Source organism: Streptomyces sp. PA03-1a (assembly GCF_033792805.1).
Lineage (GTDB): Bacteria > Actinomycetota > Actinomycetes > Streptomycetales > Streptomycetaceae > Actinacidiphila.
Map to the genome: position 1 here is coordinate 1 of NZ_JARAVO010000003.1, position 57,671 is coordinate 57,671.

42 protein-coding genes and 8 pseudogenes (1 of these 50 running past the window's edge) are annotated in these 57,671 nt (G+C 67.2%); 31 read left to right on the forward strand and 19 right to left on the reverse strand.

Translation table 11 applies throughout. From position 1 onward, the window contains the following. Positions 1–70 precede the first annotated feature (70 nt). On the forward strand, positions 71–397 hold the full coding sequence (locus PV341_RS01125) for a helix-turn-helix domain-containing protein (protein WP_326569995.1): 327 nt from the start codon (positions 71–73) through the stop codon (positions 395–397). Positions 398–586: 189 nt separating this feature from the next. Here the strand turns inward: PV341_RS01125 and PV341_RS01130 are convergent, their stop codons facing one another. Both PV341_RS01130 and PV341_RS01135 read right to left on the reverse strand, forming a co-directional pair. Next, positions 587–2,914: an ATP-binding SpoIIE family protein phosphatase gene (locus PV341_RS01130; RefSeq protein ID WP_500356382.1), complete on the reverse strand. Its 2,328-nt coding sequence runs from the start codon at positions 2,912–2,914 to the stop codon at positions 587–589. A gap of 187 nt (positions 2,915–3,101) precedes the next feature. Beyond that, on the reverse strand, positions 3,102–5,579 hold the full coding sequence (locus PV341_RS01135; protein ID WP_500356384.1) for a SpoIIE family protein phosphatase: 2,478 nt from the start codon (positions 5,577–5,579) through the stop codon (positions 3,102–3,104). Positions 5,580–6,005: 426 nt separating this feature from the next. Between PV341_RS01135 and PV341_RS01140 the strand changes: the two genes are divergently transcribed. After that, the gene (locus PV341_RS01140; protein ID WP_500356386.1) at positions 6,006–6,689 is read left to right on the forward strand and encodes a TetR/AcrR family transcriptional regulator; all 684 of its coding nucleotides are present in this window, start codon (positions 6,006–6,008) and stop codon (positions 6,687–6,689) included. A gap of 240 nt (positions 6,690–6,929) precedes the next feature. On the opposite strand, the gene PV341_RS01145 is transcribed toward PV341_RS01140, so the two are convergent. The 3 genes from PV341_RS01145 to PV341_RS01155 form a co-directional block, all read right to left on the reverse strand. Then, entirely contained in the window at positions 6,930–8,744 is a 1,815-nt protein-coding gene (locus PV341_RS01145; protein ID WP_500356388.1) for a glycoside hydrolase family 15 protein, read from the reverse strand. Positions 8,745–9,143: 399 nt separating this feature from the next. Then, entirely contained in the window at positions 9,144–10,190 is a 1,047-nt protein-coding gene (locus PV341_RS01150; RefSeq protein ID WP_500328710.1) for a zinc-binding dehydrogenase, read from the reverse strand. Positions 10,191–10,318: 128 nt separating this feature from the next. Continuing rightward, complete coding sequence (locus tag PV341_RS01155; RefSeq protein ID WP_500328711.1) at positions 10,319–13,540, reverse strand: bifunctional cytochrome P450/NADPH--P450 reductase; 3,222 nt, start codon at positions 13,538–13,540, stop codon at positions 10,319–10,321. 202 nt (positions 13,541–13,742) lie between these two features. Here PV341_RS01155 and PV341_RS01160 point away from each other — a divergent pair, with 202 nt between their 5' ends. Next, the gene (locus PV341_RS01160) at positions 13,743–14,324 is read left to right on the forward strand and encodes a TetR/AcrR family transcriptional regulator (protein ID WP_500328712.1); all 582 of its coding nucleotides are present in this window, start codon (positions 13,743–13,745) and stop codon (positions 14,322–14,324) included. Between the two features lie 151 nt (positions 14,325–14,475). On the opposite strand, the gene PV341_RS01165 is transcribed toward PV341_RS01160, so the two are convergent. After that, on the reverse strand, positions 14,476–15,111 hold the full coding sequence (locus PV341_RS01165; RefSeq protein WP_500356390.1) for a TetR/AcrR family transcriptional regulator: 636 nt from the start codon (positions 15,109–15,111) through the stop codon (positions 14,476–14,478). A gap of 136 nt (positions 15,112–15,247) precedes the next feature. Between PV341_RS01165 and PV341_RS01170 the strand changes: the two genes are divergently transcribed. The 8 genes and pseudogenes from PV341_RS01170 to PV341_RS01205 form a co-directional block, all read left to right on the forward strand. Next, positions 15,248–16,393: a VOC family protein gene (locus PV341_RS01170; protein WP_500356392.1), complete on the forward strand. Its 1,146-nt coding sequence runs from the start codon at positions 15,248–15,250 to the stop codon at positions 16,391–16,393. Beyond that, complete coding sequence (locus PV341_RS01175; RefSeq protein ID WP_500356394.1) at positions 16,390–17,328, forward strand: fumarylacetoacetate hydrolase family protein; 939 nt, start codon at positions 16,390–16,392, stop codon at positions 17,326–17,328. The genes PV341_RS01170 and PV341_RS01175 overlap by 4 nt, the downstream gene beginning before the upstream one ends. Next, the gene (gene mhpA, locus PV341_RS01180) at positions 17,325–18,947 is read left to right on the forward strand and encodes a bifunctional 3-(3-hydroxy-phenyl)propionate/3-hydroxycinnamic acid hydroxylase MhpA (protein WP_500328716.1); all 1,623 of its coding nucleotides are present in this window, start codon (positions 17,325–17,327) and stop codon (positions 18,945–18,947) included. The genes PV341_RS01175 and mhpA overlap by 4 nt, the downstream gene beginning before the upstream one ends. Beyond that, positions 18,944–20,995 (forward strand): acetoacetate--CoA ligase, encoded by a 2,052-nt coding sequence (locus tag PV341_RS01185; RefSeq protein WP_500356396.1) that lies wholly within the window; start codon positions 18,944–18,946, stop codon positions 20,993–20,995. Before mhpA ends, PV341_RS01185 begins: the two co-directional genes overlap by 4 nt. A 118-nt stretch (positions 20,996–21,113) precedes the next feature. Then, entirely contained in the window at positions 21,114–21,467 is a 354-nt protein-coding gene (locus PV341_RS01190; RefSeq protein WP_500356398.1) for a DoxX family protein, read from the forward strand. A 126-nt stretch (positions 21,468–21,593) separates the two neighbouring features. Continuing rightward, positions 21,594–22,115 (forward strand): hypothetical protein, encoded by a 522-nt coding sequence (locus PV341_RS01195; RefSeq protein ID WP_500328719.1) that lies wholly within the window; start codon positions 21,594–21,596, stop codon positions 22,113–22,115. A gap of 195 nt (positions 22,116–22,310) precedes the next feature. Further along, entirely contained in the window at positions 22,311–22,910 is a 600-nt protein-coding gene (locus PV341_RS01200) for a TetR/AcrR family transcriptional regulator (protein ID WP_500328720.1), read from the forward strand. Positions 22,911–23,118: 208 nt separating this feature from the next. Continuing rightward, positions 23,119–24,096: pseudogene (locus PV341_RS01205) on the forward strand (IS701 family transposase); the annotation flags it as partial. Positions 24,097–24,233: 137 nt separating this feature from the next. Here PV341_RS01205 and PV341_RS01210 read toward each other — a convergent pair. The 4 genes and pseudogenes from PV341_RS01210 to PV341_RS01225 form a co-directional block, all read right to left on the reverse strand. Continuing rightward, positions 24,234–24,644, reverse strand: a complete 411-nt coding sequence (locus PV341_RS01210) for a DUF5959 family protein (protein ID WP_500356400.1) — start codon at positions 24,642–24,644, stop codon at positions 24,234–24,236. A gap of 440 nt (positions 24,645–25,084) precedes the next feature. After that, positions 25,085–25,681 (reverse strand): annotated as a pseudogene (locus tag PV341_RS01215) (IS256 family transposase); the annotation flags it as partial. A 330-nt stretch (positions 25,682–26,011) separates the two neighbouring features. Continuing rightward, positions 26,012–26,208 (reverse strand): annotated as a pseudogene (locus PV341_RS01220) (transposase); the annotation flags it as partial. A 300-nt stretch (positions 26,209–26,508) separates the two neighbouring features. Continuing rightward, positions 26,509–27,305 (reverse strand): annotated as a pseudogene (locus PV341_RS01225) (winged helix-turn-helix domain-containing protein); the annotation flags it as partial. Between the two features lie 178 nt (positions 27,306–27,483). Between PV341_RS01225 and PV341_RS01230 the strand changes: the two are divergent. Beyond that, positions 27,484–28,494, forward strand: a complete 1,011-nt coding sequence (locus PV341_RS01230; RefSeq protein ID WP_500356402.1) for a helix-turn-helix domain-containing protein — start codon at positions 27,484–27,486, stop codon at positions 28,492–28,494. Positions 28,495–28,641: 147 nt separating this feature from the next. Continuing rightward, entirely contained in the window at positions 28,642–29,046 is a 405-nt protein-coding gene (locus PV341_RS01235; RefSeq protein ID WP_500356404.1) for a hypothetical protein, read from the forward strand. 83 nt (positions 29,047–29,129) lie between these two features. Here the strand turns inward: PV341_RS01235 and PV341_RS01240 are convergent, their stop codons facing one another. Together PV341_RS01240 and PV341_RS01245 are read right to left on the reverse strand one after the other, a co-directional pair. Beyond that, entirely contained in the window at positions 29,130–29,672 is a 543-nt protein-coding gene (locus PV341_RS01240) for a hypothetical protein (RefSeq protein WP_500356406.1), read from the reverse strand. Then, a pseudogene (locus PV341_RS01245) lies at positions 29,573–30,776 on the reverse strand (IS256 family transposase). The gene PV341_RS01240 and the pseudogene PV341_RS01245 overlap by 100 nt, the downstream one beginning before the upstream one ends. 511 nt (positions 30,777–31,287) lie before the next feature. On the opposite strand from PV341_RS01245, the gene PV341_RS01250 reads away from it, so the two are divergent. Next, a complete protein-coding gene (locus PV341_RS01250) occupies positions 31,288–31,686 on the forward strand; it encodes a nuclear transport factor 2 family protein (protein WP_500356407.1) in 399 nt (132 codons plus the stop codon). A 936-nt stretch (positions 31,687–32,622) separates the two neighbouring features. Here the strand turns inward: PV341_RS01250 and PV341_RS01255 are convergent. After that, the gene (locus PV341_RS01255) at positions 32,623–33,225 is read right to left on the reverse strand and encodes a TetR/AcrR family transcriptional regulator (RefSeq protein ID WP_467714927.1); all 603 of its coding nucleotides are present in this window, start codon (positions 33,223–33,225) and stop codon (positions 32,623–32,625) included. Positions 33,226–33,619: 394 nt separating this feature from the next. On the opposite strand from PV341_RS01255, the gene PV341_RS01260 reads away from it, so the two are divergent. Then, a complete protein-coding gene (locus PV341_RS01260; protein ID WP_500356408.1) occupies positions 33,620–34,495 on the forward strand; it encodes a pyridoxamine 5'-phosphate oxidase family protein in 876 nt (291 codons plus the stop codon). Positions 34,496–34,587: 92 nt separating this feature from the next. Here PV341_RS01260 and PV341_RS01265 read toward each other — a convergent pair whose 3' ends face one another. Continuing rightward, positions 34,588–36,813, reverse strand: a complete 2,226-nt coding sequence (locus PV341_RS01265; RefSeq protein ID WP_500328728.1) for an ATP-binding SpoIIE family protein phosphatase — start codon at positions 36,811–36,813, stop codon at positions 34,588–34,590. Positions 36,814–37,164: 351 nt separating this feature from the next. Between PV341_RS01265 and PV341_RS01270 the strand changes: the two genes are divergently transcribed. The 4 genes from PV341_RS01270 (at position 37,165) to PV341_RS01285 (ending at position 39,846) form a co-directional block, all read left to right on the forward strand. Then, complete coding sequence (locus tag PV341_RS01270) at positions 37,165–38,031, forward strand: alpha/beta fold hydrolase (RefSeq protein ID WP_500328729.1); 867 nt, start codon at positions 37,165–37,167, stop codon at positions 38,029–38,031. 234 nt (positions 38,032–38,265) lie between these two features. Beyond that, positions 38,266–38,535, forward strand: coding sequence for an MOSC domain-containing protein (locus PV341_RS01275; protein ID WP_500356428.1), 270 nt, complete (start codon positions 38,266–38,268; stop codon positions 38,533–38,535). Next, a complete protein-coding gene (locus PV341_RS01280) occupies positions 38,471–39,151 on the forward strand; it encodes a 3-alpha domain-containing protein (protein ID WP_500356410.1) in 681 nt (226 codons plus the stop codon). The genes PV341_RS01275 and PV341_RS01280 overlap by 65 nt, the downstream gene beginning before the upstream one ends. After that, positions 39,121–39,846, forward strand: coding sequence for a 2Fe-2S iron-sulfur cluster-binding protein (locus PV341_RS01285; RefSeq protein ID WP_500356412.1), 726 nt, complete (start codon positions 39,121–39,123; stop codon positions 39,844–39,846). The genes PV341_RS01280 and PV341_RS01285 overlap by 31 nt, the downstream gene beginning before the upstream one ends. Positions 39,847–39,854: 8 nt before the next feature. Here the strand turns inward: PV341_RS01285 and PV341_RS01290 are convergent, their stop codons facing one another. Then, entirely contained in the window at positions 39,855–40,349 is a 495-nt protein-coding gene (locus tag PV341_RS01290; protein ID WP_500356414.1) for a winged helix-turn-helix transcriptional regulator, read from the reverse strand. A 104-nt stretch (positions 40,350–40,453) separates the two neighbouring features. Between PV341_RS01290 and PV341_RS01295 the strand changes: the two genes are divergently transcribed. The 3 genes from PV341_RS01295 (at position 40,454) to PV341_RS01305 (ending at position 42,896) form a co-directional block, all read left to right on the forward strand. Continuing rightward, the gene (locus PV341_RS01295; protein WP_500328732.1) at positions 40,454–41,518 is read left to right on the forward strand and encodes a Glu/Leu/Phe/Val dehydrogenase dimerization domain-containing protein; all 1,065 of its coding nucleotides are present in this window, start codon (positions 40,454–40,456) and stop codon (positions 41,516–41,518) included. Positions 41,519–41,928: 410 nt separating this feature from the next. After that, positions 41,929–42,507 (forward strand): NADPH-dependent FMN reductase, encoded by a 579-nt coding sequence (locus PV341_RS01300; protein ID WP_500328733.1) that lies wholly within the window; start codon positions 41,929–41,931, stop codon positions 42,505–42,507. 14 nt (positions 42,508–42,521) lie between these two features. Further along, positions 42,522–42,896: a winged helix-turn-helix transcriptional regulator gene (locus tag PV341_RS01305; RefSeq protein WP_500328734.1), complete on the forward strand. Its 375-nt coding sequence runs from the start codon at positions 42,522–42,524 to the stop codon at positions 42,894–42,896. 892 nt (positions 42,897–43,788) lie between these two features. Here PV341_RS01305 and PV341_RS01310 read toward each other — a convergent pair. Together PV341_RS01310 and PV341_RS01315 are read right to left on the reverse strand one after the other, a co-directional pair. Further along, positions 43,789–44,652: an alpha/beta hydrolase gene (locus PV341_RS01310; RefSeq protein ID WP_500356429.1), complete on the reverse strand. Its 864-nt coding sequence runs from the start codon at positions 44,650–44,652 to the stop codon at positions 43,789–43,791. A 417-nt stretch (positions 44,653–45,069) separates the two neighbouring features. Then, positions 45,070–45,519 carry a nuclear transport factor 2 family protein gene (locus PV341_RS01315; RefSeq protein WP_500328735.1) on the reverse strand — a complete coding sequence of 150 codons (450 nt, stop codon included), beginning with the start codon at positions 45,517–45,519 and terminating at the stop codon, positions 45,070–45,072. A gap of 502 nt (positions 45,520–46,021) precedes the next feature. Between PV341_RS01315 and PV341_RS01320 the strand changes: the two genes are divergently transcribed. The 5 genes and pseudogenes from PV341_RS01320 to PV341_RS01340 all read left to right on the forward strand — a co-directional run bounded on the left by PV341_RS01320 (position 46,022) and on the right by PV341_RS01340 (position 51,105). Further along, complete coding sequence (locus tag PV341_RS01320; protein ID WP_500356416.1) at positions 46,022–47,245, forward strand: MFS transporter; 1,224 nt, start codon at positions 46,022–46,024, stop codon at positions 47,243–47,245. Between the two features lie 300 nt (positions 47,246–47,545). Beyond that, a complete protein-coding gene (locus PV341_RS01325) occupies positions 47,546–47,995 on the forward strand; it encodes an Rrf2 family transcriptional regulator (protein WP_500328737.1) in 450 nt (149 codons plus the stop codon). Between the two features lie 466 nt (positions 47,996–48,461). Continuing rightward, entirely contained in the window at positions 48,462–48,875 is a 414-nt protein-coding gene (locus PV341_RS01330) for a nuclear transport factor 2 family protein (RefSeq protein ID WP_500356417.1), read from the forward strand. Between the two features lie 146 nt (positions 48,876–49,021). Next, positions 49,022–49,378 (forward strand): annotated as a pseudogene (locus PV341_RS01335) (YceI family protein); the annotation flags it as partial. 260 nt (positions 49,379–49,638) lie between these two features. Beyond that, positions 49,639–51,105: an FtsW/RodA/SpoVE family cell cycle protein gene (locus PV341_RS01340; protein WP_500328739.1), complete on the forward strand. Its 1,467-nt coding sequence runs from the start codon at positions 49,639–49,641 to the stop codon at positions 51,103–51,105. 353 nt (positions 51,106–51,458) lie between these two features. Here PV341_RS01340 and PV341_RS01345 read toward each other — a convergent pair. After that, a pseudogene (locus PV341_RS01345) lies at positions 51,459–52,049 on the reverse strand (zinc finger domain-containing protein); the annotation flags it as partial. Positions 52,050–52,502: 453 nt separating this feature from the next. Beyond that, positions 52,503–52,733, reverse strand: a complete 231-nt coding sequence (locus PV341_RS01350; RefSeq protein ID WP_500328740.1) for a hypothetical protein — start codon at positions 52,731–52,733, stop codon at positions 52,503–52,505. A 301-nt stretch (positions 52,734–53,034) separates the two neighbouring features. On the opposite strand from PV341_RS01350, the gene PV341_RS01355 reads away from it, so the two are divergent. From PV341_RS01355 to PV341_RS01370, 4 genes and pseudogenes are all read left to right on the forward strand, one after another. Then, positions 53,035–54,048, forward strand: coding sequence for a helix-turn-helix domain-containing protein (locus tag PV341_RS01355; RefSeq protein WP_500356419.1), 1,014 nt, complete (start codon positions 53,035–53,037; stop codon positions 54,046–54,048). 631 nt (positions 54,049–54,679) lie between these two features. Further along, entirely contained in the window at positions 54,680–55,663 is a 984-nt protein-coding gene (locus PV341_RS01360; protein ID WP_500328742.1) for a helix-turn-helix domain-containing protein, read from the forward strand. 114 nt (positions 55,664–55,777) lie between these two features. Further along, positions 55,778–56,877, forward strand: a pseudogene (locus tag PV341_RS01365) (IS701 family transposase). Positions 56,878–57,257: 380 nt separating this feature from the next. Further along, positions 57,258–57,671: the 5' portion of a hypothetical protein gene (locus PV341_RS01370; RefSeq protein WP_500328743.1), read on the forward strand. It continues 6 nt past the right edge of the window; the window shows 414 of its 420 coding nt (coding positions 1–414); its start codon is at positions 57,258–57,260; its stop codon lies off the right edge, out of view.

A 57,671-nucleotide genomic window follows, 5' to 3' on the forward strand; every position in this document is an offset into this window, starting at 1 on the left:
TAGCAGTTCCTTCGGGGCCCTGGTGCCATACGGCACCAGGGCCCCCCGCGCGCTTTCGCAGAGAGGTGCAATGACAGCAGACGACTCGTTCAGCCGGCTCGACGACGACGACTACCCCGCCTACACGATGGGCCGGGCCGCCGAGATGCTCGGCACCACCCAGGGTTTCCTGCGCGCCATCGGCGAGGCCCGCCTGATCACCCCGCTCCGCTCCGAGGGCGGCCATCGCCGCTACTCCCGCTACCAGTTGCGCATCGCCGCCCGCGCCCGGGAACTTGTCGACCAGGGGATGCCCATCGAGGCCGCCTGCCGCATCGTCATTCTCGAAGACCAGCTCGCAGAAGCGCAGCGCATCAACGCCGAATACCGCCGCGCCGCATCCCGGCCCGACACCTGACCCGCAGTCCGGGGCGACGTGCCGAGCCGCGCATTCTTCCGCCGACTCCAGAATATGAGCGCATGATCGCCGAAGGTTCTCAGCCGCCGGCACACGGGCGGGAGTCCCAGCCTCGCCCCGGCGCCAGAGTGAACTGTGCGCGACGGCAACTCCAGGCGGTCGACGCGTACATCGTCACGGAGGTCCGGATCATGATGATGCTGGCTCGTCGTCAGGAGCTGTGGGGATGGGTTGTTCGGCCCAGATCGTCTTGCCGTTGTCGTTGCAACGGCAGCCCCAGCGGGCGGTGAGCTGGGCGATGAGGAACAGGCCGCGTCCTCCCTCGTCGGTGGTGCGGGCATGTCGCAGTCGGGGCTGGGTGCTGCTGGAGTCGGTGACCTCGCACACCAGGACGTCGTCGTGGACGATCAGCCGCAGGTGCACCGGTGGGTGGGCGTAGCGGATGGCGTTGGTCAGCAGCTCACTGACGATGAGCTCGGTCGACAGGAGGAGATCGTCCAGTCCCCAGGTGTGCAGCTGGCGAGCCGTCGTTTCCCGAGCCCTGGAGACGGCGGACGGGGCGGCCGGGAACTCCCAGTCGGCGGTGTGTCCGGGTGGGATGGCGCGGGTGCGGGCCAGCAACAGGGCCGCGTCGTCACGTGGTGGCTGGTATGCCAGTTCGGTGAGCAGGGACCGGCCGGTGTCGGCCAGGGGTCGATCGGGTCGGCAGGCTGTGGCGAGGGCGTCGGTCAGGCGCTGCAGGCCCTGGTCGATGTCGCTGCCGTCCCGTTCGATCAGGCCGTTGGTGTAGAGCGCGAGGACGCTGCCCGGATCCAGGTTGATCGTGGTGCTCTCATACGGCACGCCGCCGACGGCCAGGGGCGGTCCCGGGCAGATCCTGACGACCTCGGTGGTCCCATCGGGCCTTACCACGATGGGGGGCGGGTGCCCGGCACTGGCGATGGTGCAGCTTCGGCTGATCGGGTCGTAGAGCGCGTACAGGCAGGTGCCGCCGACGATGTCGTGATCGCCGGGCGGCGCTTCGGCCGCGAGACGCTGGACCAGGTCCGCCATGCGGGCGAGTAGCTCGTCCGCCTCAAGCTCCAGGTCGGCGAGGGTTTGGATGGCGGTGCGCAGGCGACCCATGGTGGCGGTTGCGGGTATCCCGTGACCGACCACGTCTCCGGCGACAAGGGCTACCCGCAAAGAGGGCAGGGCGATGGCGTCGAACCAGTCGCCGCCGATCGCCGGGTCGCCGCCTGCGGGCAGGTGGATGCCCGCAGTCTCGGCCGCAGCGGTGTCGGTGGTGGCCGGGGGAAGAAGACGCTGCCGCAGCGCCACAGCCGCACGGTGCTCGCGCGTATAGCGGCGGGCGTTGTCGATGGCCAGCGCGCCCTGGGAGGAGATCTGCCGCAGGAGATCAGCCTCGTCGTCGGTGAAGGGGGCGGATCGGCCGGTGCGCCAGACCGATATGTCGCCGAGCGTGAGACCGCGGGTGTGCAGCGGGGCCACCATCACCGAATCGCAGCCTTGCGGGACAAGGAACTCGATCAGGCGCGGTTCGCCGATCGCAGCAGCGTAGTCCTCGAGGCTGAGAGTGAGCGTCTCGCCCTGCCGGAAACTGTGCCACAGGGGGTGGTCGGGCAGGGGCGGGACGAGACCGCCGGGCTTGATGCCGGCCGGCCAGAGCGCGGCGGCCGGGGCCATGGCAGCGTTGCGAAGATGAAGATCCCCACCGCCCCCGGGAGGTTCCTCTCCTTCGAACACCGCCTGGGCAAGGTCGACGGAGACGAGATCGCCGATGGCGGGGACGAGGACATTCGCCAGATCCTGCGCGGTGCGCACGACGTTCAACGATTTCCCGACATGCTCGGCCACCTCACGGGTGAGGTCCAGATGACGGCGAGCGCGCAGCTGATCGCTGTCATCGACGTACAGGGCCGCGACCCCCGTGGGATGCCCTTGTGCGTTCTCCAGACGGAAAGCCGACAGCGACAGGACCTGCTGGCGCGCGGGATCGTGCCGCCACCTGACGCGCTGATTCCTGCGGACCACCGGGACGCCCGTAGCCAGGACCCGGCGCAGTACGTCCTCGAGGTTCTCGGCGTCCTTGGTGCACAGCATGTCGCCCAGTCGGCTGCCCGTGCACACCCGGCGGCCGTTGACAGTGCCGGGCGTGGAATTCGTCCGCACAAGGGTCAGCTCCGTGTCGTGCAGGGCGACCATGATGCGGTTCTGGGCGGTCAGCGCGCGCAGGAGCGCTGCGCCTTGCTCGTGGTTGGCGACGTGATGTGCAGGTACTGCCAGGACCAGGACGTCTTGCGAGCCGTCCACCTTTGTGGCCCGGAAGGTGACATCGATGGTGTTGCCGCACCGGTGTCGCAGCCGTACCTGGCCGGACTGCGGCTTGTGGAGCGGCCGGCGCAGATCGGCCACGAGTTCGTGTACGGGGCGCCCGCACACTTCCTCGGCGGTGAACCCCGTCAGGTCCCTGGCTGTCCCGGTCCACTGCACGACCGTGCCGCGGTCGTCGAGCACGACGGCTGCCAGGCCGTCGAAGGCGTACGGCGTACCGCCGTAGCCAGGATCGCACCCGCTTGTCGTCGCTCGGGGGGTGCTCGCTGAGTAGGCGTTGTTGGCATCCTTCATATCCATTGTTCAAATCCTTTCTGTGCATGTGGTGGGGGCTGGCACCCGCCTTCGGCGGCCAAGAGACCAGCAGCAGTCATCGCCGGGTCGGCAGCGCGGGCTCGCGTGGTGTGGACGGCAGGTCTTGTTCGGCCCAGACGACCTTGCCGTCCGTTGCGGAGCGGGTCCCCCACCTGCGGGACAGCTGAGAGACAAGGAAGAGGCCGCGGCCGTTGTCGTCCAGGGCGCGGGGACATCGCGGGCGTGGGTGGCTGGCGCTGGTGTCGGAGACTTCGCACGTCAGCACGTGGTGCTGGATGAGCCGGAGGCGGCTGGGTCCCTTGCCGTAGCGGATGGCGTTGGTGACAAGTTCACTGACGATGAGTTCCACCGGGGGTACGAGGCGCTCCAGCCCCCAGGCGCTGAGCTGACGGGCGGCCAGGTTCCGGGCAGTGCGGACGGCGGCCGGCTCGTTCCGCAGGTCCCAGGAGGCAACGTGGGCGGGTTGTAGTGTGCGGGTTCGTGCCAGGAGCAAGGTGACGTCGTCGGCCGGTGCCTGGATCGGCAGGGTCTCGATCGCTTCGGAGCACAAGGTCTCCAGGGACCGGCCGGGCTGTGCCAGGGTGGTGCCCAGGCGGTGGAGGCCGACGTCGATGTCGTCGTTGCGGGACTCGACCAGACCGTCGGTGTAGAGCCCGAGCAGACTTCCTTCGGGCAGTTCCAGTTCCATGGACTCGAAGGCAACCGGCCCAAGGCCAAGGCCGAGTGGTGCCCCGGGCGGCAGGTCCGGAAAGTTTATCCGGCCCTGCGGGTCGATGATCACCGGCGGAGGGTGCCCGGCCCCCGCCATCGTGCACCGCCTGGTGACCGGGTCATAGACGGCGTACAGACAGGTGGCGCCGACCGGGCCCTGGTGGTCCGGGGTATCGGCGTCCTCCTCGTTCGCCCGCTGGACCGTGTCATCGAGGTGCGCGAGCAGTTCATGGGGAGGTAGATCCATGTCCGCGAGGGTGTGCACGGCGGTCCGTAGCCGGCCCATCGTGGCTGCGGCGTTGATGCCGTGGCCGACCACATCGCCGACGACGAGAGCGACCCGGGCGCCGGACAGCCCGATCACGTCGAACCAGTCGCCTCCTACGCCGTGGTCCATGTCGGCCGGCACGTAGCGCGCGGCCGCCTCGATTGCGACACCGCCTCGCAAACGATGCGGGAGCAGGTCGCGTTGGAGCGTGAGGGTTGCGGCGCGTTCGCGAGCGTATCGGAGAGCGTTGTCCAAACAGAGCGCGGCCCGGGTGACGAGCTCCTCGGCAAGGAGCAGATCATCCTCCTGGAACGGCGTCTGCTCCTCGGAGCGGCCGAACAGCGCCAGTCCCAGCACGCAGCCCCGCGCGCGGATGGGTATGACCATCAAAGAGTGGATTCCGGTGTCACGGACCTTCTGCGCCCGCACCGGGTCGTGGTCGACCCATGGGCCGGCCTGGGTGTCCAGCTCCGGTTCCAGGTAAGACCGGCCTGTTCGCAGGGCGGTGGCGAATGACGAGTCCGGGTGGACGTGGACCACCTCTTCGCGCGCCCACGGGACCTGCGGGAGCCCTGGATCGATGGTGGCCAGACCGGCACGGCGCAGCCGAGGGGGGCGGCTGCTCGGCGGGCCGATGCGTGCCGAAGCCTCCAGGCCGAACGGAACCGACTCCACCAAGTCCACGATGGCGTGATCAGCCAGCAATGGCACGACAAGGTCGGCCAGTTCCTGCCCGGTCTGCATGACGTCGAGGGTGCTGCCGATGCGTGTGCTGGCTTCGCTGAGGATGGCACGGCGCTCACGGGCCCGCCGGTTGCCGGTGACATCCGCACTCATGGAGCACACCGCCAGGGGCTGGCCGTCCGCGTCCTGGAGGCAGAAGAACGAAGCCGAGAACACGTGCTCCCGGCGCCGATCGGCCGGCGGCCACGCCCGGTATTCGTGGACCATGGTGGTGCCGCTCGCCAGCACCTGCCGCATGACCACCTCGAGCGCTTCGGTCTCGAAACCGGGCAGCGAGTCGCTAAGGCGGCGCCCGAACCGCCGGGCACGAGGAATACCGTCGCAGCGCTCCATGGTGTCGTTCACCCAGGTGCAGCGCAGTTGCAGGTCACGAACGACGATGCCGATCGGCGTGCGGGCAAGGAGTGACTCGCGCACCGGCCCGTGGGCCGGTCCTGAGGACAGCGAGCCGATGTCGGTCACGGACACCAGCCACCGGGCGCTGGCGTCCTGTCCCCAGAGCAAGGAGACCCGCAAAGTCATCCTGAGCGTGTGACCATCACGATGGCGGACCGTCACGGTCCCGGACCAGCCACCCTGGGCGCGGCACTGCTCGGCGTACGCCGAAGCCCCCAGGACGTCCTCGGAGGGCCGCAGCATCTGTCCGGCGGACCGGCCCACCATCTCGCGAGCCGAGTATCCGACGAGCTGCTGAGCAGCCTGGGTCCATCCCACCACGGTCCCCTCCGCGTCGATCATCGCTATCGCTGCGTCGGGTCCGTCCCGGCGGTTGAGCGGCTTGGCAAGTGGTGTGTGGTCCGTGTTTGTCATCGGGGATATCCCATCGGTGCGGTGATGTGGGAGAGGACGGGTGTGCAGCGGCGGCCCGGACTGCGGTCGAGCGGGGACGGCCGGGTCTGCACCTTCCCGGTGGCCCAGGCCCGGGCGTGCCTCCCGCACGCGACCCGCCTAGTCGAAGGCCTTGCCGGCGCCATCCATCAGGAGGCACCTTTTGTCCACTTATGATGAAATTATCAGATACGATCGTTTCATCGTCAAGTGCCTCATATCTGATCTTTTGATCGGCTTCGAGGGGGCGGGAACTCAATGCGCACGGGCGGGTTCGCTCAGGCCTCGCGCAGGGGTGGACAGGTGCACCTCCTGCTGCGATGATGAATTCATCAGAACTGGTAGTTCTCTTTGCGGTGCATGCTGATGCCAGCCTCAGGCAGGAGCCGATTCGAACGCCGTCGGGCCGTGACCCGGCAGGCGCTCGTCCGCGCCGCCCGGAAGATCCTGGCCGAGTCCGGCGACACGAGCGCCAGCATTCGGGCCATCGCGGAGCGCGCGGACGTGGGCTTCGGCTCCTTCTACAACCACTTCACCTGCAAGTTGGATCTCTTCGAAGCGGCTGTGGCTGATGCGCTGGAGGAATACGCCGAAGCCATCGACGAAGGCTTGCGTGGCGTTGACGACCCCGCCGAGCGCCTTGCCGGGGGCGTGCGGCTCAGCGCACGTTTGGCCGAGTCGCACCCGGAGGTCATGCGGATCCTGTGCCACAGCGAGCTCGGCCGCATTTGCGCCGGCCACGGTCTGGCTCCGCGCGCGAAGCGCGATGTGGAGCACGGTATGGCCTCGGGCCGCTTCACGGTGGTCGACCCGGTCATCGCCCTGACCGCGCTGAACGGCAGCCTGCTGGCGCTTTTGGAGCTGTGGTTCAACCGGCCCGAGGCCGACCGGGATCGGGCTGCAGGCGCGTTGGCCGTGATGCTCTTGCACATGCTCGGCGTCCCCCCGGATGAGGCCCGCGACCTGACCCGGCGCCCCCTTCCCGCCGCCCGGGAAAGGAGCCCCCTAGTCCAGGGTCCGCTGACACCGACCGCGCACGGTTTGTTGCCTTGGTCCGCGCAGCACGCTCCCTACAGGTGGATGGGCAGGTGACGCGGGCCTGGGCCTCAAGGCGGGCCAGCGGGCCGCCGTAGCACCGGTGGATACCGCTGCCGAAGCCGCGGCGGCATCGAACCGGTCGGGCTCGTGGAGAACCGCTTGGGGTCGCGGCTGCCCGCGGCCAGCACCAGATCACTTTCTCCGTTGTCACCCCCTCATGCCCAGGATGGGGGCAGCGCCGCAGGCCCGCACGGCCATGCCAAGACGGCGGGCTGGCCCCGTGCAGGGCCCAGTTCAGCCGAGGGCGCGGTCGAGGTTGAAGGCAGCGCTGATCAGGGCGAGATGGGTGAAGGCCTGTGGGAAGTTGCCCAGTTGCTGTCCGGTGTGGCTGATCTCCTCGGCGAACAGGCCGAGGTGGTTGGCGTAGGTGAGCATCTTCTCGAAGGCCAGGCGGGCTTCGTCCAGACGTCCGGCGCGGGTGAGGGCCTCGACGTACCAGAACGAGCAGATGGAAAAGGTGCCTTCGTCGCCTTCCAGGCCGTCGGGGCTCGCATTGGGGTCATAGCGCCAGACCAGGGAGTCGGAGACCAGTTCGTTGCCAAGGGCGTCGAGCGTGGACAGCCACAGGGGGTCGTCGGGAGCGATGAAATTGGTCAGGGGCAACATCAACGCCGAAGCGTCCAGCACGTCGCCGCCCTCGTACTGGGTGAACGCCTGCCGGGCCGGCGACCAGCCCTGGTCCAGGATCCGCCAGTAGATCGTGTCCCGGACCGGGCCCCAGCGGACGAGGTCGGCGGGCAGGCTGCGGTGCCAGGCGATGCGCATGGCGCGGTCGATGGCCACCCAGCACATGAGACGGGAGTAGAGGAACTTCTTGCGGCCGCCGCGCGTCTCCCACACGCCCTCGTCCGGCTGGTCCCAGTGCTCGCAGACCCAGTTCACCAGGTCGCGCACTCCGCGCCATTGGCCGCTGGTCAGGGGGCGGCACCACTTGTCGTACAGGTATACCGAGTCGAGCAGGGCGCCGTAGATGTCGAGCTGCAACTGGGTGACGGCGCCGTTGCCGACCCGTACAGGCGCCGAGCCCCGGTAGCCCTCGAGATGGGGGAGCTCGCGTTCGGGCAGCTCGGAGCGTCCGTCGATGCCGTACATGATCTGCAGTGGTCCCGAGGGTCCCTCGCGCCGGGGTATGTACCGGGTGAGGAAGCCCATGAAGGCTTCGGCCTCTTCGGCGAAGCCGAGCCTGAGCAGCCCGTAGACGGCGAATGCGGAGTCGCGTACCCATGCGTAGCGGTAGTCCCAGTTGCGGCCACCGCCGATCTGCTCGGGCAGGCTGGTGGTGGGGGCTGCCACGATCGCGCCGGTGGGCGCGTAGGTGAGCAGTTTGAGTGTGAGGGCGGAGCGGTGCACCATCTCCCGCCATCGGCCGCGGTAGCTGGACTGCTGCAGCCAACTTCGCCAGAAGGCGACCGTGGTGGTGAACGCCCGCTCAGCTTCTGCCTCGGCGTGCAGGTCGCCGCGCGGCGGGGTCTCGCCGCTGGTCTGGTCGAGGACGAAGACTGTCGTCTGCCCCTGGGACAGTTCGAACTCCGCCCATACGTCGCTCTCGTCGTTCTTCAGCGGCACTGTGGCGGTCAGCATCAGCGACAGCGCCTCGGAGGTGAAGAGGGCGGCCTGGTCGAGCAGCCGCACGGTGTGGGGCTGGGCGCCGTAACCGAACCGGGGGGCCACCTGGGCCCGGAACAAGATCCTTCCGCGGATGCACACCACTCGCCGGATCAGCCTGTGGCGGGCGCACTGGCCGGCCTCTGCCACGGGCATGAAGTCCTGGATCTCTCCCAGCCCGTCCTCGGTGAAGAACCGGGTGATCAGCACATTGGTGTCCGGGAAGTAGAACTGTCTGGTGTCGGCCGGTACGGCGGGGGACAGCTCAAACGCTCCACCCCGGTCCGCGTCCAGGATGGCGGCGAAGACACTGGGGGAGTCGAAGGTGGGGCAGCAGTACCAGTCGATGGTCCCGTCGGTGCCCACCAGGGCGGCTGTGCGCAGGTCCCCGATCAAGCCGTGGTCAGCGATCGGCGGGTACCGGATGGATTTGCGCTGGCTCATTGCTCCGAACATCGCAGCAGCCTCCCTTGCCCCTGCGTCTTCTTGTGTTCTTCCCGATCGCAGGGGCATCAGACCGGCCCGACAGGGTCAGCGCGGCGCTTCTTCCGCCGCCCGCGGGCAGCCGGCTGACCGGCAGGCGGTCCGGGGCGCGGGTCCGCCCCCCTGCGTGGGCACGCACGGAGGCGCTGAACGCGCACATCTGCTGCCGGTCGAGATGAGTGGAGCCCGCGGAGCCGTGCCTTTTCGTCGCGCCTGCTCGTGCGGCCTCTGGACTCGCACCCACGCGTCGGCCGGTGGGGACCGCGAGGCGAGGGATGCCGGACGGCCGTGGGCGCCGGTGCTCCGTCAAGCACCCGCGCCCACGCACCCCTGCCCGAGGTGGCTTGTGCGCAGCAGTCGTCAGGGCACGAGGATGAGACGGATCGGGTCGCCGATCTTGTTCTCCAGCCGGTTGACGGCGCCGGCGGCGTCGGCGAGCGGGATGTGGTCGGTGATGGAGGGGGCCAGGTCGAGACGGCCGGCTGCGGTCAGCCGCACCAGCTCGCTTACGGACTCCGGGAAGCCGCCGTAGTGGCCGCGCACCTGCTTGCTGAGGTAGTTGAAGGTCAGGCCCTCGCTGATGGTGAGCGGGTGCGGCGTGATGCCCACCAGGATCAGGGCGCCGTTCAGGCCGAGCACGGAGGCGGCCTGTTCACGGACGGCGGGCACGCCGGCGCAGTCGAAGGCGAAGTCCAGGCCCCGTCCGTCGGTGGCCGCGCGTACCTGGTCGGCGAAGTCGGGGGCGCCCGGGTCCAGGGCGTAGTCCGCGCCGAACGCCAGGGCGCGCTCGCGGGCGCTGGCCAGCGGGTCGACAGCGATGATCGGCGCGGCGCCGACCAGGCGGGCGAGGCGCAGGTTGTGCGCGCCGACTCCGCCCACGCCCCAGACGCCGACGGACTGGGCGGGACGAACGCCTGCGGTGGCGACGACGGCGGCGTAGGGGGTGGAGACCGCGTCGGGGATGATCGCGGCCTGGTCGAAGGGGAGGCTGTCGGGGATCGGGATGAGGGTGTCCTCGCGGGCGACGGTGTATTGGGCCCAGCCGCCGTCGTAGTCGATGCCGGCGGTGAGCATCTGGGTGCAGGGGCGGTGGCGCACACAGCCGGAGCACCGGCCGCAGGTCTTGCCGGCCTCCAGGGTGACGCGGGTGCCGACGGTCAGGCCGCGCTTGAGGCCGGGGCCGAGAGTGTGGATCACACCGGAGACCTCATGGCCGACGGTGACCGCATCAGAGGTGGCGAACAGCGGGACGAGGGAGCCGTCGATCAAGTGGACGTCCGACAGGCAGACGCCGGCGGCCTTGACCTCGACGAGCACCTCGCCCGGACCGGGCACGGGGACGGGGACCTCCTCCACGACGAACTTCTTGCTGTCCAGGTGGAAGCGTCCGGCGAGCATGGTGTCCATGAAGATCTGCTTTCTGTGAGCGGCATTTCCCGGCGGGCCGACGGGTGCCGATGGCGTCTGGCGGGCTTGTGGTGGCCGGAAGACATGCGGGGCGGCAGGTGCGACGCATGCCTCCCGGCGTCTGGGGGTCAGGCGAAGACGTCCTGCTGGTAGCGCTCGTCGGCCTCGAGCTGGGCGAGCCATTGCTGGGCGGTCTCGTCGTCGCTGCCGGTCCGCTGGCGGTAGATGGCGGCGAGGGCCTCGCGGACGGCGGGTGCCATGCGGCGGCCGTCACCGCAGACGTAGATGTACGCCCCGTCTTCGATGGCTTGCCACACCGTGTCGGCGGCGCCTGCGATGGCGTTCTGCACGAACCGGGCCGGGTGGCCGGTCACCGCCGAGTAGGCGGTGTGGATCTGCGCGATCCCGGCCTGCTCCCAGTCCTGCATCTCCTGCCGGTAGAAGTAGTCGTGCTCCGGGTGGCGGCAGCCGACGAAAACCTGCGACAGGCCGACCTGCGTGCCGTTCTCGTGCTGCCAGGCCCGCTCCTCCAGGAAGCCGCGCAGCGGCGCGATGCCGGTGCCGGGGCCGATCAGGATCAGCGGCGTGGCGGGGTCGGCCGGCGGGGCGAACGTCGGCGAGGGCACGCGGATGTAGCCGTACACGACGTCTCCGGGCTCCAGGCCTGCGATGTAGGAGGAGCAGGTGCCGCGGTACTGGCCGTCACCGGACAGGGCCGGCCCTTCCAGCAGGCCGACGGTCAGGCGCACATGACGCGGGTTGGCCTGCGGGGCGGAGGAGATGGAGTAGAAGCGGGGACGGATCGGGCCCATCATCTCCAGGAAGACCGCCAGCGGCAGGTCGACCGCCGCGAAGCGCTCCAGCAGGTTGAGCACCGAGACCCGCTTGCCGAGGATCTCCTCCTGGTAGCGCTCTTCGGCTTCGGCGGTGTCGGCGGTGTAGGCCTGCAACTGCGGCCGGGTCCAGGGGCACTCGGTGTACTCGGAGAGGGTCTGGATCTGGGAGCGGGTGGCGATGTCCTGCAGCTCCAGGAACTCGGTGAGCAGGATTCCGGCGGTGACGGGGATGCCGACCGGCAGGTGCGTCCTGCCGCCGCCGGGCTGGTCGAGCCGGAGCACCTGGTCGTTCTCGACACCGAGCCGGGTCAGTACGCGGTTGACCAGGGCGGGTTCATTCTTGGCGAAGACGGCCAGGTGGTTGCCGGTGTCGTAGGTGACACCCTCGGGGAGTTCGACGGTGATGGACTTCGCGGACGGGCGCGGCGGCTCGATGCTGAAGTCCCACAGGCCGGTCGCGTCGGCCACGAGTTCCTCGTTGGCCACCACCGTGAGGGGGTAGGCCTGCTCGGAGACGATGGCAGGGCGTACGTCCGCCTCGGTGAGCAGCTGGATCTGGTAGCGCGGGCCGCTCGCCTCGGAGGTGTCGGCGGCGTACTCCTCGGCCAAGGTGGTCCACAGGGTGTCCATCCAGCGGGTGGCCATGCCGTCGAAGTCACCGGAGGCGTCGGCGATGCCGCGCTCGATGACGGGGGTGGCGCCGGCGGCTAGCAGGCCTTCCTCGATCCGCTTGGGGAAGGCCTGGTAGGTGGCTACCCACTGGGTGTTGCCGGCGCCCAGCAGCGCGAACCGCATGTTGGACAGCGAGCCCTCGGGCAGTCCAGCGGCGAGCAGGTCGTCGAAGCGCTGGGCGTTGTCGGGAGCCTTGCCGTTGTAGCTCGCGGCGACAACGGCGAGCAGGCCCTCGGTGGGCAGGTTGTCGCCCAGCTCGTCCAGGCTGAGCAGCGTGGTGCCGAAGCCGGAGCGCTCACTGCGGTCGGCGATGGTGCGCGCCAGGTCCTCGCACGAGCCCAGGCTGGAGCCGTAGGCGACGGTCAGGTTCACCCCGACACCGCTGACCGCGGTTTGCGCCTGCGTGCCGTCGGTCTGCCGGTCCGCGGCGCCGAAAACCGTCCGCTGGTGATCCTGGCGGCGACGGACGACCAGCTGGAAGTCACCGGGCTTGCGCGTCAGCGCCTCCCGCACGTCCATCTGGTAGTCGCCGGTGTCGGAGAACTTGAACTTCTGCAGCACCAGCGCCAGGGCCAGGCGGGCCTCGGTGAGCGCGAACTGCCGGCCGATGCAGGCACGTACGCCGTTGCCGAACGGCTTGTAGGCGTGCGGGTGCTGCTGGGCGCGGTTCTCCGGCAGCCACCGGTCGATGTCGAACTCCTCCGGCCGCTCCCACGCCTCGGGGTGGGAGTGCAGCGCGCCCATGAGGATGTTCGCCCTGGTTCCCTTCTTCAGCTCATAGCGGCCGCCGATGACGGTGTCCTCGATCGGCGCCTTGGCGATCAGAGGGATGGGAGCCCACAGGCGCAGGGTCTCCTCCAGGATCCGCGGGATCACGTCGAGCTGCATGATCGTGTCGTAGTCCGGCACGGTGTCGCCGGGCAGCAGCCGGTCCACCTCGGCGTAGGCCTGGGCCAGTACGTGCGGGTTGCGCATCAGCGAGTACGTGGCGAACGACAGCAGGCCACTGGTGGTTTCGTGACCGGCGATCAGGAACGTCACCACCTGGTCGCGGACGTTGTCGTCCGCCAGCAACTTGCCGGTCTCCGGGTCGGTGGCCTGGAGCATCAGGCCCAGCAGGTCCTCCTCACCGGTGCCCTTCCCCTCGCGGCGCTCCTTGATCACGCTCTCGACCAGCTCGCGCATCACCTGGATGTTCCCGCGGTACTTCTTGTCGTCAGCCTTGCGCAGCTTGGTCATCATCGGCAGCTCTTGCGAGCGCCGCAGTGACTCGATCAGCGCCTCCAGCAGCGCGTTGAGGAAGGGGTGCAGCTCCTCCTTGCCGAACGACTGGAAGCGGTAGCCGAAGCCGGACAGAGCGATGGTGTCCAGGGTGAGCCGGGTGTAGTCGTCGGTGATGTTGACCGGCTGCCCCTCACGGTTCTCCCACTTGCCCACCAGGTTCTCGGCGATCTCCAGCATCTGCCCGAAGTAGGCCTTCATGGCTCGCTGGCTGAACGCCGGCAGGAGGATCCGGTGCGCCATGGCCCATTCCTCCTCGTGCTGGTGGGCCGTGAACAGGCCCGCCCCCGTGAAGTCCCGCACGTGGCTCAGCGGTGTCTTGTCGATCTGCTTGAAGAACCGCGTCTCGTCGCAGACCTCGGCCACCAGGTCCGGGTCGTACACGAAGACCTGTTCGATACCGGCGATGTCCATGCCGTAGATGCCCTCAGGGAACTGCTTGGACAGCTTGCCGAAGTACTCCACCGGGTTGGTGCTGGGGATCTGCGGCGTATGGCCGAGCAGGGGGATCCCCCGCGGGGACCGGATGGGACGCAGATCGGTCACGGGTTGCGTGGCCATGACTTGCTCCTTTGTGCGAAGAGGGGGAGGGGCAAGGGCGTTGTGCGATGCGGGGGAAGGCCGACCGGCGGCGAACCCTCGTTTCCATACGCCGTATGGAACTGCTTCCAGTGTTACCATACGACGTATGGAAACCCCAAAGAAGGCTCCCCGGGGCACGAGGAAGAGGGACGTACCACTCACCCAGGACGGCATCTACGCCATGGCGCTGCGCCTCATCGATGCCGACGGTGTTGAGGCGCTGACCATGCGCAAGCTCGCGGCCGCGCTGGATGCGAACCCCATGTCGCTGTATCACCACGTGCCGAACAAGGACGCCGTACTGCGCGGCGTCGCCGAGCGCGTCGGCTCACATTTCCGCACACCGGAGCAGGAGGACGCTCCCTGGCAGGCGCGCCTGCGTCAACTGGCCCTTGACTTCCGTTCCCTGGCGCACCGTCACCCCAAACTGATGCAGTACTCCTTCGCGCGCACCGACTACATCCAGCCCGAGGACCCCTTCTGGCGTGGACTTACGGACACGCTGGCCGCCGCCAGGCTGCCGGCCCCCGAGATCCCGCGCGTCGCTGCAACCCTGTGCGCTGTCTTCACGGGTCTGCTCGTCAGCGAACTGACCGGAGCGCTCCAGCGGTGGACCACCCTCCCGCCGGCACCGGTCGGCCCCGACGGGGAAGAGGCGCCCGCCCCCTCGTCAGACGAGATCGACACGATGTTCAGCCGTGCGCTGGACGCCGCGATCGCAGGTGTGCAAAGCCACCCCGCACGGGCCTGCGAGGGAGCGTGACGGGAAGGCGCGGACGCCGCTGACCGACAGCGTGCAAGGAACACCACGCTTGCCGCGGAGCGGGCGCCTCCCGCAGGGGCCCTCGTCGTATCGCCGACGCGGGGGTCGGAGCCCCCGGCAGAAGATCGCGGTGCCGGTCGGCCGACGCGGGTCAGGCGAGGCTGGGAAGGGTGCGCCGGGTGATGTCGTGGGCCTCGTCGGCGGGGACGCCCAGCATGCGCAGGACCATCTCGGCCAGGTTCGAGGCGGCCTCGTCACCGTCGACGTCAGGCCGGGCCAGCCTCAGCGCCACCAGGGACAGCAGGGTTCCGCCCACTGCCGACAACGCCATGGTCGGCTCGGCGCAGGTGAAACGGCCCGAGGCGATGCCGTGCTGGATGTCGCGCAGCGCTCGCGGGGCGAGGCCGCGCTCGGAGTGGATGTGGGCGAGCCCGTGGTCGCGCAGGATCCGCATGAGTTCCGGGTGGGAGTCCACCATCCGTCCCGTGAGCCGGAACCCCGCCGCGACGAGTTCGGCCGGGTCGTCGATCCCCTGGACGCGCTCGTCGATGACCTGCCCGAACTCCTCCAGGGCGTCCGAGACGGCGGCGTCGAACAGATCGGTCTTGGACTCGAAGTGGTTGTAGAAGGAGCCGAAACCGACGTCCGCGCGATCGGCGATCGTCTGGATGCTGGCGCTGGTCTCGCCGGTCTCCGCCAGCAGCTGGCGGGCCGCGCGGACCAGGGCGTGGCGGGTCTCGGCGCGGCGTCGCTCGAAGCGGTTCCCGGGCGGGGCTGACGTCGGCATACGGAGAGTGTAACAACCGTGGCGATGAGTCCTACATGTCTGATGTTTTCATCAGTTACTTGGTGCCCCCCTATTGACGATGAAGTTTTCAAAGTTGATGATTTCCTCATTACAGCTGTGTTGCTTGGAGGGCACCATGTCCGAAACTCCCGTTAACAAGGCCGACCCGCCGACGGCCCACCAGGACCTTCACAGCGAGCAGGGCGCCCTGCGCGGCGAGCACCCCGGGCGCGCCCGCAATCCGGTGATCAAGGTGGCGGACCTGGCGTGGCTGGAGTTCGAGAAGCCGGACCTGGACCGGGCCGAGGTGTTCGCACGTGACTTCGGGTTCGCGATCGCCGCCCGCACCGAGCGGGAACTGTGGCTGCGCGGCACCTTCGCCGGCTCACCCTGTATGGTCATCCGCCGTGGACGCGCCTCCCGCTTCATCGGGCCGGCATTCCGCGCGGCCGAGCAAGCCGATGTGAACCGGCTGGCGCGCGCCACCGGCAGCACCGTCACGGACGCCGACGTACCGGGCGGCGGACAGTCGGTCTCCTTGCTCGACCCCTCGGGCATGCCGGTTCGGGTCGTCCACTGCGCCGAGCCGTTGCCCGCGCTGCCCGAGCAGCGCCCGCTGACCTTGAACTTCGGCACCGATCACCGCCGCACGAACGCCACCCAGCGTCCGCCCCGCGAGCCGTCCCGTATCCAGCGTCTGGGCCATGTGGTCCTGGAGACGCCAGTCTTCGCCCGGACCCTGGACTGGTACCTGGACACCCTCGGGCTGATCGTGTCCGACTTCCTGTTCCTCGACGGGCAGCGCGACCGTGGGCCGACCATGGCCTTCATCCGCTGCGACCAGGGCAGTACGGCCGTGGACCACCACACCCTGGCCATGCACCTGGGACCCGGAGCCGGCTACGTCCACTCCGCCTACCAGGTCACCGACCTCGACGCGATCGCCGCCGGCGGAGAATACCTGGCCGAGCGCGGCTACCGGCGCAGCTGGGGGATCGGCCGCCACATCCAGGGCAGCCAGCTGTTCGACTACTGGCGCGACCCCGACCGCTTCATGCTGGAGCACTTCGCCGACGGCGACCTGTTCTCCTGCGACCTCGAGCCCGGGTGGGCGCCGATGTCCGCCGGCGGGCTGGCCCAGTGGGGCCCGTCGGCCACCCGTGACTTCCTGGGCACGAGCCCGTCCCCCGCCAAGCTCCGCGAGGTCCTCAAGGCCCTGCGCGGCGACAACGAACTCGACCCCGCACGCCTGCTGGGCCTGATGAAAGCGATGAGCTCATGAGCACCAACGTCATGCGCACCGCCGACGGCTGGTGGGCGGTGCGCAACGAGCGCGCCGTCCCGATCGACACCAAGGCGGCCACCACCGCCGAGCTGCTCGCCGACCGCGACGCAGTCCGCGAGGCCGCCGCCTCCACCGAAAGCGGCACGTTCGTCGCCGACCTGGTGGCCCTGGCGCCGGTCACCACCCCCTGCCGGGTGGTCGCACAGATGGTCAACTACCGCAGTCACGCACGCGATTCGGGCTTCACCGGAGACATCCCGCCCACCTTCTTCCGCAAGGCATCCGGCTCGGTCAGCGGTCCGCACGAGGCGATCGTCCGCCCCGCGCACGTGAAGTTCCTCGACTACGAGGTGGAACTCGGCCTCGTCCTGGGCGCCCCCCTGCCCGTGGGCACCGTCGTCGAGGAGCGAGACCTGCCACGCTACGTCGCCGGACTCGTCCTGGCCAACGACGTCAGCGCCCGAGACGTCCAGCTGACCAAAACCCAGTTCTACGAGAGCAAGTCCTACCCCACCTTCACACCCACCGGACCGCACCTGGCCCTGCTGGAGCCCGAGGACTTCGCCCACCTGCTCGACCTGCGACTGCGACTGTCCGTCAACAGCGAACCGCGCCAGGACCACACGCTGGCCGACATGATCGTGCGACCCGCGCAGGCGCTGACCCTGCTCGCCCGCTTCCAGACCCTCGATCCGGGCGACCTGCTGCTGACCGGCACGCCCGGCGGCACCGCCTTGAAGGCACCGCCCAAGGCGGTCGAGAAGATCGGCGCGCTGCTGCCGCCCGCACGGAAATGGAAGGCATTCTTCAACAGCCAGGCCAAAAATCCCCGCTACCTGCGGCACGGCGACCTGATCACCGCCACGATCGCCACCCCCGACGGGCGGATCGACCTCGGCGAGCAGCACACCCCCGTGACGGACGCCGAGTGAGCGCCACCGCATCCCGGAGACCAGTGGTGATCATCGGTGCCGGGCCCGTGGGCGTCACGGCCGCCCTCCTCCTCGCCAAGCGCGGCGTGCGCAGCCTCGTCCTGGAACGCCACCAGGGCATCTACCCCCTGCCACGCGCCGTCGTCGTGGACGACGAGGTCCGCAGGATCCTGCAGAGTCTCGGCATCCACGAGGAGTTCGCCGCCATCTCCCGCCCCGGGCGGGGGCTGCGGCTGCTGGATGCCCGGCACCGCCTGATCGCCGAACTCCCGCGGTCCCCGCACGGACACCACGGCTTCCCGCAGACCACCATGTTCGATCAGCCCGAGCTGGAACGCCTGCTGCGCGACGCCCTGGCCCGCCATCCCGAGTGCGAACTGCGGACCGGGACGGAAGTCACTTCTGTCACCCAGGACACCAGCGGACCCCACGGCCCCATGGGCCCGGTCCAGGTCACCTTCCGCCGCGACGGCAGCGACGAGGAGGAGCACCTGTGGGCCGATGCCGTCCTCGGCTGCGACGGCGCGAGCAGTCTCACCCGCCATGCCATCGACGCCGCCTGGGACGACCTGCACTTCCAGGAACGCTGGAGTGTCATCGACGTGCGCACCAGCCGCCAGGTGCGCACCTGGGAGGGCGCCGAGCAGATCTGCTGCCCCACCCAGCCGGCCACCTTCATGCGCGTCGGCGAGGACCGCTACCGCTGGGAGTTCCGGCTCCCCGAAGACGAGCACCTGGACGGCCCGGACGGAAACCAACGTCTGCGCAAGCTGGTCGCCCCCTGGGTGGACCTGCCCTCCGATGCCCCGTGGGACAGCGACTTCGAAGTGATACGCCAGGCGCAGTACACCTTCCGCGCCCGCCTGGCCGACCGGTGGCGCCAAGGACGCATCTTCCTGCTGGGCGACGCCGCCCACCTCACCCCGCCCTTCATCGGGCAGGGCCTGTGCGCGGGCCTGCGCGACGCCCACAACCTCACCTGGAAACTCGCCCGCGTCCTCCAGAACGAAGCCCCCGAAGCACTGCTGGACACCTACGAGCACGAACGCAAACCGCACGCCCGCCGCATGATCCGCCTCGCCGTCACCGTCGGCTGGGCCATGACCGGCGGCCAGGACCACGCCGCGGCGATCCGCCGGACCCTGGTGGGCGCAGCCTGCCGCATCCCCGGCGTGACCCAGACCATCAGCCGCGACCTGAGCCCCGCCCTGAAAGCCGGCCCCCTGGTACGGCGCCGCTGCCAGCTGGCCGGCCGCGTACTTGCCGGAACCCACAGCCCGCAACCCTGGGTGCTGCACGACGGCAAACGCGGGCGCCTCGACGATCTCCTGGGCACCTCTTTCGCCCTCCTGACCACTGTGCCGCCCACCCCCCAGATGACGGCCGTGACCACCGCACTGGGCGCACACACCCTCCACGCCGGCGCCCTGGGCGACGACGGCACCCTGGCCTCCTGGCTGGCAAGCGGCCGGGCAGATGCCGTCCTGCTGCGCCCGGACCGCATCGTGATGGACACCGTCCCCGCCGGTACCGGGAACTTCACCGGCACCGCCGCCTGGGCACCGCTGCTGCGCACAGCCCCGCCTGCCGTCCCCCTGCCAAGGAGCGCCACCCCATGACCACCCCGCACTCCGCGCCGTGTCCGGAACCGTTCTTCACCCCCGACCCGCAGGCGGCCGTCCGCAGCCGCATCGCGGACTTCGCCCGGCAAGCCGTCCGGCACCCAGGCGCCGAAGGCCTCCAGGACCCCGCCGACTACCAGGCTCTGTACCGGTGGTCCATCACCGACCTGGAAGGGTTCTGGGCCGCGGTGTGGCAGTACTTCGCCATCGACGCGACAACACAGTACGAGCAGGTGCTGGCCGCGGAAACCATGCCCGGAGCCCGCTGGTTCCCCGGCGCCACCCTCAACTACGCCCACCACGCGTTGCGCAACCTGCAGCCGGACGCTCCCGCGATCATCGCGCTGGACGAGACCGGAGCCGGCTACGAGATCACCGGCCGGCAGTTGCGCGCCCAGGTCGCCTCCGTCGCCGCCACGTTGCGCGACCTGGGCGTCGGGCAGGGCGACCGGGTGGTGGGCTATCTGCCCAACACCCCCCATGCGATCATCGCCTTCCTCGCCACCGCCAGCTTGGGCGCGGTGTGGTCGGTGTGCGGCCAGGACTACGCTCCCCAGGCCGCGGCCGACCGCTTCGCCCAGCTCGAACCGACGGTGCTCATCACGGCGGACGGCTACCTCTTCAACGGCACCACGCATGACCGCCGCGACGCCTCCCTCGAACTCGCCCGCGCTCTGCCCTCCGTGAAGGGCACGGTGCTCATAACCCACGTGGGCCTGGCATGGCCCGAGGACAGGCACCCAGGACAGACGGTTCCCTGGCAGGACGCCACCGGCCGCACCGAGGAACTCGCGTGCGCCCCGCTGCCCTTCGACCACCCCCTGTGGGTCGTCTTCTCCTCCGGCACCACCGGCCGGCCCAAAGGCATCGTCCACGGGCACGGCGGGGTCCTGCTCGAACACCTCAAGACCCTCGCCCTCCACACCGACCTCGACCGCGGCGACCGCCTGCTGTGGTACACCACCACCCACTGGATGATGTGGAACCTGGTCGTCTCCACCCTGCTGACCGGTGCCGCCACCTGCACCTACGACGGCAGCCCCGCCCCGCAAGCGCGCCCGGACATCCTGTGGGAGCTGGCGGCCCGCCACCAGGTCACCGTCTTCGGCACCAGCCCCCAGTACCTGCTGGCCATGGCCAAGCTCGGCATCGAACCCTCCAAGCACGACCTGGCCGCCATCCGCGTCATCGGCTGCACCGGCTCCACCCTGCCCGCCTCCGCCTACCCCTGGGTCCGCGACCACGTGGGGCCCGGCGTCCAGATGGCCTCCACCAGCGGCGGCACCGACGTCGTCTCCGGCTTCGCCGGAAGCGCTCCCACCAGTCCCGTCTGGGCAGGGGAGCTGTCCGCCCCCAACCTCGGCGTGGCACTGGCCGCCTACAACGCCGAAGGCACTCCGGTCCGCGACCAGGTCGGCGAACTGGTCATCACCCGGCCCATGCCGTCCATGCCGCTGCACTTCTGGAACGACCCCGACGGCAGCCGCTACCACGATGCCTACTTCGCCACCTACCCGGGCGTGTGGCGGCACGGCGACTGGATCACCCACACCTCCCACGGCTCGGTGATCGTCCACGGCCGCTCCGACGCCACCCTCAACCGCAACGGCGTACGCCTGGGCAGCGCTGACATCCACGACATCGTCGAACGCCTCCCTGAGATCACCGAGGCCCTCGTCATCGGCGCCGAGGAACCCGACGGCGGCTACTGGATGCCCCTGTTCGTCGTCCCCGCACCCGGCGTCACCCTGGACGACACCCTGCGCGACAAGATCCGCGACGCCATCCGCGCCGGCGCCTCACCACGCCACGTCCCCGACGAAATCCTCGCCGTACCGGCCATCCCGCACACCAAGACCGGCAAGAAACTCGAGGTTCCCGTCAAACGCATCCTCCAAGGCGCGCCGGTCGAGCAGGTGCTCAACCCCGCCGCCATCGACAACCCCGACCTTGCAGCCTACTTCGCCCGCGTGGGTGACGAACGTCGTCGGCAACGCGGCCTCACCGCAACCGCAGACCACCACAGCAGCAGGAGCAGCCGATGACGTCCTCAACATGCCCCGCTGGCGGCCAGCCGGGCCGCTCCACCCGGCCGCAGCAGCGCGCTTCCCCCGGTGAACACGGCCCACCATCCAGCCGCCCCCACACCGGTAAGGCCCTCGCATGAACCTCCCCACCGTCCTGCTCTGCCTCATCGCATTGATCTTCGCCCTGCTGGGCATGGCCAAGATGCTGGCCCTGGGCCCCATGCCCAAGATGGCCGCGCACGCCGGCTTCAGCACCACGGGCTACCGCGTCATCGGATCCCTGGAACTGGCAGGTGCCGTCGGCGTGACCCTCGGCCCCGTCGTGCCGCTGTTCGGAACCCTGGCCGCCACCGGATTGCTGCTGCTCCTCGCCGGTGCCGTGGCAACCCATGTCCGCAATGGCGACAGGCTGCCCAGCCTCATCCCCGCAATACTTGGCGCGGCACTGATCGCCGGGTACCTCGTGCTCCTCGCCGGGACCACGTGGTGAACCGGCCCGGGCGCCTGCCTCACGCACTCCGTGGTCCAGGACGCCCTCAGCCACTTACGACACCACGCTCTGACAATCAGTAACCGTAAGAAGGAAGGCGGAACACAACCGCCTTGGTGTACCGACATGCAAACTGGAAACATCGCCACCTGGGTCGGCATCGTAATCACCTTGTTGATCTCTCTGGCGACACGCCGCGACGCAAATCGCCAGGCGCAAATCGCCGAAGAAGCCAACATCGCCAGTCAGGCACAGGTTGAGGCCGCCGAGCGCAGAGCCATCGCCGTCGAAGACAACCTGGCCCAAGCCCTGAAGCTGCTCGCGCAGTCGCAGAACGCCACGACGCCCCTGCAATCGCTCGCTACACCTGACCCGGCGGGCCGACCCGCGGTGGGGTGGGACCTTCAGCGCCGCGGAACACACGCCTACCTGCTGCGGAACTGGGGCGCGTCGACCGCTACCGGGGTACATCTGGAGCGCAAACGAACGACAGCCATCGTGCGCAACCTGCCCGAGAATGCGACCGTGCGGCCCGGCGAGTCGCTGCAGTTCCTGATGGTTCCCACCTTCGGACACCCACTCCCGGGAGAGGTCTGGGTGAAATGGGACGGCCAGGCGGAACCCATGGCCGTCCCGCTGCCCCGCTGAGACCGCCTGCCCAGCGGCGCGTGGCCGTTTGCCGGCAGCGCTGGTAGGCCTGGGGCAGGGAGCGAGGGTGTATACCCGGTGCACCCGGGCGCCCCCCAAGTGATCGGCTGCACCATGAAAAGCGACGTCATTGCATCCCCCATTGTCGGGTTGATGCGAAGCCGCTTCGCAGGGGACGAGAGAGGGAGCACGGAAGTGACCACGGACTCGAGCGCACCGGCGCGTCGTATTCGGCTGACGCCCGAACGGGAGCAGGAGCTATACGACGCGGTGATCGACTTGCTGCGCGAGGTGGGATACGACGCGCTGACGATGGACACGGTCGCCGTCCGCACCCGCTCCAGCAAAGCAACCCTCTACCGTCAATGGAGGAGCAAGCCACAACTGGTTGCGACGGCGCTCCGGCGCGGTAAGACAGTCCACGTCGAGAACGTCGACACCGGTTCGCTCCGCAGCGACTTGCACGAGCTCGCCGATCGCATCGGCGACGGCTCGGCCGTGGATATCCCACTGATCCGGGGTTTGGCCCACGCCTTCGCCATTAATCCCGACCTCGCTGAGGCGATGCGCCAGCACCTGATCGAGCCCAAGCTCACCGCGGTGCGGCAACTGATGGGGCGAGCCGCCAACCGCGAGGAGATAGAAGCCGACGTGCCTGCAGCCGACTTCATGCCGCACATGATGCTCGGCGCCGTGATCACCCGACGTCTGCTGGAGGACGTAGAGGTCGATGCCGCCTTCATGCACCGCTACATCGACGCGGTGGTGCTGTCGGCGCTCGGCATCAGTCGCTAGCTACTTGCCCCTGACGAAGTCTGGCCTTCCTCCAGGCACCCGTTCGGGCCTTTGGCTTCGGCGATGCCCAAACGTTGAGGCAGTGGTAGCGGCCGTCGGTAGGCGAACTCCTCGCGGCTGGGTTCGCGCTGACCAAGTGCCGTGGAGTCCTTTAAGTACTGCAACGGTCTTTGTCGTGACGGGTGGGCAGCCGACTCGTTGAGTGGGCATGGAGTGGGATGTGCTGCTGGCTGATGCGAGCCGGTGGTCGTTGGGCCTGGCGGAGTTGCACGAGCGGTTTGTGTACCGGTTCGCCAGGTCGGAGCCGCGTGAGTCTGCGCTGGCCTATTTGCAGGGGCTGATAGCCCCGCTGGAGCGGAAGAACGGCTGGACACTGGCCGAGCAGGCCGGTCACACGGCGCCAGACCGCATCCACCGGCTGCTGAACCGGATCGAGTGGGACGCCGACGAGGTCCTCGATGACGTGCGGGACTACGTCGTGGAGCATCTCGGTGACCCGGACGCGGTGCTGATCGTGGACGACACCGGGTTCCTGAAGAAGGGGGTGCGGTCGGCGGGAGTGCAGCGGCAGTACTCCGGCACCGCTGGACGCACGGAGAACTGCCAGGTCGGGGTCTTCCTCGGCTATGCCACCGACCGCGGCCGCACCCTGATCGACCGCAGGCTGTATCTGCCGACGTCGTGGACCGATGACCGTGAACGGTGCCGCCGGGCAGGCATCACCGATGAGGTGGCCTTCGAGACGAAGGTGGCAACGGCCAGGGCCATGGTCCGCCGGGCTATCGCCGACAAGGTCCCGTTCCGGTGGGTGACCGCGGATGCCGCCTACGGCTTCAGCAAGAGCTGGCGCACGGAGCTGGAGCAGGCGGATGTCTTCCACGTCATGGCCACCACCCGCCATGACACCGTCGTCAGCCGCTGGGCCATGGACCACCCCGTCCACGACCTGTTCAACGGTCTGCCCAGGCAGAAGTGGAAACGCCGCTCGTGCGGCGCCGGCGCCCACGGTCCGCGTGTTTTCGACTGGGCCCGCGTGGAGGTCCGTCCCTGGCATCGCGAGGACCGCCGGCATTGGGTGATCGCACGCCGCAGCGTGAGCCGACCGCAGGGGATCTCGTACCACATCGCCTACTGCCCGGCCGGCACCACGCTCGACGAGCTCATCGACGTTGCCGGGGCCTGGTGGGAGCAATAGTCAAGACCTGTGGATCAGGTAGATCAGGCTGCGTGAGCCTCGGGCGTTCGACGAGCTGGCCAAGGCGGCTCGGCACCCGGATTGCACCGGACACTGCCCTCGGTGGCACGCACCAGTCTTGCTTGTCTTCAGGACTCGCCCCAGGCGCCACGTAGATGCTGAAGGCGTGCTTCGTGCTCATCAATCCACTCAGGCGTTGGTTCGAGTCCCAGGGCTACCGTCAGCCTGTCGGGATCGTGGACCGAGATGGAGAGCCAGCCGCTTTCGTGTGGGTGAAAGTACAGTTCCAGCCCTCGGCGTCCGCTCGGCCAGCCAGCGCCTTCACCAGCACTGAGGCGCCTGAGTGCTTCCTCCCACTCTTCAAGGTGATCAAGCCAGATGTTGGTCTTCAAGCGGGCGTTCATGAAATCCGTAGTTATCAGGCACTCGGCTCGAACCAAGGCACGTCGGGCTTTGTGGCGCTCAACCGCGCGCAGGACGAGGGAGACGCCTCGTCCGTCAGACAGATGTATCAAGTCAACAGGGACCCACTCGTTCATCCCGCTCCCCTTTGCCGGTCGTGTATCGAGAGTTTGCGTGCACGATACGGGCGGAGTCCGACAAGGATGATGTGGGCTTGTGGCGGCGCAGTTGTCAATACCTGGGGATCAGGCGGGCGTCATTGCTGTTCCGGTGTGCTCCGAAGAGCGGCGTCCAGCTGGTGGCGTAGGCGCCTGATCTCATCGATGAGCCGAGGGACGCTCTCCCGGGCCGCGGCGATGAACCGACCATTGTCGTCCCAGCGTTCGTCGGCCATGTCGACGTAGCGAGGTTGCTGAACGAGGGTTGCCGCCACGATCTCCTGGCAATCAAAGCCCGGCCACCGTTCGCTGGCCCCGGTGTCGGACACGGTACTCACAGCGACAAGGTTCATGGCGTGGTCATCGTCCAGGAAGCGGACGAACCAAGGGCCCGGAGTCGCCGCCTGTACCAGCTCCTCGCGTTCGACCAGAAGTCCGCGTTCGAAGCGCGCTCCGGCGCGAACCAGGGGCACAAGGTGGGCGCCGTTGACGGTGCGCCAGCGTGCCTGGGCGGACTCGACCAGCTTGAACACCATGGCCAGGCCGGCCGCGCGGGAGCCGGCGCCGCGGGTGACCTTGGTCCGCAGGCGGACGGTGGAGAAGGTCGACTCGATCGGGTTCGTGGTTCGCAGGTGGATCCAGTGCTCGGCGGGGAAGTCGTAGAACGCGAGCAGCTCGTCCTGGTCGTCGACCACCTTCGCGACGGCTTTGGGGAACTTCGCCTTGTAGAGCTTGGCGAACGCCTTGACGGCCTTCTCGGCGCTCGCGCGGTCCTCGGCGTTGTAGACGTCCTGCAGGGCCTTCTTCGCGGCGGGTTGCGCGGACTTCGGCAGCGCGTCCATGACATTCGCGGTCTTGTGCACCCAGCACCTCTGCTCGCGGGTCTCGGGGAACACCTCGCGCAGGGCCTTCCAGAAGCCGAGCGCGCCGTCGCCGACCGCGAGCACGGGAGCGCGCATGCCCCGGCGGGCGCAGTCGCGCAGCAGGTCCGCCCAGGCGCCGGCCGACTCCCGGTAGCGTCGAGAGCCCTCGCCCTATGTGATCTGAGCCACAAGGGGCCGGTCGGGGTTTGGGGTGTGTGGCGGATTCGCGCCAGGTGGAGGGTGAACGTCCGGCCGTGTTGCGTGAGTTGGTGCTGGTCACGGGGCGTGATCGAATGCGAGTCTAAGGGCGCAGGTGTGGCGAGAAGTGACACGTGTGGCGACTGAGCGGTTGCTTAGCGTGAAGTTTTGAGGGAGTGGGCTCCTCGTATGCGGGGCCTCGTCCGATGACTAAGGTTTTCAGGTCGGGGTCGGTGGGGTGATGGTCAGGCCGGTTCCGGCGAGACAGCCGTTGATGAGGCCGGGTCAGAGCTGGATGTGTCGCAGGCCGTGCCGGAGGGTCTGGGCGAGGTGGTCGGGATCGGTGAACGCGGCATTGGCCATCGGTCCGCGTCGTAGGAGAGACCAGATGCCTTCCACCGGGTTGAGGTCGGGCGCATACTGGGCAGCTGGAAGACGGTGAGCCAGTCGTGGTCGGACGCGTACTGCTTCATCCCGGCGGCCAGCTAGGACGACATCCTCGGCCAGAGCCGAATCATGCTGCGTGTTGAGTGCGGGCTGGGACAGGCTGACGGCGGTCACAGGGCTCCTTGAAACGGGGCTGGTGGCCGACGCCGGTCCGGTGGGCGGTCAGGACTGTGATGGTGCTTGATGCAGCAAAGCCCCTATCGGGACACGCTCACCGGGCCGGCGGCAGCAGGCACCGCTGGGACCGGACGCCGACAGATCCTAAACAGGGCACTTGCGGCCAGTTGTCCCACGGGTCAGGCTTCCGGTTCCAGCGGCACGGCTCAAGTTTCACAGTTGTCCCACACGAGCACGACCGGGCCACCGAGTTGGAGGTGGGCCCGGACGGCCAAGTCCCGGTAATCGGTCCACGCGAAGCTTTTGCGTGCCCCTTTGAAGGGCAGGTGGAATCGGGGGCGGTGGATCAGGCGCGGTCTCTCGCCCGGTTTGTAGCACCACAGCGCGGCGACCGAGATCCGCCGCCGGGAGCGTCCGCGGACCCTCACCACGGGCGTGTGGCCGCGCCGGCCCCAGGTGCGTGCGCGTGGCGGCGTCATCGCGAACCCGGCTTCGTCCTCAAAGGCGATCCAGGCCCCGAGCGCCGCCGCGGTGCTTCCACAGGGGCCAGACCTCCTTCTTCCACAGCTCCACGGCGCCCTTCGTCCCGTTGCAGCGCCCTCCGGGCCGGGCTCTGCCATGACCAGCCGTGCCGTTGCAGCAGCCGCCACACCCCGGCCACCGACAGGGAGATCCGGAACCTGCGGTCGATCACCGTCTGGACCCCGGCCAGGATCCACCGCTGGTCTTCCCAGCCGTGCGCGGCCGGCCCCCTGCCCAGCTCCTCCTCCAGGACGGTGAACTGCTGGGCGGACAGCTTCGGTGCCTTCGCCGGGCCGGCCGACCGCAGACCCTCGATGCCGCCCGCACGCCAGGTCCGACGCGACCGCTCCGCCGGCCGCTCGCTGACCCGTAACTCCTTCGCGATCGCGGCGGTCTTCTCACCGCGGGCGAATCGCCCTGCGGCCTCAAGCCGGACCTGTTCACGAAACGCCCGCCGCTCAGCGGTTGGGCCCCCACCCTGTGCATACCGCATGGCAACGGCATACCGCAGGGATCATCACCCGTCACTACCCGACGCCCACACGAAAACCTCAGTAACGGAAGACATGCTTAAAGTTTAGCAAAGCCATTAAGAATGGATCATTTGCCGCAGTACGGTAGGTATCTGCCGTCCAATGCAGGCTCCGCGACCGGTTCAGGAGGAAGCCCGCATGGCAGATCAACTTGACGTAGCGTCGCTGGCTCCCGGCGATCGAGCGAATGCGATCCGTGAACTCTCGGGGTCCGTCGTCAACGGCCGCGCAGAGGTGGACCTTCCGTCGGACCCGAATCGCCAGCGGGCTTACGCGACCACCAGCGCATTGGGGTCGGTGAAAGTCTCGGAGATCGGCTGGAACGTGACCCGCATCCGGCGCACTGATGCCCCGGTGGACGGGGACATGGTGCCGCAGATTCTCGTCTCCATCCGGGAAGCGGGGGTTTCCCAGTTCCACCAGGCGGGCAGACACGGACTGATAAAGGCCGGGGATCTCATGGTGCTCGACAATGCGAAGCCCTACGAGGTTTTGTTCCACGGCCCAGTACGTGGAGTTCTAGTGAGCGTTCCCACGCACATCCTGGGGCTGCGGCCGTCCCTGCTCGATCAGATCACGGCTGGTCGACTCAGTTCGGAGCAACCGGCCGTGGGCGCCACAGCAGCGTTCTTCACCCGACTGGCTCGTCATCGGGGCGCTGCCGGTAAATCCGATACCGCCCTGTTCACGGAGCCCAGTGTCGACCTGATCAGGGCCGTGGTCACCATGGTCCTGCACGGGGACGACCTGGCCAGAACGCTCCTGAACAGCACACTTCTTGAGCGTGTTCAGGAATACGTGCGCCTCCATTTGGCAGACCCCGATCTGACTGCCGAGCGTATCGCAGCCGAGCACGACGTTTCCGTACGCTGGCTCTACCTGACCCTGTCCCGAGCGGGAATCACCCTTGGTGAATGGATCAGGACGCAGCGCCTCGAGGAATGCAGGAGGGAACTGGCGTCGCCAGTGCATCAGTTCATCACGATCGAGGCCATCGCCCACCGGTGGGGGTTCGCCAGCGCACCCCACTTCAGTCGCGTCTTCAAGACGGCGTACGGCGTGAGCCCCCGCGACTTTCGGTTGGGTCAGAGTGGGCTTTCACCGGAGACAAAACATCCCAGGCAGAGCACTTTGGACGGACCACCCTGACCGTTCCGGGCCCACCTGGAAGGCGACACCGGAGCCGCCTCGCGCCCCGCTCGGAACGTTCGACTGTGAGCGGGGCAGACGACAGGGCCCCCGCCGGCCGACCACATGAGATCCGCCCCCGATGAACGCGACAGCATCCAGACCGCGATGGACCGCATCCTGGGCGGCCGACCGGAACACTCCAACGGGGCGCTGACCATCGTCGCGCTCGCGGCGGAGACACAGGTGCCCCGCAACGCGCTCACCCAGCGCCATCCGGATCGGAAGAACGCCTTCTACGACCAGGTCCGCGCCCGCGACCAGACGCCGGACAGCGAGAAGCGGCTGCGCCAGCAGGTCCGCAAGCTCAAAGAGTTGTGGGCCGCCGAAGCCGCGGAAATTGCCCAGCTGAAGACCGACGTCGAGGCGCTGGTCGGCGCCCTGCACCAGTCGATGACGGAGAACCGTCTGCTGCGCCAGCAGCTCGCCGACCGCACCGGCGTCCTCCGCACGCTGCCCACGCAATCCCGCATCGGAGACACCACACACCCGCTGCCGTCCGACCTCATGTGATCGTCTACTTCCGCAATCTCACCCGGGGCCGCCTTCACCTACCTCACCGCGTGGATGGTCCGCCCCCCCTTGCCCGGGGCAGGTCACCAGCCGGTGATGCGGGGCCAGCGCGCATGGATCACCGGGGCGGGCTCCGTGCCCTTGCTGCTGTCGACGACGTGGTAGCCGTGGTGCTGGGCGGCGGTGGCGCAGGCGTGGTTGGGCAGGATGCGCAGCCGGGTGCCGACCGGCAGGTCGGGCAGGTCGGTGCCGTCGCGGGCGGTGAGGGTGCCATGTTCCTGGCTCGCGGCCGTCATGACCAGGTTCGGGATGAGGTGGCCGGCCATGTCGGTGACCAGACCGTAGCCCTGGTCCTGGGCCTGGGCGGCGGTGCCGCGGTCGCGGGACATGGCCATCGTCTGGTCCGGATCGCTGAGCACGCCGCTGACCAGGTCGACCTCGTCCGCATCGGCGACGTGCTGCAGCTCGTCGAGGTAGGCCACGAAACGGAAGTGTTCGTCCGGATTCTGCAGGATGTCGCGGACGGTCATGCGGCTTGTTCCTCTCGCTCGACCAGGACTCCGCTCTCGAACCGTGCGCCGGCGCGGACCAGGGGCACCAGGTGGGCGCCGCTGATCGCGCGCCATCTCGCCTGGCTGGACTCGGCCAGCTTGAACACCATCGCGAGCGCGGCCGCCGGGCTGCCCGCGCCTCGGGTGACCTTGGTTCGGAGCTTGACAGTGGAGAAAGTCGACTCAATCGGGTTCGTGGTCCGTAGGTGGATCCAGTGCTCGGCCGGGAAGTCGTAGAAGGCCAGGAGCTCGTCCCGGTTCTCGGTGATCTTCGCGACGGCCTTCGGGAGCTTGGCACCGTAGGTCTTCGCGAACGCCTCGATCGCCTTCTCGGCGTGGCCGAGGTCCTCCGCGTTGTAGATCTCCTGCATCGCCTTCGTCGACCCGGGCTGTGCTGACTTGGGCAGGCAGTTGGTGACATTGCGCGTTTTGTGAACCCGGCACCTCTGCGGCCGGGCGGTCGGGAAGACCTCGGCGAGCGCCCGCCAAATGCCCATCGCGCCGTCGCCGACCACCAGCTCGGGGTCGCGCATGCCCCTGCGGCGGCAGTCGCGCAGCAGGTCGGCCCACGACTCGGTGGACTCCCGCAGGCCCTCGGCCAGGGCGATCAGCTCCTTCGTGCCATCGAGACGGACGCCGATCAGGACCAGGACGCACGAGTGGGCCTGGCCGAGGCGAACGAACGGGTCCCGGTCCTGGAAGGCGGCGTGGTCGTCGCTCCACTGCTTGGTCAGCCGGGTGACGGTGGCCAGGGACAGGCCGGCGGTACCGCCGAGGAACTGCTCCAGCGCGGGGACAAAATCCCCGGAGGACAGTCCGTGCAGGTAGAGCAGTGGCAGCACCTCGGAGACCTTCGGCGGCTTGCGGCACCACGGCGCGAGGATCTTCGAGGAGAACCGCTTGCGCTCGCCCGTCGCGTCGTCGACGCGGCGGTCGTTCCCCCGCGGGGCCTGACCTCGACGGGACCTGCGGCGGTGACCACGGTTCGGGGCCGGTGGTGGCCGTTCGGACCACCAGGCGGTGCCCGCGCTCGTCAGTCTCGGCAACCAACTCGGCTATGTACTGGTTGACCTCTGCCTCCAGCGCGGCAGCCAGCATCCGGCGAGCGCCCTCGCGCACGATCTCATCGATCAGGGAACCGGACTGGGTAGAGCCGTCTTCGGTGACTACGCTGAGCACGTGCCTTGCCGACCCGCGCTGCAACGCGGGCCTACTCGGAGACCTTACGGATCATTCGGGAAGGTACGCCCTCTGCATGCCCCCCCGGAACCGAAACGATCCACAAGTTCTGAGCATTGCTCGCGACATCCCACCGAGATCATCAATAGTCCGCCCGGATTCGGCTCGGCAGGTTGTGACGAACGTCGCTTCCAGTGCCATGCGTGCGCCTGCTAGATGACCCGCCCCCGAGTGGGAGTGCCCCCTTGCGCTGGGACGGCCGCGAACTGGCCCTGGTACTTGCCGATCGCCTTGCGGGAGGGGTGCGGGTGAGAACGGCGTCGACAGTTTTTGACTCTACGGTCCACATCTGCTCTACTGCATGTGCGAAGTGCACGGGTTTCCCCCGAAAGCTATCGAGATTTCTTGTTTCGCACACAAAAAGCCAGGCCCGCAGTGACCCGGTCATTCGTGCATCAACCTCTCGTCCTGAACTGAGACTGCATGTCTCCTGCTCTGGAAGGTATTGATCATGACAACACGTGAGATTGTGGAGAAGTTCTTCGGGCTGCTGGCCACCGGGGACCCGGATGCAGTCACTGAGGTATTCGCGGAAGAAATCGACTGGTACGTTCCCGGATCTTCTTCGCTGCCCTGGACGGGGCATCGTCACAGGGGAAGCGACGTGGCGGACTATATGCGAACCCTCGTGGCAAACATCGTTCCTGAGAGGAACGTCGACCAGGTGGAAGCACTTCTCGTCGACGGCGACCATGCGGTCATGCTGGGCCGGTTCACGCGCGTCGCCAAGAGCACGGGGCGCATCTACGAGATGCCCATAGCCATGCACTTTCAGGTAGCCGGTGACAAGATCGTCAAGATGTATCTTTACGAGGACACGCTTAAGGTGTCCGAGGCCTACGCGAACTGACGAGGTCGAAGGGGAGTTGTCCACACCTGCTTTTCACCGCGCGCCCAGGGGGCGTAAAATGGGGGGAATTCCACGCAATGGAACGCACCCACACCGGCCTCATCCCCTCCGACAAGACTGGCTGGACGACTCCGGCCGATATAAGTGACCGTTGAGGACCGGCACGCCCCTTATGTCGCTAGATTGTCCGTCCATGGACGGTATGGCGAATCTGGGTATGCGCCGCCTACCTGTCCGCATGGCCCGAGTCCGGATTCGGCAGCACCTGCGGAAGATTGGTCTTTAGCCCAAGAGCACTGGGGCGCGGCGCCAAAGCGTGACCCACAAGGCCGCCCGACGCCTCTCGGAAAACCGAGGCGGTCGCATACGTCGACAGTGGCACTCCACCGAGTTCCCGCCGAAGACAGCTGCATCATGGCCTCTTGGAATCGGACCTCCCGGTCCAGCCGACGATCGTTCGGGAGTACTTGTCCACGGCGAACGCGATGTGGATGGTTCAGCGACGCACCGCTCGCTCGGACGGGACACGGCGTCGAGGCAGTTCAGGGTCCTCTTATGGCCGTCGTTGTGGATAGTGGTGCGCATGCACCAACCGCGGCGAGTGGCGTCCAGACCGAGGTCGCGCATCAGCCGCGCGACCGGTGGCGGGCTACCGGTATGCCGGCACGTTCAGATGCCGCCAGACCTTGCGGACCCGGTAGACGCTGAAGTTGCCGGCGTGCATGCGGCTGATCTGCGCTATGAGTTCGACGTCCAGGACCGACCGACTGTTTGCAGAAAGCGGACCTTGTCAGGGCGGGGTCCTGATCATGTGCGGCCCCACAGGTGTGCGCAGGGGGATGGGCGGTCGGTCCCCAGCGATGCTCTTTCAGGGCGAGGGCACGGGGTGCGTTCGTGTCCGGAGACCCAGTCTGGTAGCAGGGCTCAGGGACGACCTCATCCGGTCTCCTGGCGTCCGCCCGGCAGCTGGTTCAGCGCGGCTCGGCCGATCTGCAGAAGCGCCGAGGCGTCCATGTTGGTCTTCGCGAGAAATTCAATGCCCTGCAGGGCTGCCAGGAGTAGCCGGCCCAGCTCTTGCGGGTCAGCGCTCGCGTCGACCGCCCCTTCTTTTTGTGCCTCCTTCACGCAGGCGACCAGGAGGTCTTCAACGCGCTGGTACGTTGCCCGGGCCAGGGCGGCGACGTCGGATTCTTGCCCATGAAGCTCAGAGGTGCTGTTGACCATGAAACAGCCTCGGCGTTGCGCATCGGCTGCGTAGCCGTTGGCCACGCCTTCGAAGAGTCGAGTGAGGCATTCCATGGCAGTGCCAGGACCGGTGAGTGTCTGCTCAACGTCACGCAGTTGCTCGCTGCAGTAAGTGTTCAACAGGTTCAGGAAGAGCTGACGTTTGTCCCCGAACGCTCCGTACAGGCTGCCCTTGCCCAGGCCTGTGGCGGCAACCAAGTCCTCGAGCGTTGTGGCAGCGTAACCGCGGTTCCAAAATTGCTCACGTGCCGAATCCAGGACCTGGGTCTCATCGAAGCTTCTAGGGCGTGCCATATCGCCACCCTATCAGTTCTTGACTCTTTGTTCCATATCTTCACTTTGAGTGGCTGTCTCGTCGCATGCTGCCTCCGTCCAAGTCTCTCGCGGAGACCTTGCGGGTCGCGACGCGTCGCCGTGATTGGGATCGACTTCTGACGGATGTCAGCCTTGCACCCGCGGCGCTCTGCACCCCCCCAGGCCCACACCCCGCGTGGGAGTGCCCGCAACGGCTCCACGTGCCACAGCTTTATAGGCCGTCTTCTATCGCGGGCTGTTTGCCGTTGCCATATCCTGAAACGGGGGCAGAATTTCTGCCCGCACAGTTCCGCGACGGGTTTGTAAACCATCGACGCCAGGTGCGCTTATGACTGGTCATCAGCAAGATCCAGCGTCTTACCATGCAGGCGAGTTGGCCGCTCAGACCCGGGCCGGGGTCCGTCTGGAGGCCAACCGTATCCGGCCGATGATCGGGCGCGCTCTTCCCTTGGGAGCATCGGATTTTCTGGCGCGTCAAAGGATGCTCATCATTGGTGGATCGGATCAGTCGGGACGGGTGTGGGCTTCCGCCCTCTACGGTGAGCCAGGATTCATCCGTGTTCGGGATCCAAATACACTCGAAATAGCTGCCGTACCCGTGGATGTTGATCCGCTTGCCGAAGCACTTCGCACTGGCACTCGACTGGGGACACTGTCCATCGATTTCGCCAGACGGCGCAGGCTGCGTGTCAACGGCCGTGTGACACCACTTCCCGACGGCCTGCTGCTTTCTGTCGACCAGGCATACGGCAACTGCCCCCAGTACATTCAAAGCCGGACGGCGGAGTCCGCGCCAAGGGCCGGCGATCGACTCGCGTCGAGAAGTACCGACCTCGGCGGTCCGCAACAGAAGATGATTGCTATAGCCGACACGTTCTTCGTCGCGTCACTCTCGACCGATGGCGATGCCGATGTGTCTCATCGAGGAGGGAACCCAGGATTCGTCCGGGTGGTCACATCGAACCACCTCATCTGGCCCGACTATCACGGCAACAACATGCTGATGACTCTCGGCAACATCGTGGAGAACCCGGCCGCCGGACTCTTGTTCGTCGATTGGCAGTCCGCCACATCGCTCCAACTGACAGGCGCAGCGCGAATAAACTGGGATCCCCAGGACGACGAGGCGTTCCCTGAAGCAAATAGAGTTGTGGAGTTCGAAAGCAACCAGGTAGTTCAGATAGAGCATCATTCCGACGGTCTGACATGGTCTGTGCCTGGCTTCTCGCGTTTCAATCCTCCGGTTTGACGGTGTGCGTGTGCATGGGAGCGCTAGATTCTGGCCGCGCCCGCAATATCTCTCGTTCCACCCGCTTAGGCGTCTTTCTGTAGGCGTTGAGACTACTTGGTGCCGGTGAATGAAAGATCAATCCAAACCGTCTTTCCTCGGCCGTGGGGGGATGTTCCCCAGTCGGAGGAGAGATTTTCTACTATGCCGAGTCCCCGGCCGTGTTCCGCGACAGAGTTCTCTTCCTCGCTCTCGATGAATGATGTGGGAACAGGGGGCCTTGCGTTCGTGTCTTGAACTTCTATGTGAATCCGATCTGGGTATCCTCGCAATCGCAGTTCCACGTCACTGTCCGCATGAATCAGGCCGTTTGTTATGACTTCAGAGACGATCACTTCGGCGTCGCCGACGATGTCGGATCGATCTCGGTCGAGGAGATAGTTCCTTACGAATTTCCGGGCTGACTTGACGCTCCGGATGTCACGCTTTCGGATCGACATGCGGGCCACCCTGCTGAATTCTCCGTGAGTGTCTCCCCCCTCATACAGTGCCAGCAGGAGAGCGAGGTCATCAATATTCCGTCTGCCGTTCGTGACATGTGAGACCATGAGGTCTGTCAACGCGTGCAGTGAGTGATGATCAGCGGTTCCGGCGGCCTCAAGGAGAGTGCGGGCGTCGGAGACGGGATCTACGTCGAAGAGAATGCCGTCCGTGTACAGCATCAAAAGGGTGCCCGGACGTATAGTGACCTCGGTGCTGCTGTAGGCGTAACCGGACGTTACGGCGAGCGGGATGTTGGCACGTGTTGGGGGGACCACGACTCCTGCATCGGGACACCGGAGGACCGGAGGGGGATGGCCGGCGAGTGCGATCTCGCAGACGTCGCTTCCGGGGTCGACGCGCACAAAGCAGCACGTGGCGTACAGATCCGTATCCAGTTCGGCCAGCAGGTCACTGGCGCGCGCCAGTACGTCAGTGGGCCGGTGCCCTTCGGCAGCGTAGGCACGGCAACCGCTACGCAACTGTCCCATGATTGCGGCGCTGTTGACGTTGTGTCCTTCTACGTCCCCGACGATCAGGCCGACCTGGCTCCCGGGCAGGGGGACCACGTCGTACCAGTCACCGCCCAGGCCGGTGCCGGCCGACTCAGCGGGTAGGTAGCGCGCGGCTAGCGTGACCTCCGGAAAATCTGGGAGGGTGCGCGGCAGGAGTTTCTGCTGAAGGACATCTGCAAGGGCGTGCTTACGTTCGTGAAGGTGGGCCCGTTCGACAGCCGTGGCGAGCTGTGCCGCCATCATCATGAGGACGGCCTGCTCCTCTGCTTTGATGCGGCGTGGAGTCCCGAAGGCGAGGAGAAGGAACCCTTTCAGACCGCCACTGGCGTTGAAGGGCACAATGGCGGCCGCTGCCGAATCGCTCATGAGAGCGCAGGAGTATTGCGCGAGTGTTTTAGTATCAGGAATAAAGATGGGTGCCCTCGTCCGCAGAGTGTCGGAGCCCGTGAAAGCATCTTCGATGCTGGAGCCATGTATCTCGCGTGCCGCGGCCGCGGCCTCATGGCGACCGACGATTCGGACCCTCCCCTCCTGAACTATCGCCACCAGAAATGCGTGGGCGCGGAACGGAACCATGATGCGGTCGCGGGTTGCTCGCATCACATCGTCCAGCTGGAATGCTTCGTTGAAGGCGGCTGAAAGTTTGTGTACTTGGTACATCATCGAGAGCGCAGAAGACCCGGGCGCGTCATTGAGTCCCCAGGGATTCTCGGTGGCGTCGTGACGCGGCGGTGGGTTGGAGAGCACCGGAATGATGATGGGAGTTTGCATGAACGATGCGCCCAGGTCTGCAGGCTGGCAGTCGACCAGCTCTGAACTCAGCCGTCGGCCTAGTTCTTCCATCCGCTCGAGCACCCACAGTCGATCGCTGGGAAAGGCTGGCGCCCACTGGCCGGTGAGTACTCCGTACGTCTCCCCGGCATCTGTCAGTGGTACAGAGACGACATAATGCGGGTAAGGCATGAGAGGCGGAGAGTCCCTGTCACTGTATTCGGAAGAGCAGGGATCGGGGCGAGACACGACACGTGCCGTGCGATACGCGACGGCAGGTGAGCTGTCACTGTCGTAGGAAACCCACTCGGGCACGGTGAAGACGCTGGGCGGTGCTCCTCCCACCACTGCCGAGAAAAGCTGGGAGCGTTTTGACTGCGCGAGGTAGACGACCCCATGGAAAGCGCCGAGTTCATTCACCAGGAACTGGAAGGCCTCAACCAGTAGCAGGCTCCTGCCGGTGGGGCCTCCGGATGCCGCCGCATTGGGGCGGCTGTCACCGAACCGCTGCATGCTGCCAGATTTCCACACTTGGTGAGACGCTGCGTCCGCTGCGGGTGATCTCGTGTCGCGGATCGGCCAGGCCGAAGACGAAGGCGCCGTCCGCGCCACCGCGGACGCGATGCCCTCGGCGGCCTGACCTGGGCACTTCACCACCGCGCGGCGATGGGGGCTGCCCTCCTTCCCAGTGGCCCGTCCTCAAAGTCGGGTCTAGCGTTTGAAGGGAACACAACCTGGAGCGTTGTTCCCGCTCCGTCCACCGTCAAAGGGGACGAAGCCTGCGGTTTCTTCGACGTTGTGTTGTCACGTCGAACTGCCGCTTGACTCCCTTCACAGACTCGGGTGCTTCCTCGGAGGGCCAGAATGCTCCCTACCCACCACCGCACCGCAACAGTCGACGGCCAGCAGGTCTTCTATCGCGAGGCGGGTCCCGCCGATGCGCCGGTCGTCTTGCTCCTGCATGGCTTTCCGAGCAGCTCCCACATGTTCCGTCATCTCATCCCTGCGCTTGCCGACAACTACCATGTGATAGCCCCGGATCACATCGGCTACGGCCAGTCCTCCATGCCAAAGGTCGACGATTTCGAGTACACCTTCGACAACCTCGCGACGGTCACCGGCGGACTGCTCGATAGTCTGGGAATCAGCCGTTTCTCGATTTACGTCCACGACTATGGCGCTCCCATCGGGTGGCGGCTGGCGCTCAATCCCGCGTACGACGTCACCGCGATCATCTCGCAGAGCGGCAACGCCTACATGGAAGGGTTCGCCAAGCCCTTCTGGGACGACCTGTTCGCGTACGCCACGGCCCCCGGAGCAGACACCGAGCCTGGCGCACGAGCCAAGTTCAGTGCCGAGACGACCCGTTGGCAGTACGAGAACGGCGCTTCGGACAAGAGCCTCGTCAGCCCGGACAACTGGTTGCACGACCAGACTCTGCTGGACCGGCCCGGCAACGACGAGGTCCAGCTTGCGCTCTTCCGGAACTACCCGACCAACATCGACGGCTACCCCCAGCTGCAGGAATACTTCCGCACGAGCCAGGTGCCGCTGCTTGCGGTCTGGGGCGAAAGAGACGAGATCTTCGGGCCGGACGGTGCACGGGCGTTCACCCGCGATCTGCCGGACGCCGAAGTCCACCTGCTGCCGGCCGGGCACTTCGCTCTGGAGACGCACCTGGACACCATCAGCGGCTACATCCACGGATTCCTCGGCCGCGTCCTCAGCTGAGGTGCAAGCCGGATCAGGTCCCCGCGTGGGAGGGCCGTGCGGTGGTCGCGACCTTGATCGCAGTCAACGTCGGAACCTCAGGACGTCCCCTGGCACGGCAAGACCGTCTACACGGGGGTCTACAAGCAGACCGTATCCGGACCCCGGATGGTGAGGAGACTCAACATCGACGGGGACGGCCAGGGCGACTTGGGTGGCCACGGCGGGGAGCAGCGGGCAGTACTGGTCTACCAGATGGACTCCTACCGGTTCTGGGCCGGGCGGTTGGGGCGGGATGATCTGAAGCCGGGCAGTTTCGGTGAGAACTTCACGGTGGACGGGCTCCCGGACAGTGAGGTGTGCATCGGCGACCGGTACCGCATCGGTGAGGCGCTGTTCGAGGTCACCCAGCCGCGTGTGACGTGCTTACCGGGTGGGTCTGCGCATGGGAGAGCCTCAGATGGCGGCCTTGCTGGTTTCCCACCGCCGGCCGGGGTTCTATCTGCGGGTCCTCGAGGAAGGTGAGGTGGAGGCTGGTCGAGAGATCGTCACGGTTTCCACCGGCCCGGAAGCCATGACCGTCGAGGACATCGACGCGGTTCTCTACCTCCCGGGGCACACACGCAGCCAAGTAGAACGGGCCCTGCGTGTCCCGGCCCTGAGCCCAGGCTGGCAGGCATCGATGCGCACCCTCCTGGAACAGGCCGACGGAGACAAGGCCGCATCCTCGGGCAGCGCCGGCCTCACGGCCGCGGCCGGCGCTCCGCCCCCTGCATGGACCGGCTTCCGTTCCCTGACAGTCACGGGCATCCAGCCCGAAAGCCAGAGCGTGTTCTCCGTGTCCCTGGCTTCCGCCGATGGTGCCGCGCTGCCGCCCAATCTGCCGGGGCAGTTCCTCACCGTGAAGGTACGGATCGAAGGTGATGCCTCGCCGTTGATCCGGAGCTACTCCCTGTCCGGTGAACCTGGGACGGGCACATACCGGATCAGCGTGAAGGTCGAGCCGCATGCGCGGCCAGTAACCATTTGCGGACTCACCTCAGGCCCGGTGACATCCTCGACGTCGCCGCACCTCGCGGTACGTTCTGCCTGTCCGATGGTGAGACCCCTGTGGTGCTGCTGTCGGCCGGGGTGGGAGTGACTCCGGTGCTCGCCATGCTGCATTCTCTGGTTCGCAGCCGCTCGGGCCGCCAGGTGTGGTGGCTGCACGCAGCCCGGAACGGCACTGAGCACCCCTTCGCCATGGAGGTCCGTGAGCTCCTTGCGGAGCTGGGAGACGCCCGGTCGATCGTCTATTACAGCAAGCCGGGCGTTGCGGACCGCGAGGGCGGCGACTACACGCAGGCCGGCCGGCTCTCGGCTGATCGGATTCTCGGTCTGGGTCTCCCGGCCGATGCCGATGCCTACATCTGCGGACCGGTGCCGTTCATGGACAGCATGAGCGCCGCTCTTGTCGAAGCCGGCCTGGACGCTTCCCGCGTGCACACCGAGATATTCAGCGGCGGTCCGTCTCTCACTCCCGGGCTCAAAGACGCATCGGGCACTCGCGCTCCTCACCTGCCTCCCGGAACGCCGGGCGCCGGCCCTTCTGTGTCGTTCGCCCGCAGTGGCCTGTCGGTCCCCTTCAACGACGAGCAGGACTCGCTGCTGGAACTGGCCGAGGCGTGTGACGTCCCGGTTCAGTGGTCGTGTCGCACCGGTGTCTGCCACACCTGCGAGCTTGCCTTGATGTCCGGTTCAGTTGACTACGCGCCCGATCCGGTCGAACCGCCGGCGGACGGCAACATCCTCATCTGCTGCTCCAAGCCCGCCCAGGACATCGTCTTGGATCTTTAGCATCTGCGTCATTCGGATGCCGCGGCCTGCGCTACCCCAGGGGCCGCCACGACCTCGAGGTCGCTGGGGGACAGTGCGTGTCCGTCAGCGCAGGAGAGCGCCACGTGCACAGGAGCGTCGCAATGCCTGTGCCGCAGGCGAACCGGTCCACCGTCGGCCGTGGCGTGGCGGTCTCCCCATTCCATCAGCGCGAAGTAGGCGGTCATGAGGTCCTCGCCCGGCCCGGTCAGCTCATAGCGGTCGCGTGTCCGCTGTCCCGCCGTCTGGTAGGGGGTACGCCGTAGTAGCCCGACCTCGACGAGCTCCTTCAGGCGCTTGGCCGCTGCGGGTTCACTCAGCGGGGTGTGACGGACGAAGTCGTTGAAGTAGGTCGTGCCGTAGAAGGCCTCGCGCAGTACGAACAGATTCGACGGCGTCCCGAGTACGTCCAGGGCCCGGGCAGCCGAGCAGCGGTGGTCACTCCAGCTGTCCCGGTCGGTCAGCGATCCAGTAAGTGCGGACATCACAGGCATCCCGTCTATCGAAGCACCAGACTTATGCTAGCTTAAGCCAGCCCTGACTTACGTACTGCTAAGTCAGCTTGTGATTTCCATCTGGAGGCCTGAGCATGTCGTCGTTCGCGCTGGAGACCACGCTCGACCACGAGGAGGTGGCGGTCCGGCAGGGCCGCCGGACCAGCCTGCCGATCATCATCGCCATCCACTCCACCCGCCTCGGGCCCGCCGTCGGTGGCATGCGGGTCGCCCGGTACGCCTCCCCTGTCGAGGCCCTGGTGGACTGCCTGCGCCTGAGCCGGGGGATGACGTACAAGGCAGCCGCCGTCCGCAACGGCACAGGCGGCGGCAAGAGCGTCGTCCCGTTGCTGCCCGGAGGTCCGCAGCATCTGGACGGCAGTTTGCGCGAAGCCCTGCTGCTCGATGTAGCCGAACTGGTGCACGACCTCGGTGGCGCCTACTTCGTCGCTCCTGACGTCGGCACCAGCTCTGCCGACATCCAGCTGATGCGACGCAGAACCCCCTACGTCGGCGGCTACACCTCCATGGAGGACGGTCTGGGTACCACCACCTTCGGCACTGCGGCCGGCGTCGAGCACGCGATGAACGCGGCGGCCGAGCACCTGTGGGGAGTCCCGCAACTTCGGGGGCGCGAGGTGGTGGTGATCGGATTCGGCGGGGTGGGGCACGAACTCACCAAACGCCTGATTGCACAAGGCGCCCGAGTGCGAGCCACCGACACGGACCCCGAGCGCCGCCGGGTCGTCGAGGAGACCGGAGCGCAGTGGGTCGACCTCGAAGGTGCTTACACCCTGGAGACCGACATCCTGGCGCCGTGCGCCCTGGGCGGCGTGCTGACCTCCCAGCTCGTCGGATCCCTGCGCTGCCGTGCGGTCGTCGGCTCGGCCAACAACCAACTGGCACACGATGGCGTCGCAGAGGAGCTGACAAAGGCGGGAATCACCTGGGCCCCGGACTTCGTGGCCAATGCGGGCGGAGTCATGTACGCGTCCGGCCTGGAACTCCACCAACTCACCCCGGCGCAGTCCCTGCATCGGCTCGCATCCATTGGAACCACCACTGCACAAGTCCTCCGAGAGAGTGCGAACGACGCGACAACCCCCCTAGCTGTCGCCAACCGCATCGCGGAAGCTGCCCTGGCCGCCGCAGGCAGCTGATCGAAGAGTCAAGGCAACCGGTACGCGACAGGCCGTTGCCGTCGAACCTCCCCTGGGAGCCGATTTCTGGGCGGCCACGATCGCCAGCCCGGCAGGCCACCGGGCGGCCACTTGCGGCAATCGAGTGGTGCAGTCCGCCGGCCTTGCCGCGCCGTCGCACTCGAAGAGAGCGAGTGCGCATGGATCGGCCGGCCGTGGCCGCGCTGGCCGGGACATGCGTCACACCGCAGCCGACCCCTTTGCGGCTGTCGCAAGGGGACCCCATGTGCCGACCCTGTGCCGAGTCCAGCGTTTGCGGCCGACGGCCGCTCAAGATGCTTTAGTCACTAAATTTAATTGATAGGCTCAGTCCGCGGTCGAGTCCCCCCACCTCGGCCGATCATGTCGAGGGGATCAAAGGAGCAGTCCTGATGACCACGTTGAAGATCATTGTTGCCAGCACCCGTCCGGGGCGCGTGGGCCTGCCGATCGGGCAGTGGACCCATGGGCAGGCGGTTGCTCACGGTGGCTTCACCAAGGTCGAACTGCTCGACCTGGCCGAGGTGAACCTTCCGTTCATGAACGAGCCCAACCACCCGCGGGCGCAGCAGTACGTCCACCAGCACACCCGTGACTGGAGCGCGACGATCGCAGAGGCCGATGCCCTCGTCTTCGTCATGCCGGAGTACAACCACGGCTACAACGCGGAGCTGAAGAATGCCATCGACTACCTGTTCAACGAGTGGAGCCACAAGGCGGTAGGCCTGGTCAGCTATGGCGCCGTGGCCGGCGGTACCCGTGCCGTCCAGCAGATCAAGCAGGTCGTCACCGCGGTAAAGATGACGCCGATCGTCGAATCCGTCGTGGCTCCCTTCGGCTTCAACCTCATCGATGCGGAGGGTAAGGTTGCGGCCGATGAAGCTATGACAGGTGCAGCCAAGGCCATGTTCGACGAGATCGTCCGGGTGGATGCCGCACTGCGTCCGCTGCGTGAGGGCGCTGCGGCCTAGCAATCGGAGCGATCGTGAACGAAGTGCGTCGGGTCTGCTCGCGCTACCACGCGGGGATCGAACTGATCGGTGCCCGCTGGACGGGTGCGATCGTCCGCGCTTTGTTCACGGGTCAGGCCCGCTTCGTGCAGATCAAGGCAGCGGTGCCCGGCCTGAGTGACGCCATGCTCACTCAGCGATTGCGCACCTTGGAAGAGGAGGGCATCGTCGAGCGTCGGGTTGTTCCCTCTTCGCCGGTGCAGGTCGAATACCACCTCACCGCCAAGGGACAAGACCTTGAACAAGTCGTCGACGCCGTGATGCGTTGGTCCCACCGCTGGATCCCCGCCCCTCCGTCAACCACTTCGGAAGCAGGGCCGGCGGGGGCCGAAGGCGCACAAGCCCCCTGATGCCGCGTGGAGCGTGTCCGGAGACACGCTCCACGCGGCCAGGCGGGTGTATGGGCATGATCCGCGGGCGGCACCCCGGCCCCTCGTTCACGCCGGCATTCTGGGGCCGCAGGTGCGTGGAGGTTTCCCGGTGCGCGCGAACCGGGCATCCGCCAGGTGTTCTGTGTGCCGCTGCGACCCCGGCCAGGCCACGCGAGGCGCTCGTGATCCTCTGCGGGACTCTGCCACCCGTAGCTGCCTGGCTCACGTCCGATTAACGCCGGGACCCGAGCCGACGAGATTCCGCAAGACCGATCACGACGAGGCCGGCGCGCGATCACAACTTCGGCACTTGTCCAGTGGCCCGGCACACATCAAAGTCACTGACCACATGGTTCACCACTCAGTTTCTACCGCATGGTCCATAAAAGAGGCCGCGGACCCATCACACGCGAGGTCGGTGCGGGGGCGGTGCCAGCGTTCGGGGTGGCGCTGCCCGCCGACGGTGCCGGCTGGCGACGTCGGCGCCGACTTCCGCGGGCTGCATCAGCGTGACTTCAGGTCTCCCGGCTCCGCATCCGACGGATGACGACCACCCCGACCACGGATGCCCGCGCGCCATAGAGAACAGTCCAGCGACCGCAGCGCCGGCTGCGGCGAGGGAGGGTGGTGGTGCGGCCGATGCACTGCGGCTGTCCGTGGTGGTCGCATCCGCCGAGCAGCAGCGTTCGCGGAGCCGGCGATGGCGCCGACGATCGCTTCGTGGTCTCGCGGAACCGGCACTTCAACCAGCCCCCACCCGCGGGCCGGTAGGGATCATCCAGCCGCTCTGGGTGCCGGTGAGGGATGGGGGTGGTAGGGCCGCGGACGGCGCCGCATGTGGCACACCCTGGATGACGCGGCGTTCAACCCGTCACGGTCGCTTCCGCCGGCGCATCGCCATCATCAGGCCTCCGCCGAGTGTCGCCGTGCCTACGGCCGCGCCTGCCAGCAACCATGTGGGGCGCCGACCGGTCGCGGCCAGAGATGGGGCCGTCTGGGATGTGGTGGCACGTGCAGCCGTTTCGATCAGGTCGGTGACTGCTTCGGGGCGTGAGACGGGCGCGACGTGGGAGGAACTCACCTCCACGGACACTGCATGCGCACGGTTGGCCATCCATCGCTGCAGCGCGGCAGGGATGTTCTTGTCGTTGGCGGTGATCAGGTCGAACGCCGGGACGGTCCTCCAGGCGGCGCCGGTGGCCTTGTCGTCCAGTGCCCTGGCGTCCACCGGGCGCTGGGTGACTGCCATGATCGACGACTTTGACAACGGTACGTCGGCGGCAAACTGCTGCGGGAACAGGTCCTCCTTGACGTACACGTCCATGCCTGTACCGCCACCCATCAGCGGGTAGGGCACCTGCTTCAGCGTTTGGGCCAGGGTGCTGCCGGGGAACTTGCCCACCAGTTCAGCCGAGCTTTCCCCCTTTTGCGGGAGGAAACCGGCCACAGCCACGAGAGCCTTGACGGCGGGGTTCCCCAGGGCGGCCTCGTTGGTGACCGCGCTGCCGTACGAGTGGCCGACGAGCACAATCGGTCCCTTGATGCTGCGCAGCACACTCGCGGTGTAGGAAGAATCGTACGGCAGACCCCGTAGAGGGTTGGCGGGGACGACCACGGGATATCCGGCATCGCGCAGACGCCGGGCCACCTCGTCCCATGAAGACGAGTCCAAGTTGGTTCCGTGCACGAGAACCACAGTTGGTTTGGAGTGGGCTCCACCCGAAGCCGCGGGCACACCGCCGGCGAGAGCTGGAACGGCCCATGCAGGGCCGACCGCGGTGAGCACCGCCAGCATGCCGGCACCACGTTTGATTCCCGCGCCGAGACGAGCGTGCGAGCGCATTTGGTGCCCTTTCCGTTGTCCTGAGGTCTCATCGTCGGGGGACCGAGGACGTGGTGGTACCGGAGCGGGGCGAGCGGGTGACGCGGAGCCACTCCAGCGGACGCCGGTGTAGCACGCCGTTGCAGCGGAAAACCGGCATGACCTGGCTGACGCTCCAGCCGTTTGGCGGGGCCGCGGCCATGGCCGGTGCTTCCCTGGCTTGGCGCGGGTTGCAAACGGGCGACACCGCGGACCTCTGCGCGGGTGAGACGCAACATCAATGGTGCGTCCGCGAGCACCTTGTCGTCAGGGCGTGCAGGGCGGGACCGGCTACATGCTGTCGCGCACCGATTCACCCCAGGCCACTCCGTCGGTGTGCGTACTGGCGAAATCCGGGTCTTCGTAGATGTGGACCCTCTTGATGAGGTCGCCTTCGAATTCGAATACGTTACAGAACAGTCCGTAGGAGGAGACGCCGTCAGGGAAGGCCACACCCGATGTCGTCGTCCCCTTCACCGAACCTTCAACCACCACATAGTTTCCAGACGACAACACGGTGAAACCGGGGATGTCGTGCTCAATCGCCGAAATTCCCCTCCCGAGACCCTGTGCAAATGCCCCGATCTGATCCTTCCCGGTTGCGAAGCCGAACTTCGGGAAGAACATCCGGGCGTTGTCCACGAAAAGATCCAACACGGCGGGATCGGCAGCATCCACCAATCGGAAGTAGTTGACGGCTGCCTCTTCGCGCGCCCTCTGGAGATCGCTAGTACCGTTCATCTTTTCCTCCTGGTGCGTTGCATCCTTGCGCAGGCGCGTTATGCGGCCCGGCGTGATGGCGACTGTGTCGACGAGTACCGCGGCAGCCGAGTGCTCGGGCCCGCGGGAGCGGGATGAAGGCGAGCCGATCGCGCCTCACGTTGCCTATCTGCCGTGAAGCGAAAGCCGCCCATTCCTTACCAAGCGGTCCATAACGTAACAAAATTGGACCAACCTGTCAAAAACCCGATGTCGCGGCTCCCGGCCGTACCTACCCTTCGGGTCGGCGATCGGGGCCGCGACGGGGCTGCCGCTCGGGGGTGCCTACCGCCGCGCCTGGTGTAACCTACACTGTTACAACTGCGGGTGGTGGGGCGGACCAGAAGTTCGCCGCTGGGACGCCCGCCTTTTCTCAGGTCACACCGGTGTGACCGTTGTCCGCTTCCGCCTCTGCGAAGCACAGGCTCCGCGCCTTGGCGCGGCACGGATCAACAGGGCCCAGGGCCCTCCCAGGAGAGCAAGCATGAGCAACCCTTCCAGCGTGGCTTCGCCCATTCAGGAGCCGGCATCGATACAGGACTTGGTCGAAGGCGGGCCTTCCCCGCGGGGTGGCTGGTCTGCCGTCGTCTCCGTCGCGCTGATGTCCTTCGTCCTGGTGCTGTCGGAGTTCCTGCCGATCGGGCTGCTGCCCGTGATCTCCTCCAGCCTGGGTGTGTCCATCGGCACGGTCGGTCTGGTGGTGGTCGTGCCCGGTCTGACGGCCGCGGTGACGGCTCCCTTGGTCACCATGGCATCCGGACGGCTGGACCGGCGCAGGGTCCTGATCGCCCTCGCCCTGTTCATCGCCGCCTCCAACGCCCTGGCAGCCGTGGCCCCGAACATGGCCGTGATGGCGGCGGCGCGGGTGCTGCTCGGCGTCGGCGTCGGCGGATTCTGGGCCATGGGCGCCGGTGTCGCCGCCCGACTGGTGCCCGCCGAGGCCCTCCACCGGGCCACGTCACTGATCACCGCCGGAATCTCGGCCGGCACCGTGGTCAGCTTGCCGCTCGGCGCACTGGTGGGTCACCTTGCCGGGTGGCGGACCGCATTCGTCGTTGCAGCCGGTGCCGCTCTCCTCGCCCTGGCAACCCTGACGGTGCGGCTGCCCGCCCTGCCGCCCACCGGGGCAATCCGCCTGACCACGCTCACCTCCGCTCTGCGCAATCCCGCAGCCCGGATCGCCCTGCTGGCCACCGTGCTGATCTTTTTCGGGCACTTCGCCGCCTACACCTACGTGACCCCGTACCTGGAGGAGAAGGCGCACTTCGGGTCCTCCGCTGTGACGTCGGTCCTGCTGGCCTATGGTTTGGCGGGGCTGGTCGGCAACTTCGCCGCCGGAGCGATCATCGGCCGCCGTCTGCGTGCGGTGTACGTCGCCGCGACCGTTCTGGTCGCAGTCGCTGCCGCCCTCCTCAACGTCGCAGCAGGCACGGCACCCGCGGTGGTCGCGCTCGTCATGGTCTGGGGCGCGGCATTCGGTGCAGTACCGCTGGCGTTGCAGACGTGGATCCTGCGCGCTACTCCCGACGCGCCCGAAAGCGGCATGGCGCTCCTGGTCAGCGCGTGCCAAATCGCCCTGGCCGCAGGGTCGTTCATCGGCGGCATCGTCGTCGACGGATACGGCACATGGGCCGGCTTCGCCGTTGGCGGCACGCTCGCACTGCTGAGCACAGCCACCCAGATCCGCCCCCGCCTTCCGCTCGGCTGACCTGGACCGTGGCAGGTGTGGGGGCGTAGTGGCACCCGCCCCTTCCCCGCATCCGCTCCAGACGGCTATTCGCCTCCCTCCTGCGGACCCCACCTCGCTTCAAGGCCGCCCGCAGACGGGAGGCGCCCTACCACGCAGGGTCGGCGATGAGCGTGAGGCCGAGACTGTCGTAGCGGCGCAGATCATCTGGCGTCCACGCCCCCTACGCTGCAACAGGGCCTCGTCGCGGCGATGTAACCTTCATTGTTTCGTAGGGAGCGGGGTAGGCAAGCGGCCCCGCCAGCCGGGAGGAGGTCAAGGATGAGCGCGAACAGCAGAATGACGATCGCAACCCATGTGCTGACCTGGATGTCTCTGGACCGGAAGAACAATGAGGTCGCCACCTCGGAGCGCATCGCGGGGAGCGTCAACACCAACCCTGTAGTGATCCGCCGATGCCTAGGCGACCTCCGCAAGGCGGGATTGGTGGGGTCAAAAAGGGGCGCAGGGGCCGGCTGGATCTTGAAGCGGGAACCCGAAGAGATCACGCTGCTCGAGGTCTACCTCGCCGTGGAGGGCGAGGGCCCGTTCGCCATGCATCACACGCCGCCGAACGCCGACTGCCCTGTCGGCTTCGGAATCCAGCCAACCCTGCAGCAGGTGTACAGCAGCCTGGAGCAGCAGATGCAGCAACAGTTGGCTCGCACCACGATCGCTGACATGCTGCAAGGTGTCCTCGCTCAGCGGGAACCGAGCGCCTACTCCCTCTGAACCTCGAACTCAGACGGCCCCCGGTCCGCATGGGCGCCAACCTTCGCGTGTGAACAGGAAGCGCTGGGGCGCTGCCGGAGCATCGCGAGGGCGCGTTCTTCATCACGCTGAACATGCTGAGAGTCGGCTCCTCGCGAGCCGCAGTTGTATGGTCCAGCCGCTCCAAGCGGACCACGGCCGCCGCGACCGCATGCCGGAGGCTCGGACAACTGCGATCAGGGAACGCCGCCGGACACCGTCCACCGCGCACCGCTCGACACCGTTCGGGACCCTCCGGGATCGCCGAAAGCTTCGCCCCTCCGCTCGACCGAGCCAGAGCCGTCCACGAGCAGTTACTTGACCATGCAGTCCATAACTGGTGCAATGGACCTGCGACCTCGCGGCACGCGACTGAACCGAGCAACTACGGACCCTGCCCGTCGGTCAAGCGTCCGCCCGGGGCGACCCAAACGAAAGCGCGCCACCCATGATGAGTGCCCGCGAGCTGCTGCTCGCCTACACAACCAACATCGCAGATCCGGAGATCGCCTCGTCCCTTTTCGCTGAGGACGGCGTCCTGGAGCTTCCCTACCTGGAGTCGCTTGGCATCCCGACCGGAGGGACTGGCCCGGAGGCCATTCGCGAGTTCATCACCGCACTGCTGCAGGTCGTCCCGGACTTCGGCTTCGACACGGTGGACATCATCATCGAAACCGAAGACCAGGTCTTCGGAGAGTGGTCGGTGGAGCGGACCACGGTCACGGGCCGCCCCTTCAGCCAGACCTACGCCGGACGACTGGTGGCTGAGAACGGGAAGATCACGCTCCTTCGCGAGTCGTTGGACGTGATCCGGGCTGCGCGCGCGATGCTGCCGAACGGAGTTGCCGACATCCCCGCCTGACGCGTCCCTGAGCTTTGTGCGGTGGGGTCGCCCGCCGTTCAGCCCTGCTGACACTGTTTGCGCACGTCGCACCGGCCATGTGCCAGGACCACCTCGGTCCGCCGTGTGTCGAGCCTGCACCCCGAAGCGTGGCCGGGGCGATCACTCACCTGCGCTCCCCTGATTTTCTGGACGTCCAGGCTTATCCTTACATCCACTTCGCCAGTGAGCGCTTCGTGCACCGCAACGGCAACAAGTGGACGCTGCAGGGTTCTTTGACCATGCACGGCACCACCCGCTCAGTCGGCCTCGACACGACCTACCTGGGCGCAGTCAACGGCGGATACGGAACGGAGCTGCGCTGCGCCGCCTTGGCAACCGCCGAGCTGCACAGGGAGGACTTCACGCTGAATTGGCGATCGATGCTCGCACGTGGCATCGCGATCGTCGGCCCGCGCATCAAATTGGAGATCGACGTGCAGGCCATGTACGACGTTCCCAACATTCCCACCCCACCCGAGTAGTTCCGTGATGGCGTGCCGACGCGACGGTGTGCGGTTCCGCCGCGTGGAGAGCCAGAACGACGCGAAGGCCGGAGTGGGCGAGGCCGGCAGGACCACGCGAACCGCAAGACCGCCGCCGACGTCCATGGCTACGTCCACTACCAGCCCGGCACCTCGTCCTCCCGATCCACGACGGAACCTGACCAGCCTTGCCGCCGAGCAGCAGAAGCAGCTCTCACCATGCGGTGATCAGACAGAGACGTGAGAGGCCCTGTCAGACGATGAGTAGCAGTACAAGCACTCCGACGGACCACACGTCCACGGTCGGATCGGTCGGCGTACCGACCCGCCGCAACACCGAACTGGCCTTGCTGGTTTTCGCAGTTGCCATTCCGGTGTTCGCCTACACCAACGTGGGTCTCGCCATCCACGCCCAGATGCCCACAGGGCTGCTGGGTTATGGTCTGGGCCTCGGCCTGCTGGCCGCCGTAGCCCACCTCGTCGTACGAAAATTCGCTCCGTACGCGGACCCGCTGCTGCTGCCGGTGGCCACGCTGCTGAATGGGCTCGGTCTCGTCGTCATCTGGCGCCTCGACCAGTCCAAGCTCCTCCAGTCGATCAAGCAGGCAGGAACCGCGGCGCCCCGCCAACTGATGTACACCGCGCTCGGCATCGTTCTCTTCGCCGTCGTGCTGGTCTTCCTCAAGGACCATCGCGTCCTGCAGCGTTACACCTACATCTGCATGGCTGGCGCGCTGGTGCTGCTGCTCCTGCCTCTGGTCCCCGGCCTCGGAGCCAACATCTACGGCGCCAGGATCTGGATCCACGTCGGCAGCTTTTCCATCCAGCCCGGTGAGTTCGCGAAGATCATCCTGGCGATCTTCTTCGCCGGCTATCTGATGGTGAAGCGGGACACACTCGCCCTGGCCAGCCGCCGCTTCATGGGCCTATACCTGCCACGCGGCCGCGACCTGGGCCCGATCCTGGCCGTCTGGTTCCTCTCGATCCTCATCCTGGTGTTCGAGACCGACCTCGGTACGTCGCTGCTGTTCTTCGGAATGTTCGTCATCATGCTGTACGTCGCCACCGAGCGGACAAGCTGGATCGTCTTCAGTCTGCTGATGTCGGTGGCGGGCGCCGTCGGCGTGTCCACCTTCGAATCCCACGTCCAGCAGCGTGTTCAGGCCTGGCTCGACCCGATGCGTGAATACAAGCTCAGCCAGTCGGGCGCTCCGGGCCACTCGGAACAGGCGATGCAGGCCCTATGGGCGTTCGGCTCTGGCGGCACCCTCGGCACCGGCCTCGGCCAGGGCCACTCCGAACTGATCCGGTTCGCCGCCAACTCGGACTTCATCCTCGCGACGTTCGGCGAGGAAATGGGCCTCGCCGGCACGATGGCGATACTGGTGCTCTACGGCCTGATCGTCGAGCGCGGCGTCCGCACGGCCCTCGCCGCCCGTGACCCGTTCGGCAAACTCCTCGCTGTCGGCCTCTCCGGCGCGTTCGCGCTTCAGGTTTTCGTGGTTGCCGGCGGTGTGATGGGCCTCATCCCGCTGACCGGCATGACGATGCCGTTCCTTGCGTTCGGCGGTTCCTCCGTCATCGCCAACTGGGTGCTTATCGGAATCCTGATCCGCATCAGTGATGCCGCGCGCAGGCCCCTGCAGCCGCTGGGGAGCATGGCTGTAGCGACTCGGACCCGAGCGCCTGAACCACCGCGCGCGGTGAGTCGTGAAGCTTCCCTTTGAACGTGGACACATGGAAATGGGACCTGAGGAACTGCGGCGAGCACCCCGCGCGCGGCCAGCCGGTCGGCGGCTTCGTGGATCTCCTGGGCTGAGAGGTAGCTGACCGGCATGAGCATCAGGCTGAGGACGAAGTTGCCGGGCGATGACTCTTCGGGCCGGAGCATGTCGGCCTCTGCCAGCGTCAGTGCCAGAAGGATGGCGATCTCATCCGGGGTACCGCACAGGTCCCGCAAGACTTCGGGGTGCCACGACAGGACCGGGGTGTCCGCACGGCCAGGGTCCCACTCCATCAACACACGGTCCTCTTCGGGCGGCAGGATACGGCGCGGCGGAAGCGGTTGCAGGGACAGGTGGGCGGCATGGATGCGGTCGCTGTGCAGCTGGGAGCGACCAGCGCGATCAGGTGTGCATTTCTGCCCGGGTGCGGCGCGGCACCTCGGGCAGGTGTGCGCTCGGGCGCGTGCACGCACGGCTGGCGGCACGGCTCGGCCCATCTTGTCCCTTTCACCGTTTCGGTTCCTGCGGTCGGCTAGCTCAACGAGAGGACCGCGGTGGAGGGCACAGGAGGCGGGAACATCCGTCGATCGCCTGGGTCGGGTATGCAGCATTTGCGTCACACCAGGCGCGTGATCTGAGCCCAAATCGGCAGCTTTGCCACTGTCAATCGCGAACGATTGAGGCAGACCCCCGTAACACCTCGGTTGGGCTGACGTCTTCACGTCGATCTGGGCTGACTCCAGGACGGCCTCCGTGTCATTCATCGAGAGCGCCGATTTTCGCCGGGCTATTCCGTGGTGTGCTCTCCTCGGCGGCTTGGAGCTGTCGACCGCCGCAGGCAGCCGGAAGGCCGGTCCACGGCCGGCGCCGCCGACTGGGCCCGATACGTCCGGTGGTGCACCGCGCCCCCATCGATCGGGTTGTCTAGCGGAGGTGTGGGCCGTCATCCCGTGCCGGCGGTAGTTTGTTCAGGAACGCCAGGTCCGCGATTGTTGGGAGTGGCGTGACGGTCAGTTCGATTCCGTGTCTCGGCGGTGTCTGGGTCACTCAGGCCACTATTGCTCGCGAAGATCCATCCACTGTGGGGTAGCACCGTGCCCATGGAGCTGGCGGTGTCGGGGAGGACGTATGCGTCTTCGCCGAACACCCAGTGGGCAAGGTTCATCAGCGCCCTCGAGTTGTACGCGGAGCTCGGGATGAACTTCAGCCCTGCTCCGCCAGCGTAGTCACGGTAGTTCTTGACGAGCATCTTGTAGATGAGGTCCTTGTAGCGATCGGCTGCGGGGGCACCAGCGATGAGGGCAGTGGTGGCGAACGCCCCGGGTGTCGTCCACCCGTTCCGCGACCCACGGCAATGCGGCCCCTGCCGTGCACAGGTGGCGTCCGCCGCTCGACGCCGGTCAGCCGGCGGTCGGTGTCTGTTCCACGTCGACGACCTTCACCGACCTGTTACCGGAGACCTTGCCGTTTGTGATCTCCGCCTCTGGCGGGACCGTGTTGCCGGTGTGGACCTTGCCGACGCCGAGCTTGTTGGCCGTCACGCCCGTCCCCCCGAGGTTGTCGCCGTCCTTGTCCAGCCACAGCACGCAGCAGGGCAGCCGCACGGCGCGCTCGATGGCGTCGGGCAGCACGGACTTGCCTTCTGGGGCGATGAGAGTGTGCCCGGGGAGCGCGGCCCGCGTCGCCCCGTGCGCGGCTCGGGTCTCCCGGCGCCGGACTCTGGCACAACTGGCCGGCCGCGGTATCCGGGTTTTCCCGCAGTTTCCCGATCGCATGTCTGGGGGTGTCCCGCAGTCTCGCCCGGGAGGCGCTCGGTGACCGCGGCTGGGCTTTACGTTGGCAGGGTACGGGCTTCCCGGCGTCGCGCGATGCGTGGACGCGTTGCGCAGGTCCCGGGAACGCAATGGCTCCCTGGCAATTTGCGAGGGCATCGTGATCCAAGCATTCCGCACTGACATCAAACCGCCCGACGAGCGGACCGAGTACTGGGCAGACGCCGTGGGCCAGGCATTCATCCAGATGGAGGTCCGTAGCCTGGGAGAGGCCATGATCCATGGCGCCATTCGACGGGCATGCGTGGCGGGCGTCCAAGCCGGCGTCATCGAGACAAGCCCGCAACGGCTGGCCCGGACCGCGCCGCTCATCGCCGCGGACGGCGACGAGTCGCTGGTGGTGAGCCTGCAACGAACCGGTGCCGGCGTCGCGCGTCAGGACGGCCAGGAGACCCCGGTCGCCGCCGGCGAGTTCGTCATCCTCGACACCCGCAGGCCCTACGCCGTCGAGTTCACCGGCCCGGTACGACGGCACCTCGTCACAGTCCCGCGCGAGATGCTGGATCTCCCCGACTCGGCACTGCGCCTGGCCACCGGCCGGACCTACTCAACCGGCCAAGGCATCAGTGGAATCCTCGCGTCGTACGTGAACGGACTCGTCACGATGACGGATCACTGCATCTACGCGCCGACTCCGAAGGACTACCTCAGACGGGGGATCGTCGACGTGCTGACGGCACTGGTCGCCCTGCAGGGCAACATCAAGGACGAAGCGGCCACGCCTGCGGCGGAGGTGGACCTGTTGCGACGCCTGCGCAGCTACGTTCGCGCCCACCTGCAAGACCCCGCACTCTGCCCGGCCTCACTCGCGGCCGCACACCACATCTCCGTTCGCTACCTGTACCAGCTCTTCCAGGACGAGCCCATGACCGTCGGCCGTTGGATCCAGCGCCTCAGGCTCGAGGCATGCCGAACGGACCTCGTATCCCCGGAACTCGCGGGGCAGACCGTGGCGGCCGTCGCACACCGCTGGGGCTTCGCCAGCCACGCGCACTTCAGCCGCACCTTCCGTTCGGTCTACGGCGTGTCTCCCATGGAGTGGCGGCAGACCGGCGTCCTGCAGACTGATCCTTTGCAGGCCTTCGATCTCCCCTCTCACCAACACGGCGGGTGATCGGTGCTGCCGTACCGATCCGCGCCACGCGATGCGGGCGCATGCGTGGATCAGGCAGGCTCGTCCTGCGGCCTTCGCCTTGGATGGCCCGGCGCAGCCCGGGGTCGGCTTGCCCGAACTGGTCGACGACATGCGCGCTGGACTTGGTGGCGAAGGAGGCGGCCCGGTGCCGCCTGAGCTGGTTGATCGCTCGCTCGACGGTGTTGCGCTTCCTGTACCGGACGTCGCCGAAGCCGGGTGGCCGTCCGCCCAGCCCTTGCTCAGGCGGGCGGCCACGGTCTTCTCGGGGATGGTGTGCGGGATACGGCGACGACGCAAACACGCGCGGATGGGTCCGTTGCTGCAAGCCTTGTCCGCTGCGAGGCTGTCGGACTTCTTGCGGGTCAAGGCCGGCCCGAACCGAGGGAGCAGGGGCGGGCAGCTGCAGCCGTCGGCGCTCAGGTGGAGCTTGCTGGTGAACCTGCCCCGGGAGCGGCCCGGGCCCTCAGCGGCGGCCCGCCGGTGTACCGCAAGGCCAAACAGAAATAAAGATGCACAATGCAATAAAATCTGCGAAATGGGTCACTGCCGCAGTACCACGGAAAATGTGCCCACTACGCAGGCTCCGCGACCTGTTCAGGAGGAAGTCCGCATGGCAGTTCGACTCGACGCCGCGTCGTTGGCTCCTGGTCATCGTGCGGACGCGATCCGTGAATTCTCGTGGTCCATCAACGGCCGCGTAGAGGTGGACCTCCCGCCGAATCCGCATCGCCAGCGGGCCTATGCGACCACCAACGCGCTGGGGTCGGTGAAAGTCTCGGAGATCGGCTGGAACGTGGCCCGCCTCCTGTGCGCCGCTGCCCCGGTGGACGAGGATATGGTGCCGCACGTTCTCGTCCATCTCCAGGAGGCGGGGGCCTCCGATGTCCGCCAAGGGGGTAGGCACGCACTGAGAAGGGCTGGGGATCTCACGGTGCTCGACAATGCCAAGCCCTATGAGGTCCTTTTCCACGGCTCAACAGATTCGGTTCTCGTGCGCGTGCCCACGCATGTCCTGGGGCTGCGGCCGTCCTTGCTCGACCAGATCACCGCCGTGCCACTCAGTTCGGAGCGCCCGGTCGTGGGTGCCACAGCAGCATTCTTTACCCGGCTGGCCCGCCATCAGGCCGCGGCCGGCGAAGCTGAGACCGCCCTGTTCACGGAGCCCAGTGTCGACCTGATCAGGGCTGTGGTCACCGTGGCCCTGGACCGGGACGATCTGGCCAGAGCGCCTTTGAACAGCACACTTCTTGTGCGCGTTCAGGAATACGTCCGCCTGCATCTGGCAGACCCCGACCTGACCGCCGAACGTATCGCCGCCGAGCACGACGTTTCCGTACGCTGGCTCTACGTGACCCTGTCCCGAGCGGGCATCACCCTCAGTGAATGGATCAGGACGCAGCGCCTCGAGGAGTGCAAGAAAGAACTGGCCTCGCCAGTGCATCAGTTCATGACGATCGAGGCCATCGCCCACCGGTGGGGGTTCGCCAGCGCGGCCCACTTCAGTCGCGTTTTCAAGACCACGTACGGTGTGAGCCCCCGCGAGTTGCGGTTGCAACACACGGCGGGGAGAGCCGACTCTCACCAGCCTGACTGACGCCGGGCCCCGTGCCGGGCTTCAGTGACCCAGGGGGTTCCAACGCTAGTAGTGCATGGTCAGGTCGGCTGAGTCTGTGCGTGTCCTTGTGGGTTGGTTGGGCGTTGGGAAGGTGTGAGTCCGGACGAAGTTGCTGTGGTGCGTGATGAGTTGGAGGCGTTTGCGGCGGAGGTGTTCGAGCCGTTCGCGCGCAAGGATCAGCGCCGGTGGGGGCAGGTGTATCTGCGTGGTCTGATGACTGACGTGCGACGCAGGTCGGTCGAGCCGATGGCCGCCGGGCTGGGAGAGGACGGCAATCGGCAGGCGCTGGCCCATTTCATCACCACCAGCCCGTGGGATCCGGCTCATATCCGGGCTCGTCTGGCGTGGAAGATGGAATCGGTGATCCGGCCCACTGTGCTGGTCTTTGACGACACTGGTTTCCTGAAGGACGGAAACGCCTCAGCGTGTGTGTCGCGGCAGTACACCGGGACTGCTGGCAAGGTCACCAACTGTCAGGTGGGCGTCTCGCTCCATCTGGCCCGTGACCATGCCTCGGCGGCCGTGAACTGGCGGCTGTTCCTGCCCCCGTCCTGGGATCTTTCCTCGCCGAAAGCGGACCCGGACAAGGTCGCACGCCGCACCGCGTGCGGCATTCCCGAGGACGTCGGGCATGTGGAGAAGTGGCAGCTCGCCATGGACATGGCCGATGAGACCCGCTCCTGGGGGATCGATGTGCCATTGGCGATCGCGGACGCCGGATACGGCGACGCGGCGGCCTTCCGGCTCGGCCTGAACGCGCGGGGCATGCAGTACGTGGTGGGAATCTCCAGCACCATGTCGGCCCAGCCCGGCGATGAGGCACCGACTACTCCAGGTTCGTCGTCTTGCGGATCCGGCCCGCCGGACGTGAGATCCGGCAGGCCACCGACGATGTCGAGCTGCCGGCGTGCTGGCTGCTGGCCGAGTGGCCCGCGGGCGAGAAGGAGCCGGTCCAGTTCTGGCTGTCCGACCTGCCCGAGGACACCGCGCTGACCACTTTGGTCCGTCTCGCCAAGCTCCGCTGACGGATCGAGCACGACTACCGGGAGATGAAGCAGGCCCTGGGCTTGGCCCATTTCGAGGGCCGGACCTGGAACGGCTGGCACCACCACGTCACCCTCGTCTCCGTCGCCCATGCGTCCTGCACCCTGCAGCGACTGGGGCGGGCCCCAAAAGACGCGGCGTCGGCCTAAGTCTCTACCAGGTCGTCCGTGACCTGCAGATCCTCCTCGCTACCTGGACCGGCGCCTGCCCAACCTGCCACCGCGACATACCCAACGCAATACCGACATGACCAAGCGCTACTAGGGCGGCGTCGTGCGTGACCGAGATCCGAATCTCGCGCTCCGACAGCCGAGATGGCTGCGCAGCACCCCCTGGCGGCGGCCTCCTGCGCTCACTCCCGGTGGCACGGCGAGGCGCCGACCTGCGATGTCGATATGCAGCCCCGGCGCAGAGAGTCGGTGGCCCTGCTGCGGATGTACCGGAGGGGTCACGTCTGGGGGAGTTGTTCTTCTACGGGATGCAGATCGGGACGCCCGGCCTGCCGGCCGGAAACTATGTCCCCTTCGGGATGCACCGCCAACGACCCGAAGGGCCGCTCAACATCCTCCAGGCCGACCGGGAGCCGGGCCCGTCCGGCCTGCTGACGGTCCTGGAGGCGTGCGGTGCGATGCAGGTCTCCCTGACTCGCACAACTCCCTCGTCGGCCCGCGCCCACCACACCTTCGGTACCTCGGACCCGGCTGGTTTCGCGGCGATGGGCATCGTCGAGACCCTTGTCCACACTTACGACATCACAGCCGGCCTCGGCTTGGAGTTCACCGCCCCCGACGTCCTGTGCGCACTGGTCCTCGGAAGGCTCTTCCCGCATGTGGAGAGCGACGAAGAGCCGTGGCCGACGCTGCTGTGGGCGACCGGGCGGGGCGACCTCCCGGGGTGGGAGTACGTGGAGAAGTGGCGCTGGTACGGGGAGGTCTGTGAGGCG

Excerpts from the sequence above, each read along its gene's own strand:
- PV341_RS01250 (WP_500356407.1), top strand. The coding sequence starts at position 31,288 with ATGACAACACGTGAGATTGTGGAGAAGTTCTTCGGGCTGCTGGCCACC.
- PV341_RS01135 (WP_500356384.1), bottom strand. The coding sequence starts at position 5,579 with ATGACAAACACGGACCACACACCACTTGCCAAGCCGCTCAACCGCCGG.
- PV341_RS01360 (WP_500328742.1), top strand. The coding sequence starts at position 54,680 with ATGGCAGTTCGACTCGACGCCGCGTCGTTGGCTCCTGGTCATCGTGCG.
- PV341_RS01185 (WP_500356396.1), top strand. The coding sequence starts at position 18,944 with ATGACCACCCCGCACTCCGCGCCGTGTCCGGAACCGTTCTTCACCCCC.
- PV341_RS01195 (WP_500328719.1), top strand. The coding sequence starts at position 21,594 with ATGCAAACTGGAAACATCGCCACCTGGGTCGGCATCGTAATCACCTTG.
- PV341_RS01170 (WP_500356392.1), top strand. The coding sequence starts at position 15,248 with ATGTCCGAAACTCCCGTTAACAAGGCCGACCCGCCGACGGCCCACCAG.
- PV341_RS01340 (WP_500328739.1), top strand. The coding sequence starts at position 49,639 with ATGAGTAGCAGTACAAGCACTCCGACGGACCACACGTCCACGGTCGGA.
- PV341_RS01150 (WP_500328710.1), bottom strand. The coding sequence starts at position 10,190 with ATGGACACCATGCTCGCCGGACGCTTCCACCTGGACAGCAAGAAGTTC.
- PV341_RS01160 (WP_500328712.1), top strand. The coding sequence starts at position 13,743 with ATGGCGCTGCGCCTCATCGATGCCGACGGTGTTGAGGCGCTGACCATG.
- PV341_RS01155 (WP_500328711.1), bottom strand. The coding sequence starts at position 13,540 with ATGGCCACGCAACCCGTGACCGATCTGCGTCCCATCCGGTCCCCGCGG.
- PV341_RS01320 (WP_500356416.1), top strand. The coding sequence starts at position 46,022 with ATGAGCAACCCTTCCAGCGTGGCTTCGCCCATTCAGGAGCCGGCATCG.
- PV341_RS01330 (WP_500356417.1), top strand. The coding sequence starts at position 48,462 with ATGATGAGTGCCCGCGAGCTGCTGCTCGCCTACACAACCAACATCGCA.
- PV341_RS01290 (WP_500356414.1), bottom strand. The coding sequence starts at position 40,349 with ATGTCCGCACTTACTGGATCGCTGACCGACCGGGACAGCTGGAGTGAC.
- PV341_RS01265 (WP_500328728.1), bottom strand. The coding sequence starts at position 36,813 with ATGCAGCGGTTCGGTGACAGCCGCCCCAATGCGGCGGCATCCGGAGGC.
- PV341_RS01300 (WP_500328733.1), top strand. The coding sequence starts at position 41,929 with ATGACCACGTTGAAGATCATTGTTGCCAGCACCCGTCCGGGGCGCGTG.
- PV341_RS01295 (WP_500328732.1), top strand. The coding sequence starts at position 40,454 with ATGTCGTCGTTCGCGCTGGAGACCACGCTCGACCACGAGGAGGTGGCG.
- PV341_RS01255 (WP_467714927.1), bottom strand. The coding sequence starts at position 33,225 with ATGGCACGCCCTAGAAGCTTCGATGAGACCCAGGTCCTGGATTCGGCA.
- PV341_RS01165 (WP_500356390.1), bottom strand. The coding sequence starts at position 15,111 with ATGCCGACGTCAGCCCCGCCCGGGAACCGCTTCGAGCGACGCCGCGCC.
- PV341_RS01240 (WP_500356406.1), bottom strand. The coding sequence starts at position 29,672 with ATGGCGCGCGATCAGCGGCGCCCACCTGGTGCCCCTGGTCCGCGCCGG.
- PV341_RS01270 (WP_500328729.1), top strand. The coding sequence starts at position 37,165 with ATGCTCCCTACCCACCACCGCACCGCAACAGTCGACGGCCAGCAGGTC.
- PV341_RS01315 (WP_500328735.1), bottom strand. The coding sequence starts at position 45,519 with ATGAACGGTACTAGCGATCTCCAGAGGGCGCGCGAAGAGGCAGCCGTC.
- PV341_RS01210 (WP_500356400.1), bottom strand. The coding sequence starts at position 24,644 with ATGAACGAGTGGGTCCCTGTTGACTTGATACATCTGTCTGACGGACGA.
- PV341_RS01230 (WP_500356402.1), top strand. The coding sequence starts at position 27,484 with ATGGCAGATCAACTTGACGTAGCGTCGCTGGCTCCCGGCGATCGAGCG.
- PV341_RS01125 (WP_326569995.1), top strand. The coding sequence starts at position 71 with ATGACAGCAGACGACTCGTTCAGCCGGCTCGACGACGACGACTACCCC.
- PV341_RS01175 (WP_500356394.1), top strand. The coding sequence starts at position 16,390 with ATGAGCACCAACGTCATGCGCACCGCCGACGGCTGGTGGGCGGTGCGC.
- PV341_RS01235 (WP_500356404.1), top strand. The coding sequence starts at position 28,642 with ATGGACCGCATCCTGGGCGGCCGACCGGAACACTCCAACGGGGCGCTG.
- PV341_RS01190 (WP_500356398.1), top strand. The coding sequence starts at position 21,114 with ATGAACCTCCCCACCGTCCTGCTCTGCCTCATCGCATTGATCTTCGCC.
- PV341_RS01145 (WP_500356388.1), bottom strand. The coding sequence starts at position 8,744 with ATGAGCCAGCGCAAATCCATCCGGTACCCGCCGATCGCTGACCACGGC.
- PV341_RS01325 (WP_500328737.1), top strand. The coding sequence starts at position 47,546 with ATGAGCGCGAACAGCAGAATGACGATCGCAACCCATGTGCTGACCTGG.
- PV341_RS01280 (WP_500356410.1), top strand. The coding sequence starts at position 38,471 with ATGGCGGCCTTGCTGGTTTCCCACCGCCGGCCGGGGTTCTATCTGCGG.
- PV341_RS01275 (WP_500356428.1), top strand. The coding sequence starts at position 38,266 with ATGGACTCCTACCGGTTCTGGGCCGGGCGGTTGGGGCGGGATGATCTG.